Source organism: Sporomusaceae bacterium, assembly GCA_031460455.1.
Taxonomy (GTDB): Bacteria; Bacillota; Negativicutes; order Sporomusales; family UBA7701; genus Anaeroselena.
In genome coordinates, this window is record JAVKTQ010000019.1 from 1 (window position 1) to 57,671 (window position 57,671).

Below are 57,671 nucleotides of genomic sequence, written 5' to 3' on the forward strand. Positions count from 1 at the left end.
TACGCCCGACCATGGACGGTCGGGCGAGGCGACAACGGGCATGGACGCCCGTTTGGCGCCGGTACGGCTGAGTCGGCGCAAGTCTTACAGCGCGTCTCGCCCTTCAGGCATAAGCGACCACATCGCCGCTAAAGCGGAGTGTGCCTGCTTATCCGCAGACGCGCAAGCGGCGATAGAGCTGCCGCGCGCGACAAGGCAAATCGTGCCGTTAATCGTCTTCTTATATTATCGGCGGCAGCGGCGCGGAGCTGCCGCGCTGAGTCTGGCCGCCGCCCTTCTCCGCCTGGGCCGCGGCCCGCGCCAGGCGCTTGATCCCCTCCTGCAGCTCCGCGGGCCCGTTCGTCGCGAAGCACACGCGGAACTCCCGTTCTCCCTCCGCGCCCGGATAAAAAGCATCTCCCGGCACGAAGCTCACCCCCTGCCGGCCGGCCTCGGCCAGCAGCATCCTCGTCGTAAGACCTGGAGCAGTCAGCCGGCACCAGAAATAAAAGCCCCCGCCCGGCGCCGCGTAGCTCAGCCGCTCGCCGGCGAACCGTCTCAGCGCCTGGGCCATCGCGTCCCGCCGCTGGCGGTATTCTCGGCGGACGGTCGCCAGATGCTCGTCCAGCCCCCCGGAAACGGCGAACTTGTAAAGCAGCCACTGGGCCAAATTGTTGCTGTGCAGATCGACATACTGCTTCTCCTGCGCCAGGCGGTGGATGACCGCCTCCGGGGCGACCACCCAGCCCACCCGCAGTCCCGGAAAAACAATCTTTGAAAAAGTGCGCAGATATATCACCCCGCCGTGCTGGTCAAGCGCCTTCAGCGGCGGCGGCGGCTCGCGGTCGTAGAACAAATCGCTGTACGGGTCGTCCTCGATCACCGCCAGGCGGTGGCGGGCCGCCAGCGCCAGCAGTGCCTGCCGCTCCGGCTGCGGCATAACCCGCCCGCTCGGATTCTGATATGTCGGCATCACATACAGCAGCTTCGGCCGGTAGCGGATAAGATAATCCTCCAGCAAATCGAGCTGCAACGGCCCCGGCGCCGGCAGCGTCAGCAGCCGCGCCCCCGCCGCCTGGAAAATCTGCAGCGCCCCCATATACGTAGGCGCCTCCACGATCACATAATCCCCAGGGTTCAAGAAAACCTTCGCCAGCAGGTACAGCCCCTGCTGGGATCCCGCCACCACCGCCACATTTTCCGCCCTCGCCGGCACCCCTGCCGCCGCATGGCGCGCGGCCAGCGCCTCCCGCAGCGGCCCGTAGCCCTCGGTCGCGATATGGCCGAGGTCGCTCATCGCCAGATTCCCCGCGCCGAGCAGCCCCTGAAACGCCGCCCACGGGTACAGGCGCGGATCGGGCATCCCCGTCGCCATCGACACCCCGGCCGACGCATCCATCGCTATCAGATCGCGAATAATGCCGGATACCGGGCTCTGCCATGCCGGCACCAGCAGCTGGTGCCACGGCATCGGCTGCACCGCCGCCTCGCCAGTGCCATCCGCCACATACGTGCCGCTGCCCACCCGCGTCCGCACCAGCCCCATCTCCTCCAGGCGGCGGTAAGCGTTAATCGCCGTCGTCCGGCTCACCCCGCACCGTTCCGCCAACTGACGCTCCGGCGGCAATTTTGTCCCCGGCCGCAAAGTCTGGTTCTTTATATGGGTGGCGATCCGGGCGGCAATCTGCTCATACATCGGCTCCGGCCCGGCGCTCTCGGTTGTTAAATCAATGGACACATCCATTTGACAAGAACCTCCTGTTGCATAGCCAATTATCGCTTAAAATATTAAATTGGATATTTACCGCGCATTTCCTGCCGGCTATCATAAAGAATAAAACCATCACAGGGAGCTGACACCATGACCAGCGTCATCACCGCCGACCTCCGCCGCGGCGCCCTCGACACCCTCCCCCTCCTTCTCGGCGTCGTACCCTTCGGCGTCACCTTCGGCATCGTCGGCCTCACCGTCGGGCTCACCCCCTTCGAAACCATCCTCATGTCCCTCATCGTCTTCGCCGGCGCCGCCCAATTCATCAGCGCCACTATGATCGGCCTGGGCGTCACCGACTTTACCCTCATCGTCCTCACCACCCTGCTCATCAACCTCCGCCACCTCCTCATGGGCGTCTCCCTCGCCCCCTGGCTCACCAGTCTGCCTCTCGCTCGCCAGGCCCTCCTCGCCTTCCTCATGGTCGACGAAAGCTACGCCATAACCATCGACCGGATCGCCAAACACGGCTACAGCGAAAGCCATCAGCTCGGCGCCAGCAGCGCCCTCTTCGTCGCCTGGGCAGCCGCCACCGTCGCCGGCGTCCTCATCGGCGAATACATCCCCGACCCGCTCGCCTGGGGACTCGACTTTGCCCTGCCCGCCACCTTCCTTGCCATGCTCGTCCCCCGCCTCGACTCGCGCGCCAGCCTCATCGTCTGCAGCATCGCCGCCGTCGTCGCCGTAGGCGCCGCCCTCTACCTCCCCGGCAAATGGTACATCATCCTCGCCGCCCTCGCCGCCACCCTCGCGGGCGGCATCATGGAAAGCGGCCCCCAAAAGGAGGAAACGGCATGAGAAGCGACATCGTTATCATCATCCTCGGCATGGCCGCCGTCACCTTCCTCACCCGATTCGGCGCCCAGCTCGCCTTCCGGCAAACAGGCATCCCCGCCTGGCTCCACCGCTGGCTCAAACATGTCCCCACCGGCATCCTCACCGCCCTCATCGTCCCCGCCCTCGTCCTCCCGCGCGGCGTCCTCGATCTCACCTGGCACAACCCCTACCTCCTTGCCGGCATCGTCGCCGCCCTCGTCGCCTGGCGCTTCCGCAACATGCCGCTGACGATGGGGATAGGGATGGCCACCATCCTCCTCCTCCGCTGGCAGTCTTAGCGACCGTTGATAAGCCCCCATCTGCGGCGTTGTTCCTCAGAGCGCTTGCTTGCGTACATTCCGAGTACGCGGCGCGGCGCGCTCGCACCCTTTCGGGTATAAGCGACCACATCAACGCTAAAGCGTTGTGTGTCTGCTTATCCGGTGCGCCTTGCATCTGGGGGCTTCTGAACGGTCGCTGGCTTTTTCTCGGGCATTGATAAGCCCCCATCTGCGGCGCACCCGCAAGGGGTAGGCCGCCGTTCTAAAGCGCTGAAGCGCTAAGAACGGCGCACTTGTTCCTCAGAGCGCTTGCTTGCGTACATTCCGAGTACGCGGCGCGGCGCGCTCGCACCCTTTCGGGTATAAGCGATCACATCAACGCTAAAGCGTTGTGTGTATGCTTATCCGGTGCGCCTTGCATCTGGGGGCTTCTGAACGGTCGCTGGCCTTGTCTTTGGGCGTTGATAAGCCCCTATCTGCAAGACCCGTAGGGATACCGCAGATAGGGGCTTTTTACGCGCCCTCGCGCCGCTGCGTGGCCACAAAAAACTCGATAAATCTTACTGCCCGGCTGGGAAATAATACCGCAGGAAAATTGCTCCACCCTCGCGAAACCGTTACAGCAGAAAGCGTAAGGAGGCTTTTCCATGCGCGCCAAACTCCTCGTCCTGCCGCTAGCCCTCCTCCTCGCCGCCGTCCTGTTTGCCCCGGTCGCCCAGGCCGCCCTACCCACCCGCACGCTCGAAGGCTTTTGCGGCGCCCCCTGGGGCGCTAGTCAAGCGGCGACCAAGGAGGCCCTCGCCCAAGGACCCTTCAAAGCCGTCCTCGAAGGCGAAGACAACGACATCCTCGTCTACCGCGGTGAATTCGGCGGCTACCCTGCCGACTTCAGCTTCATCTTTGCCGCCGGAAAACTCGCCGGCGGCGTCATCCTCATCCCCGACCCCGACGGCGCGGTCTTCAAAGACCTCAACAAGATCCACGCCGCCAAGTTCGGCCCCCCCGACCTCACAAGGCAGAATCCGGACGGACCTATTACCTACTGGCTCTTCCTCAGCCCCTACAAGCCGCCCCCCGACTTCGCCTACATCACCACCATGAGGACCAAAGGCGCCTTCGTGGAAAACCACAAGCACAAGGACCGCCCGGCGGTCGCCATCTCCTGCTTCGACGACGAACTCGAACGCCAGTACCGCCAAGCGCGGGCCGCCGCCAAAAACAAATAAAAAAAGCCTCCCGTCAGGGAGGCCAGCGCGTGAAAAAGCGGCCGAAGCCGGCCGCCATACATCAGTGATTCGCCAGAATATACTCTTTTATCTCCGCCAGGGCCCGCTTGCGCTCCGTCGCCTTCACCAGCACGTAAAGCGTTTTCTTGCGGCGAGAACGGCGGATGGTATCCTCGCAGACAACCAAATCTTTGTCGATCCTGTTAAGTACGTCGTATACAGTCACCCGTCCCCCACCTCCCACTTATGTTAACATCAGTTTAGCAGACCGGCCGGCGCTTGTCTTGTTGAAAAACTTGGATTACAATCCTGGCCGCCTGGCGGCTGCTCAATAAAGCATATTAACCCACAAATAAGCAGGTATACCGACAAATCTCGACGAAACATGCTCTGCTAGAGAATGTTTTTATCACAACACAGCGGGGTGACATCTTGATCTTCAGCATCCACCTGACCAATCTCCTCAAAGCATTCTCCCTCGCCCTCGAACTGGCCGACGGCGGCCTTTCCCGCCACCACTGGCGCACCGCCATGATTGCCGACAGCATCGGCGGCCACCTCGGGCTGGCCCAGGGGCCGCGCCAAACCCTCCTCTACGCCGCCCTCCTCCACGACATCGGCGCCGCCGCGAGGTGGGAAGAGAAAAACAAGCTCTACAGCCACAAGCCCGTCCCCCATCTTTACCAGCACGCCGAGGAAGGCTACCGCCTGCTCGCCGACAACCCCCTGTTCAAAGCTATGGCCAAACCCATCCGTCATCACCACGACCGCTGGGACGGCTCCAGCCCTTCCGGCCTCGCCGGCAAAGACATCCCTATCGCCGGGCGCATCATCAACCTCGCCGACACCATCGAAGTCCTCATCGACGACAACCGCTACATCCTCGACCAGTGCGACGACATCCTCGCCGCCCTCGCCCGCCAGAGCGGCAGCCAGTTCGACCCCGAACTCGTCAACGCTCTCGGCGAGATCGCCTGCCAGGACAGCTTCTGGTTCGACCTCGCCACCCCCCACTACTACGACCACTTCTTCCGCGGCCTCCAGAGCCACGGCCAGATCCGGCTCGACATCGACGGCCTCCTCAGCGCCGCCGAAATCTTCGCCACCATCGTCGACCGTACCAGCCGCTTCACCGCCACCCACTCCCGGACGGTCGCCTCGGTAGCCTCCTATCTCGCCCGCGCCACAGGCTACTCCGACGCCGAAACCAAAATCATGCGCGTCGCCGGCCTCCTCCACGACCTCGGCAAACTCGCCGTCCCCAACCACATCCTTGAGAAGCCCGGCAAACTCACCCCCCGCGAATTCATGATCATCAAGCAGCACGTCTACTATACCCACCGTATCCTCACCCAGATCGACGGCTTCGAGCTAATCGCCGAATGGGCCGCCTTTCACCACGAAACCCTCGACGGCACCGGCTATCCCTTCCGTATCCCGCCGGCCAACCTCCGTCTCGGCTCCCGCATCGTCGCCGTCGCCGACGCCTACGCCGCCCTGCGCGAGCACCGGCCCTACCGCCCCGGCCTGTCGCCCGGCGAAGTCGAAAAAATCATGCTCGACATGGCCGCCGCCCGCCGCCTCGACGCCGACATCGTCCACACCCTCCTCGCCGCCGGCGACGACATCGAAGACACCCTGCCCGCCGCCTGCTTCGTCTGAGTCTTACAAACATTGCCTTTGCCGATGCTGTTGACATTTCCGGCCCGAGAAGCTAAAATAGTTATCGGACCAATGCCGGTATAGCTCAGTTGGTAGAGCAGCGCATTCGTAATGCGCGGGTCGGAGGTTCGAGTCCTCTTATCGGCTCCACAAGCGCGAAAAGCCCCGCAGAAATGCGGGGCTTTTTAATTTGTACGATATGAAGCCCCCGGCATCTGCCGGGGGCTTCGCCGTCTTTAATCAGCCAAATCCAGACCCATAAAAACATCCACCAGCGAAGGATCGAACTGCGATCCCGCGCAGCGACTGATCTCGGCCAAGGCCGCATCGTGGCTCATCGCCTTGCGGTACGGGCGGTCGCTCGTCATCGCGTCATAAGCGTCCGCGATCGCCAGCAGCCGGCACTCCAGCGGAATGCTCTCTCCCGCCAGATCCAGCGGGTACCCCTTGCCGTTCCACCACTCGTGATGCCGCAAGATCCACTCCGCGATCGGCAGCAGCTCGTTTGACGCCGCCGCGATCCGGTAGCCCACATCGCAGTGGCGCTCCACCTCTTTGCGCTCCTGGGGCGTGAGCGGGCCGGGCTTGCTCAGGATAGCGTCCGGGATACCCACCTTCCCCACATCGTGGAACTGGGCAAAAAGCGCCAAATCCCCCAGCCGCTCCTCGCTCAGCCCTGCCGCTTCCCCCAGCCTCGCCGTCAGCGACTCCAGCCGGGAGCCGTGTTCCTCGGTCGCGAAATCCCGTTCCGTCAGCAGGCGGCGCAAAATATTCACGATCGCCCCGCGGGCGCTCTTGCCGCGGTACAACCTGTCGCGGTACATATTATCATCGGCCGCCCGGAAAAGCTCCCGCATCGGCGTCCCGTTATCCTCCCCCACAGCATACCCCAACGACAGGCTGAGAGCCGGCGAACTTCCGCAGTTATCCTCCTCCGTCGTCTTCATAATCCGCCGGCCGGCCTGGCGGAGATCCTCCATCGTCACATCGCTCAGCAGCACCGCGAACTCGTCGCCGCCTATCCGGGCAACCAGATCCTCGTGTCGGAAGCACGCCATCAGCGTCAGCGCCGTGCGTTTTAAAAGCTCATCCCCCGCGTCGTGGCCCAGCGCGTCGTTCACCACCTTCAGCCCGTCCACATCCACGATAATCAGCCCCACCGACCCGCCGCGCCGGCGGTCGAGGCGCTTCAGCTCCTCCTCGAAATAGCCGCGGTTATAAAGTCCCGTCAAAGCATCGCGGTACCCCATCTCCGTCAGCCGTTCCTCCAACTGCTTCCGTTCCGTCACATCGCGCGTCGAGCTCTGATAAAGCACCCCCGGCAGCGGGCAGCCGTCCACCTTCACCACCATCGTCTCCATCCAGCGATACACCCCGTCCTTGCGGCGGTATCGCGCCGTCACTCCCCCGAAAGCCGCTCCCGTCATCATCATCTTCCGAAAAGGCTCCAAAATCGACTGCAGGTCGTTCGGGTGCGCCATCTCGAACGGCGTCTTGCCGATAAGCTCCTCAGGCTCGTACCCCAGCAGCGTCCGGATAGCCGGCGAAGCATAAACATAGCGGGCCCGTTCCCCGTGCAGGCACAGGCAATCGCGGCTGTTCTCCGAAATCATCCGGAACATCAGCTCGCCCTCCGCCAGCTTCTGCTGCGCCAGACGGGCCTCCGTCGCATCCTCCAGCAAAACACCCAGCCGCGCCCCCTTGAGCGGGAAAATCCTCATCCGCAGCCACCTAATCCCCGTGGCCGTCTCCAGGCGCTTCTCCGTCGTCAGGCGCTTCCGCGTCGCCGCCACCTCGGCCAAAGCCGAAAACAGGCTGCCGGTGAGCGGGCAATCGGCATGCTCAACGCTTCCGGGCGTCATCCCCAGCAGCCGCGCGGCCTCCGGGCTCTCGTACACCAGCCCGAAAGACGCGCCTGCCGCAGCCGGCGCAAACACCAGCAGGCCCTGCCCCATATTCTCCACGACCTCCGCATAATCCACCACGCCCAAACGTTGATACACAAGCCAAGCCCCCAAAAACAAAGTATTGTAAAATTCTTGCCATCAGTCGCCACCTCCTGCAAAATACGGAAAAAATAGAAAAATAATGAAACTACTGACCGCGCCCGGCGGACAACAACCCCGCCAAACGCCGAAAAAACGCCCAAAAGCCTCCCGCAGCCACGGGAGGCTTCTTCACACCCTACAAAAGCAGACGCAACAGCTTCGCCCGCATTTTTTATCGACAATAACCTACCCCATAATCCCTGTCCCGCGGCCGGCCTCTGCCGCCCGCCGGGCCGCCGCTTGGCGCGTAATGCGGTTTTTGCCGACCGACAAAGCATTCTGCCCAAATTGCGCCCGCCCGCCCCGCGGACACCGACAAATATTTTGCGTCGCCTGGATGTAAAATTTTACCAACAAGTCCATTGGGACTTAAGTGCATAATTGCTGGCCGGCAATGGCAGCATATGCACAGATTGGTGCGGGAAAACAATAAAGGAAAGAATGGAGGAAACAGGATGAAAAAAATAACCCTCATCGCGCTGCTCGTCTTCGCCTTCACCAGCGTGGCGTCCGCCGCCCCCCTCATGGACTTCGAAAAAGGCAAAGTCGCCCTCGACTACACCTTCCGGCCCAGCCTCGACTTCAGCGCCACCGGCACAATCAGCGGCTACGCCGGCGACCTGCCCGTAATAGGGAGTATCAATCAATCGTTCAGCTTCAGCGGCTCGCGCGACTTCAGCGGCGACTCCAACGTCGAGCTCGGGTTGACTTTCGGTATTGGAAACAAATGGGCACTACAATACCGCCAGTACAACCCCACCGGCAACATCTGGAGCTACCGCGATACCAACCCGAGCGATTCCAGCGAATACATCCAAATCGGCTTCGACGGCAAAATCCGCTCCGACGAATACAACCTCCTTTACAGCTTTAACAAAAATTGGGCCGGCTTCGTCGGCGCCGTCCGCTACAAAGGCGGCGTCTCCGCAGGCGGCAGCGCCAGCATCAATGGCTGGTCCGGTGGGCTCACCATCCCCGAGCTGTGGTCCGACGACCAGGATACCTTCCAATTCGGCGTCGTTGGCTCCTACAATATCGCCAATAAAACAAACCTCTGGGGCCTCGCCTCCTTCGGCAGCGACTACCGCAACTGGGAAGCCGGCCTCTCCTACGACCTCGGCAAAGACATCCAGCTTAACGTCAGCTATCGCGACACCAAGTTCGACAGCCTCAAATTCGCCGGCGCCAACATAAACGCCCCGGCAGGATTAGAGTCCAGCCACGCCAGTGTCACCAGCGACGTCACCGTCAAAGGCTGGGGCTTCGGTCTCACCTACAAATTCTAACACCGCTGTCCCCGCACCGCCGCCCCGCAAGGGGCGTCTTTTTTTACCGCCTGTTCTCCCACCCCGGAGCCGGGCCCAGCGGCCAATCGGGGTACGCGTACTCCGCCCGTTCCGCCGCCACCACCGCCCGCACCGCCGCCGTCACCAGCTCGCCCACCGACTCGCCCCGGTAGCGCGCGATCCTCGCCGCCTCCTCATAAACCTCCTGCGGCAGCTCCACCGTCACCGGAATCCCTTGCTCCATACCGTCTCCTCCTCATCATCTCGTGCCATTAGCTTATCCCCCCGCCGCCGCCTTATTCCTCCTCCCGCCCTGCCAAACGACCCGCCTCCGGCATATAATCTTATAACAGATGCAAAAAAAGGGGGGAAACCATGGACGCCAACGCCGAAAAACTCCTCTACGCTCTCTACGCCGAACGCAACGCCAAAAAACCGCAGATGAGCGCCGCCGCCCAGAGCATGGGGCTCGCCGGCGAAGCCCTCGGCCGCGCCGTCAACGCGCTCTACACCGCCGGCCTCATCAGCGGCGTCACCGTCAAATTCGGCGAAGAAGACGACAACCCGGTCGCCTTCGTCACCGACAACATCATCCTCACCCGTCGCGGCGCCGCCCACGTCGAAGAAACCCTCGGCCTGGACGACGACTCCTCCGCCATCCAGAAACTGCGCGCCATCCTTGTCAAAGCCGCCGCCCCGGAGTGGGAACACGTCAAAGCCATCGCCACGAAAGCCCTCGAAGACCACTACCAACCCGGCTAAGTATTTATTCAGCCCCTTATCTCAGCCCGCCAAAGCAAAAAAGGACCGCACGGTCCTTTTTTGTCGTCCCCGCAAAACCATCGCCGTCGCGACATGACCGGGGAAAACAATCTCTGCGCACCGCACAGCTACTTTTTAGCCAAAATACTTGTCGGCCAAAGATTGGAGATGATAAAATCGACACTGTATTAACAGCGCCTTATTATCGAAAACCAAAGGGTGGTTGCATTGTACTCGGCAAGATGGGCACTCGTTGCCCTCATCGGCATAAGCTTCCTTGTTATCGGCGCCCTGTCGCTTGTTGCCTGGCGACGCCGCCGGAGCCCCCTCGGCCGGGCCTTCTTCCTCTTCACCCTTCTCATTGCCATCTACACCTTTGGCTATATGTGCGAACTCGCCAGCGACACCCTGCCGGCGATCAGGTTCTGGCTGCGCGTCGAATCCGTCGGCATCGCCTTCCTGCCGGCCGCCTGGATCATCCTCGCCGTCCACCACACCAAAACGAAAAACGATCAGTGGACCAAGCTCAAAGCCGTCCTGCTCATGCTCTCCACCATCACCTTCCTGCTCAGCAACACCTCCGAGCTTCACCATCTTCACTACGGCCCCCTGCGCCTCAACCCCGACGCCCCCTTCCCGGTCGTCGCCTTCCAGCCTGGGCCGTGGTACTGGATACACTCCGCCTACATCAACCTCGCCGTCCTCTACGGCAACCTCCTCTTCGCCCGCGCCTGGCGGAATACGTCCGCCGAAAAAAGCCGACAGGCCTTCGTCCTCTTCCTCGGCTCCCTGTTCCCCTGGGGCGTTTACATCGCCTACCTCATGAAAGCCATCCCCTGGGGGATCGACCCTCACCCCGCCGCCTTCCTCGTCCCGGCGCTGCTCTATGCTTGGGCCGCCTTCGGCCTCGACATGCTCGAGACCGTCCCCCTCGCCCGCCAGGAAGTATTCCAGCGGCTATCCGACAGCCTCCTCGTCTTCGACCGCGAAGGACGCCTCGCCGACTTCAACCTCGCCGCCGTCCGCGCCTTTCCCGTCCTCGCCGACGGGGCGAAAGGCAGGCAAGGCCGCGACCTCTTCCGGGAATACCCGGCCATGCAGACCATTTTGGACGGCGCTGCCGAAGAACAGACGATGTACCTCGTCGCCGACGGCGAGCGGGTCAACTATCAGCTCCAGCGCATCGCGCTGCATGACAGCCAAGGCGAAGACGCCGGCGCCATCGTCGTCCTCCGCGACATCACCCGTTTCTCAGCCATCGTCGAAGGCCTGCGCCTCCAAGCCGCGACCGACCCGCTCACCAAAGCCTGGAACCGCACCCGCTGGAAAAAGATCGGCAAAGAACTGGTCGCCCACGCCCGCCAAAACAATAACCCCCTATCCCTCATCCTCGCCGACCTTGACGACTTCAAACTCGTCAACGACACCCACGGCCACATATCCGGCGACAAAGTGCTCGCCGACTTCGCCGACACCTGCCGCCGCAGCCTGCGCGCCGAAGACATCTTCGGGCGTTACGGCGGCGACGAATTCGTCATAATCCTGCCCGGCGTCGACAAAGCCGGGGCCACGGCGCTGGCGGAGCGGCTCAGGCAGGCCGTCGAAGCCATGGCGGTCGCCGACGGCGACGAAATCGTATCCGTCACCGCCAGCTTCGGAGTCATAACCGCCCAGGGCGGCGAAGCGCTCAGCCTCGACGACCTCGTCCGCAAAGCCGACACCATGCTCTACGAAGCCAAATACGCCGGCGGCAACCGCGTCTGCGTCCACCAATAGCCACACAAAAAGGACCCCGCGAGGGTCCTTTTGTTTATGTATTTTTTCTGGCGGCTTCGCCATCGCTACCGCGTTGGCCTCTATCGGCTTTTCTCTTAAAGCATTGTGGGCGACCCCTGGCGTTTTGGATTCGCCACCATTAAGCGGGGCGGCGGCCGCTACTTAGCGAAAGCGCCGCGAACGAAACCGTACGCCCGACCATGGACGGGCGGGCGAGGAGCCATCAGTCACGGACGACTGTTGGCGACGGTACGGTTGAGTCGGCGCCGAGTTTAGTAAGACCGCCGCCAGGAGCGCGGTGGCGAAGCTAAAACGCCAGTACAGGGCGCCAGCCGCATCCCCGGCAGGGGCGCAAACTCATGCGCCGAAGCTCCGGGTTTATACCCATACATACATACTCCCCCCGCCCCCGGCGTATACTAAGACACTACGCATCGGAGGTGCATCGGCATGATGGGTTTCGGCTACGGGTACGGTCCTGGGATGGTGGGGTTCATGAGCGGCTTCGGCATAGTGTTCGCCCTGTTGCACATCGCGATAATCGTCTACGTCCTGTGGCAGTTCACGCAAATCTCGCGTTCCCTGCAGCGCATCGCCGCCAGCCTGGAGAGAATGGGGAAGGTTCCCGAAAAACCGCTGGAGTAGGTGTCAGGCCGTTGATAAGGCCCCATCTGCGGCGTACCCGCAAGGGGCAGGCCGCCCCTCTAACCGCTGAAGCGCTAAGAGTGTCGCACTTGGCCCTCCGGGCGCTTGCTAGCGTACGTCCGAGTACGCGTCGCTGCGCCATCCCCCCGCGCGCTATGCCGTCCATGGCGCGCTCGGGACTAGGCCCGTCCAGGGCCGTCGTCGGAGCCGCCTTGCATCTAGGGCCTTCTGAACGGCCTGACGCGGCAAGCTATAGGTATTGTTAGTCCCGGCCTTGCGAAAAAGCCGCAAGGCTTTTCTTTTTCCGTCCCCCCAATCGCTTTAGTTGGTATATTGTCGCTATTATGATAAAATAATCTATTATAGCCACGTACGCCCTATCAACCGGCAACGGAACTAATACCAGCAAGGGAGCATAAAGCCATGTCCACACCCGAACACCACATCGGCGGCAACTTCATCCACGACATCATCGACAAAGACAACGCCAGCGGCAAATACGGCCAGCGCGTCCACACCCGCTTCCCGCCCGAGCCCAACGGCTACCTCCACATCGGCCACGCCAAATCCATCTGCCTCAACTTCGGCACCGCCCTCAAATACGGCGGCAAATGCAACCTGCGCTTCGACGACACCAACCCCAGCAAAGAAGAAACCGAATACGTCGAATCCATCATGGAAGACGTCCGTTGGCTGGGCTTCGACTGGGAAGACCGCCTCTTCTACGCCTCCGACTACTTCGCCAAGCTCTACGACTACGCCTGCGACCTCATCCTCGCCGGCAAGGCCTACGTCTGCGACCTTTCCGCCGAACAGATCCGCAGCTACCGCGGCACCCTCACCGAGCCGGGCAAAGAAAGCCCCTACAGGGACCGTCCGGTCGCCGAAAACCTCGACCTCTTCGAGCGCATGAAAAACGGCGAATTCCCCGACGGGGCCCGCGTCCTCCGCGCCAAGATCGACATGGCCTCCCCCAACCTCAACCTCCGCGACCCCGTCCTCTACCGCATCATGCGGGCCCACCACCATCGCACCGGCGATGCGTGGTGCATCTACCCCATGTACGACTACGCCCACCCCCTCTCCGACGCCTATGAAGGCATCACCCACTCCATCTGCACCCTTGAATTCGAGGCCCACCGGCCCCTGTACGACTGGTGCGTCGACATCCTCGGCGAATTCAGGCCCCGCCCCGTCCAGATCGAATTCGCCCGCCTCAACCTCACCTACACCGTAATGAGCAAACGCAAACTGCGGGCCCTCGTCGAAAACGGCCGCGTCGCCGGCTGGGACGACCCCCGCATGCCCACCATCTCCGGCCTGCGCCGCCGCGGCTACACCCCCGAAGCCATCCGCGATTTCTGCGGCCGCATCGGCGTCGCCAAAGCCGACAGCGTCGTCGACTTCGCCCTTTTGGAGCACTGCGTCCGCGAAGACCTCGGTCCCAAGGCCCCCCGCCTCATGGCCGTCCTCCGCCCCCTCAAAGTCGTCCTCACCAACTACCCCGAAGACAAGATCGAACCCCTCATCGTCGAAAACAACCCCGAAGACGAAGCCCTCGGCACGCGCAGCGTGCCCTTCGGCCGTGTTCTCTACATCGAACAGGACGACTTCATGGAAAACCCGCCGCCCAAATACTTCCGCCTCACCCCCGGCGGCGAAGTCCGCCTCAAAGGCGCTTACATCATCAAATGCGAAGAAGTCGTCAAAGACGCCGCCGGCAAAATCGTCGAGCTCCGCTGCACCTACGACCCCGAAACCAAAAGCGGCTCAGGCAGCACCCGCAAAGTCAAAGGCACCGTTCACTGGGTATGCGACACTTACGCCCTGCCCGTCGAAGTCCGCCTCTACGACCATCTCTTCCCCTACGAAGACCCCGAAGCCGGCGACGAAGACTTTTTGAGCCGCGTAAACCCCGACTCGCTCGTCACCCTGTCCGCCCTCATCGAGCCCTTCGCCGTCAACGCCAAAAGCGGCGACCGCTTCCAGTTCATCCGCCACGGTTACTTCTGCGTTGACCCCGACGCGACAATCGAAAAGCCCGTCTTCAACCGCATCGTCGGCCTCAAGGATTCCTGGGCGAAAATACAAAAATAAGCCGCTGCGCTGAGCAGCGCAGGCGGCTAACCACCCGGGGGCGGGTACTGCTCCGGAGCGGATGAAGGAGGAAAATCGCGTGAGACCAAAATACGCAGCTTTATTTATCGTCTGGTTGCTGCTTCTGTCGACGGCTGTCTGTCAAGCCGAAGAGCGCAAAGACGAATGGAAAAAATCCGGCTTTAACTTTCGCGGCATAAAAACCGTCTTGCTGGCAACCTCGGCCGATCCAAGAGCGGAAATGGACGAATTCCATATCCGCAGGCTGGAAAACGTCTATACGAACGTATTTATCGAAGACCGGGCCAAATGGGTCAACAGCAGCTTCAACTTCATCACGCTCAACAAACTCAAAGACATGATAAGCAAGGCGATCGGCGAAGACCTGCGCCGCCTTGAGACCGAGGACCCGGCGCGCTACAAAGCCGAAATAGCCAGATTCACCCCGCTAATAACCGACGCCGTATTACACATCAAAGTAAGCTCCTTCGGCTACGATAAACGCTTTGTGCCTGAAAAAATCTCCACCTACATCGAGCAGGTGGAGGTGGAAACCGACGTCTACATTCAAGACTCGAAGGGCAATTGGATACAGCAAAAGAGGAAAGTCAAAAAACCCGTGGAGCGGACCTCGATAACCCCCGCTCACTATGACACCTACGGAAACGCCGGCATGAAATACATGCTGATCGACAACAAGACGAACGAATCCGTCTGGATGCTCCTCGATGTCAGAGAAGCCAACGGTAAAGATCCGATCGACATGACCGAACGCATAATCAACAGAGCGGCGGAATGCCTCGCAAAAATTTAGCAGGGAGCTAAAAGCCCGCGCATAGCGCGGGCTTTTCCATCTGCTCTCGGTAACGACCTAGCCCTTCAAAAAATTCAGCGCGAACTGGGCGTGCAGCGCGGCGCCGACCGGCAGCATATCCTCATCGAGATTATACCGTTCGTTATGGAGCGGGTAATTTGTCTGCTTCTCCTTGCTGCCCACCCCCATGAAAACCATCGCGCCGGGGATGATTTCCTGATAATAGGCGTAATCCTCCCCGCCCATCACCTTCTCCATCTCGCCTAAAGCCGCCTCGCCGTACAGCTCGGTCAGCGCGCCGGCCGCCACCTTCGCCACCAGCGGATCGTTGATCGTCGGCGGCGAAATAGGCACATACTCCAGCTCGGCCTCAGCCCGGTAAGAAGCGGCCGTGCTCTTGATAATCCGCTCGATCGTCGCCGGGAAGTTCTTCCTGATCTCGCGGTTGAAGCACCGCGTCGTCCCTTCCAGCTGCACCTCGTCGCAGGTTATGTTCCAGGTCGTCCCGCCCCAGAACCTCCCGATCGTCACCACCGCCGGCTCAAGCGGCGGCACCTCCCTGCTCACAATCGACTGGAGATTCATCGTGATCGCGGCGGCGGCGAGAATGGCGTCCACCCCCTGGTGCGGCATCGACCCGTGTCCCGCCTTCCCCTTGACCGTAATAAACAGCTTATCCGCCGAAGCCATCCGCGGGCCGCCCACAATCGAAACCTTGCCGGTCGGCAGTTCCGGCCACAAGTGAATCGCCAGAATAGCGTCCACCCCCTTCAGAGCCCCGGCTTCGATAAATGCCAGCGCCCCCCCGCCGATCTCCTCCGACGGCTGAAAAAAAAGCTTCACCGTGCCTTGGATTCTATCCCGCATCCCGCTCAGGATCTTAGCCGCCCCCAGCAGCATCGCCGTATGCCCGTCATGGCCGCAGGCGTGCATCACCCCTGGGTTCTGCGACTTATAGGGAACCTCGTTCGCTTCGGTTATCGGCAGGGCGTCCATATCGGCTCTGAGCGCCACCGTTTTGCCGGGCGCCGCCCCCTTAATAACGCCAAGCACACCCGTCTTGGCCACCCGTGTCACCTCTATGCCCATCTTCTCCAGCTCCGCGGCCACCATGTTTCCCGTCGCCACTTCTTGCCAGCCCACCTCGGGGTTCGCATGGATCTGCCTTCTCCAGGAGACGATCTCATCTTTCAGTTGCTCGGCTGCATCTCTCACATTCATCTTCACGCGCACCTCTCCAGAAAACATATTCCGATCGTTGTCCGTCTGACCAGACAATATAATATTACCACTCTTTGCCGCGAAAGCCCACTACCCCCGCGGCCAACTCCGCGGTTTTACTCCGCGGAAAAGCAATGTATAATTAAATGGACGATAAAAGGAGGTGACCCCCGATGACCTGGGGAGCCTATTGGATGTTTTACCTGTGCCCGCGATGCGGCACAAAATTCAAAACCGAAACAGGCTTGATTATGGAGGACAGCTTCGGGAAGTGCCCCCGCTGCCAAACCGCGGGCAGGCTGGTCGCCGAAAGCAGCAACCCCCCCGAAGACTTCAACGGCTACGAAGACACCGCCGGCTGACCGCTCCCCCAAGAAAAACACCGACCGCCGCAACCTGCGCATAGCGCAGGTTTTGTCTTTCTTCCCGCCTGGCTGTTGGCCGGCAACGCCGCGCGCCGGGCGGTGCAAAAACTTTTCTCCCCGGAAGTATTGCCAAGATCAGTAAGCCATGCTAAAATGTCAATATAAATTATTTAAAAATAATAATTATCCGAAAGGGGATCTCCGATGAAAAAATTCGTATGCACCATCTGCGGCTACGTCCACGAAGCCGACGCCGCTCCCGAAAACTGTCCGCACTGTAAAGCCCCGGCCGCGAAATTCGTCGAGCAGACCGCCGGCGAAATGAAATGGGCCGACGAACACCGCATCGGCGTAGCCAGCGGTGTCGACGCCCAGATCGTCGAAGGCCTGAAAATGAACTTCATGGGCGAATGCACCGAAGTCGGCATGTACCTCGCGATGAGCCGCCAGGCCGACCGCGAAGGCTTCCCGGAAGTCGCCGAAGCATATAAAAGAATCGCGTTCGAAGAAGCGGAGCACGCCGCCAAATTCGCCGAACTCCTGGGCGAGTGCGTATCCCCCTCCACCGAAAAGAACCTCCAGCTGCGAGTCGAAGCCGAATTCGGCGCCTGCCAGGGCAAGCTCGCCATCGCCAAAAGAGCCAAAGAACTCGGCCTTGACGCTATCCACGACACCGTCCACGAAATGTGCAAGGACGAAGCCCGCCACGGCGCCGCCTTCAAAGGTCTCCTCGCCCGCCACTTCGGCAAATAAACCGCTGACTAAAACCCGGTCGTTATCGACCGGGTTTTATTGTTGCCGGCCCGCCCTGTGCGGCGGCGCCCAAGTTAGTGCCGTAACAGGCGCATAATGAAACAAAGCAGCGCCCCCTTGTATCAAAAATCTCCTGCCCCCAAATGCAATAGTTACGTTTCTTGTCGGATATTGCGCTGAATCGTGTGTGTGGCAAGAAATCGAAAAATTTTTCTCCGCACTATACAAGGCTTCCGGGCTTTTTCCCGCGGCGCGCGCCGATATTGGCACGCGTCTTGCATCAAATATAAGATTACATGTAGAAAGGTTTCGGCACATTCTGGAAGGAGCTGGCTTCGTGAAAACCATTCAAGCAAAACTCACAGTTACTATTCTGGCTATCGTCCTGGTTGCCCTCGCCGCCCTGGGCGGTCTAAACTACTGGCGGGCCAAGGCGATCATCACCGACAATGTCGTGGCGGAGCTCCAAAAAACGTCGGTAGCCACTGCCGAAGGACTCGGCAATTGGTTCGATATCCGCAAAACGGAAATGAACGCCATCGCGCGCTCCCCTGTAATGACCGGCGGCAACCAGGAAGCCATGCTGGCCTATATCGGCGCGGAAATGAAAAACAACAGCGGGATTTACGAGAATATCTTCTGGATCACGCCCGACGGAACATTAGTGGACACAAAAGGGACAAAAGGCAACCTGAGCAGCCGGGCCTACTTTCAGGCGGGCATGAAAGGCGCCACCTCGATCTCCGATCCCCTCAAATCGATGACAACAGGCAAATCGGTCGTCGTCCTTGCCACCCCTATCAAGAGCGGCAATGGAGTTGCGGGAGTTCTCGTCGGCTCCATATACATCGAGGAGCTGGAAAAACGGACGCTGGGCATCAAGGTCGGCCGGACAGGCAGCGCCTACATCGTTCGCAGCGACGGCCTGATGATCGTCCACGCCAACAAGGACCTCGTAATGAAAGCCAACTCTCTCACCGATGAAAAATATCCCCAAGCCATCCGGGACGTGACCGGGCGAATGGTCAAGGGCGAAACCGGTGTTGCCAGCTATAAATGGGACGGCGCCGAAAAAATGATCTCCTACGCCCCCGTGCCGGGAACGGGCTGGTCGTTGGCCCTAACCGTGCCGACGGCGGAAATAACCGGCGTACTCTCGGCCCTTACAACAATCTCCCTCGTGACAATCATCGTCGTCATGCTCCTCGCCGGCATCGCCATCAGCTGGTTTGCCCGGCGCATCGCCCGCCCCATCCAATCGCTTGAGGCGGCAGCCCAAAAAATCGCCGGCGGCGACTTATCCCAGGCAAGCTTAGGCATCAGCTCGAACGACGAAATCGGCCGCCTGGCCCAAAGCTTTGAAAAAATGGCCCAGAATATCGGCGCCCTCATCAGGCAAATTTCCGCTAAATCCGAGCATCTGGCGGCTTCCTCGCAACAGCTCACCGCCAGCGCCGGGCAATCTTCCCAGGCGAGCAACCAAATCGCCATCTCCATCCAGGAAGTAGCCGGCGGGGCCGCAGAGCAGATAAACGCCGCCGACGAAGCTGCCGCAACCGTCGCCGCGCTGTCGGCAGGCATCCAGCAAATCGCCGCCAACTCCGGCACTGTCGCCAGCCAATCCGGGCGGGTGGCGGAAAAAGCCGCCGCCGGCGGTGCCGCTGTCGACAAAGCCATCAGCCAGATGGACCGGATCGAGCAGACGGTCGACAATTCGGCGGCAGTGGTCGCCAAGCTGGGTGAACGGTCGAAAGAAATCGGCCAGATCGTCGACACCATCTCCGGCATCGCCGGGCAGACAAACCTCCTCGCCCTCAACGCCGCCATCGAGGCCGCCCGCGCCGGGGAACAGGGCCGGGGCTTCGCCGTCGTGGCGGAAGAAGTGCGTAAACTTGCCGAACAATCCGAAGAGGCGGCGAAAAAAATCGCCGGCTTAATAAGCGATACCCAGATCGACACCGACAAAGCGGTCGAGGCCATGCAGCAAGGGACCCAAGAAGTAAAAACAGGCGCGGAAGTCGTAAATGCAGCCGGCGTGACCTTCCGTGAAATAACGGGCATGGTAACCGAAGTAAACGGTCAGGTCAAACAGATCTCGCAGGCTATCCAGGAAATGGCCTTGGGGAGCCAAAAGATCGTGGAGGCGGTAAACCGGATCGACGCACTGAGCAAAAAGTCATCCGATGAAGCGCAGAGCGTATCGGCAGCCACTGAGGAGCAACTGGCTTCGATGGAGGAGATCGCCACATCGAGCGAATCGCTGGCCAGGCTGGCCCAGGACCTGCAAGCGGCCGTCGCCAAATTCAGACTGTAAAATGTGAACAACCGGCGGGTTGCGCGGGGGCGCGGATCGACTCCGCCGCTGCGCGCCCGCCCTCCCTACGGTCAGCTCATCAGATCGAGCTTTTTGACGATCTTGCTGATCGTCTTTTTTTGCCCGATCAGCGCCAGACCGGTATACTTAATGCCTTCGGTGGGGATGCGGCCCACCATCTCCTGAAACTCCTCGTAGTTTTTTGTCTGCTGGCCCTCCACCGGAAAATCCACCACATCGCATTCGTTCTCCAAAGCCACCTGCCGGATTCTGGCCAACTCGTCCTGCGGCGCGCACAGCATCGGAATGCCTGTGGGAATCAGCCCCGGATGGGCAAACCCGCAGGCATCGACCAGCGGCCCGCCTACGAGCGCGGGATGCCGCTGCCCGGCGCTGAGGGCTATCACGGCAATCGCATTCGCCAGGATTCCCCCGCTTAACTCTTTGTCCATCACGATAACGCACCGGTTCGGCATTTCGGGTAAAAGCGCTGCTGTCATTTTTCAAACCCTCCGCAAAAAAACTTGCCGGCATTCGCCGTGTTGCGTCTGCTCCGGCGATACTGTATAATAGTAGCTACAAAGGTAGCTATTGTTTGTAATTATAAAAAGGTTTTTCTTTCCTGTCAAGGCCGGGCCGGTCAGAGCAAAAAATATCATCAAGGGGGGAGCCAGCCGGATGAAAGCCGAGATTATATCGGTCCTGCAGCAGCTCAATTTTACCGAGTACGAGGCCAAAGCGTATTTGGCGCTGCTGGAAAAATCGCCCCTGTCGGGCTACGCCATCTCCCTCAACTCCGGCGTGCCGCGTTCCAAAATCTACGAAGTGCTCAGCGGCATGGTAGCGCGCGGCGATATCCTCGTCAGCCAGGAAAACACGCCGCTCTATCTTCCTTTGTCCCCCGAAGCGTTGATCGCCCAAAGGAAACGCCGCGCGGAAAAAACCTACCATATCGCGCAGCACGCTTTGCAGCAGTTCGCCGTAACCGCGCAAAACCGCGAAAACATCTGGAACATCGCCGGCCACGGGGCCATCATGGCCCGCGTCAAGGAAGAAATCAAGGGCGCCAGGCACCGCGTCCTGCTCGAAATCTGGAGCGACGACGCGCTGGAGCTCGTCGACGAACTGCAGGCAGCGGCCCACAGAGGCGTAAAAATATTAATCGTATCCTACGGCGAGCTGGACTTCGCCTTTGCCACCGTCTATCAGCACTACATGCCTGAAGACATAACCCGCGAATACGGCGGCCGCTGGATCGTATCCAGCGTCGACGACCGCGGGATCGTCGCCGGCATCGTCTCGCTCGGCGACGAAAGCCGCGCCGCCTGGACGGCGCATCCGGGGCTGGTAATGCCGATCACCGAAGTCATCATCCACGACGTGTACATCATGGAAATCATGGCCGTATTCGGCAAAGAGCTCGAAGCCGAGTTCGGCCCCAACCTCATTAATCTCCGCCAGAAATTTCTCCTCGAGCCCTACGGAAAAAAATACTATCCCTCCTCCCCACAAAACAACCCCGGTCGTTAAGACCGGGGTTTCTGCGTCTCGTCATACCTACGTCCAGCGCCTGCCTGGAGGTTTAAGCAAAAATTTGTCGAAATAACACATAAAAACCAATTTTGGCACAGCTTTGGCAACCGGGGCGCAATGAGCCCTGACAGTATTGAAAAAATGGAAGCGGAGGAGTCGGCGTGCAGGATATCAGAGTAATGGCAGTAGCCGGCGATCAGTTGGTCGCTGACGAGGTAGTGGGGATTGTCAGGCAAGTGCTCGGAGAAAGCATCTCTGTCCAGGGATGCCCGCTTGGCAAGCTCTCCGGCCCTGACGCCGCCGACCTTTTTGTCTGCGTTTCGCAGCGCCGCGGCGAGTTGGCGAAATTCATACCGGAAGAGAAACTGGTCGGCATTGACCTCTTCCCCTACACCCACTACTTCATCGAACTGGCGAAGCTGCCCAGGGAACAAACCGTTCACATATTCGGCAACACGGCGCAATTTACGAGAATGGTCGCCGACCAATGCACCACCAATGGCATAGACCACCTACGCTTCGCGCATATCCCCTTCGAAGAAATCGCCGACGGCGAAATCGCCGAACTGCTGGGCAAGGCGGAAATCGTCATCGGGCCCGTGACGCTCGTGGGCGAAAAAGGCGCATTGCAGCAGAAATATCGGCAATACATGAACCCCGCCTGCCGGATAATCGCCGCCCAGAGGATAATCGAAATCAAGTCGGCCTGCGAGCTCATGAAATGGGTCACCCTCTTCAGCTACCGGCAACTCTCCAATAAAGTCGTCAACGGCATGAACCATCTCATGGACAAGATGCAGCAGATTTCCGCCATCACCCAGCAGAGAGCCCGGTCCGTCCAGGACGAAACGGCGTCTTTCGATAAACTGACCGTAAGATTCAGCCACGGCATGACCACCCTCGAACACGTAAAGGGCCTATCCGATACCTTGGCGGTAGCGGCGAAAAGCATCGGCAATATCGTCGAAGCCATAAAACACATATCCGGGCAGACCAACCTGCTTGCCCTCAACGCCACCATCGAAGCCGCCCGGGTGGGCGAAGCCGGCCGCGGCTTTGCCGTCGTCGCCAAAGAAGTGGGCAAACTCGCAGCCGAAAGCCAGACCTCGACCGACACCATCCGCCAGGCGGTCGGCAGCATCCGGGAAGCGGTCACCCAGATAGCGTCGGCAATGGGGACGCTCACCGGCGAAATGCTGGAAAATCAGCAGCTATTCGCCGAGATATCGCAAGCATCGCAGCAGGAAAACACGCAGATCATGGAAATCTTCGCAGCCATTGAAAATATCCGCAAAGAAAGCGAAGAAGTCTGCGAAATCACACTGCAACTGACCAAATCGTCGTAAGCCGCAGCGCGGAATATCAAAACCCGGCCCGATCACGGGCCGGGTTTTCGTGTCCGGATAAAGACTGTGCCCCTGTCGCACCTTCCCGGCTTGCGGAGTTCGCCGCGCGCTGCGTCCGCGCCCTTGCTCGGCAAGGCAACGACCCGCTGTAAATAAACCTTCACATTCATGAGTAACTCATAAAATTCATAGTTGCTTGTGTATAAGCAGTATGCCTTATATAATTACGATACAGGAGGCTGTCAAAATGTATAAACCCAAACTGGAAAAAGATATTCGCTGCCCGCTGGAATATGGCCTGGAAATTTTCGGCGGGAAATGGAAGTCGCGGATAATCTGTCTCCTGGCGGAGAAAGCAGTTCTGCGTTATAGCTCGCTGCGCAAGGAAATGACAAATATCACCGACGCCGTTTTGGCAGCCACTTTGAAAGAATTGGCCGAGGACGGAATCGTTCAAAGGCGGCAATTCGATGAAATCCCGCCGCGAGTGGAATATTGCCTGTCTGCTAAAGGCAAATCCGTCGTACCCATCCTGCAAAGCATTTGCCGGTGGTCGGGCGCATACCACCGAGAAGACAGCGAGCGCATCCTGGCGCAATGCCAAAAATGCGATTACATCTGCAAAGCCGAGTGACGGCAAAAAACAACACATGCTTAGTTCCGTGGAGGAGGATTATATCTGGGCGTTTTTGCTAACCCACTACGCGATCTAAACCAAAGAAACATCGCCGCAGGAATCGTTACCTCCTTACTGGCGATCACCGGTCCGCCGGCCATTATTTTAGAAGCGGCGGCGAAAGGGAACTTTTCGACATATCAAACGGTCCTCTGGTTTTTTGCGATATATGTCGGCGGCGGCATTCTCGGCATTATATTGCCCCTGCGCTATCGCATACCCATCGTCGGGGCTCATTCGATCACCGGCGTAGCCTTTTTGGCCACAGTCACCAGCCAATTCACCTACCCCGAGCTCATCGGCGCTTATCTTCTCTCCGGGCTACTAATCCTCGCGGTCGGGTCGCTGGGCGCCTTCGCCAAACTATTGGCCTATGTTCCCCGGGAAATTATCGCCGCGATGCTGGCCGGAATGATCACCAAATACATGATCGGCTTCATCGTCTCCACCAGCCAGTCCCTGCTGGTCGGCGGCGGCGCCTTACTGGTCTTCTTCTATTTCAGCAAACGCGCCAAGCGTATTCCCCCCATGCTGGCGGCCATTGCCGCCGGGTGCGTTCTCCTGCTGCTGTCCCACAATATCGGCGGCGCGGGCATGGCGGCCGCCTTCGCCCTTCCGCAGGCACAAGCTCCCGAGTTCAGCCTGACCGGCTTCCTCTCCGTCGCGCTTCCCCTGGCGCTGCTCATTCTAAGCAACGACTGCGCGGTTGGGCTCGGAGCGTTGGAGCAAAACGACTATCGCCCCCCGGTCAATCGAATCGTCGCCGTCAGCGGTCTCTTTTCCGCCATCGCCGGTATCTTCGGCGGCCAGTCCGCCAATATCGGCGGCATGATGACCGCCGTCTGCGCCGGCGAAGAAGCCGGCCCGAAGGAAAAGCGCTATATGGCGGCGGTTGTCTCCGGCACCATAATCCTTATATTCGGCCTGTTCGCGTGGCAGCTTGTCCCCTGGATTCAGGCCCTGCCCGGCCCGTTTATCGCCATCCTCGGCGGGTTCGCCTTGCTCGGCGTCTTTATAAACAGCCTGCAAATCAGCTTCTCCCGGCCGTCGATGAAGCTTAGCGCCACCTTTGCCTTCATGATCGCGCTGGCGAACATCACCATCCTGAATATCAGCGCCCCGGTATGGTCCCTGCTCGCCGGAACAATCATCGCCCGCTACATCGAAAACAATTGATCGCCGACAAAATCACGCAAGACAGCTTTGCTTGGAGGATAACCGGGATGAAATATAACTTCGACGAAATCATTGACCGCAGAAAAACGAACGCCATGAACACCGACGGGTTCCGCGAATACATCTTCCACGCCGGCCCCGAGATGAAATTCCCCTATGAAGACGACGATTTCGTGCGCATGTGGGTGGCCGACATGGAATTCGCCACACCGCCGGAAGTCTGCCAGGCCATCAAAGACCGGGTCGACAGGCGCATCTTCGGCTACAGCCGCGTCTTTGAAAACGCCTACTACGAGGCGATCGCCGCCTGGTGCCGCCGGCTGTACGACTGGAACTTCCCCCAAGAACAGCTCGTCTTCACCCCTGGCATCATCCCCGCGCTGTACGAGCTTGTCGGCGACCTGGTCGCGCCGGGCGAAAAGCTGCTCATCACCACCCCGGCCTACGGTTACTTCAAGCACGCCGCCACCTTCAACGACCGCGAGCTGGTCTGCTCGCCGCTGAAAAACGACAACGGCTGGTTCACCATCGACTTTGAGGATTTGGAGCGCAAAGCGGCCGACCCCAAGGTCAAGCTGCTGCTCTGGTGCAACCCCCACAACCCCACCGGCCGGATGTGGACCGAGGAAGAGACGGCGCGGGTGGGCGCCACCGCCGAGAAATATGGCCTGTGGCTGATCTCCGACGAAATCCATTGCGACGTCATCCGGCAGGGTAGAAAGCATATACCCACCGCCAGGGTCATGCCCGATTATCCCCGGCTCATCACCTGCCTGGCGGCCAGCAAAACCTTCAACATGGCCGGCCTGATGTTCTCCAACGTCATCGTCCGGGATGCCGAAGTACGTCGGCAAATGGCGGCCCACGACAAGCTGATCGGCTGCGTAAACCCGCTTTCGCTCGCGGCCACCCAGGCGGCCTACCAGCATTGCGGCGACTGGCTCGAGCAAATGAAAGCCTACCTGGACGGCAATTTCCGGCTAGTGGCCGACCACTTCGCCGCCAAGGCGCCCGGCGCCGTCTGCCCCATCCCGGAGGCCACCTACCTGGCCTGGGTCGATTTAAACCGCTGCCTGCCGGAGGTCGACGACCTGCCGATGTTCTTCGCCACCAAAGCCGGAGTCTTGCTGGAGGGGGGCGACGGCCTGTTCGTCGGCAACGCGCAAGGCTTCGTGCGGCTCAATTTGGCGATGCCCAGGGCCATCGTGGAAAAAGGCCTGCGGCGGATGAGTGACGCGATTTGCCGGCACACCGGCGGGGCTTGCTAACCTGTAAAAATGAGGAGGTGCGGAAAATGAACCTGAAAATAACGCCGAAGGCGCAAAAGATCATCGCCGAGCGCGGCAACACCGTCACCGTCGGCCTGGACACGCAAATCTGCTACAGTTGAGGCGGCGCTCAGTCGCGAGACATCCCATCCGTGCGATGGGGCATGCCTGAGCAAACCGAGCTTGACGCCTACGAAAAAATGAACCTCGACGGAGCGTCCGTCTATGTACACAATGCCGTTCGGGGCGCCGCCGGCGCCCGCATCGACGTCGTCACCGGCGGCGTCGGCACCAAGCTCATCCTTCTGGGCTTCGCCGGGAGCAAATAAAGCCCCCGCGGCGCGTACAAAACCCCCGGCCGGGAAAAGGCCGGGGGTTTTGCGTATCCGTTACCTGCTGCCAATACGCGCCTTTCTGGCGCTTTGGGGTTCGCCGCCCGCTGCGTCGGCGGTCTTACTGGCTGGTTTAAGCCGAGGGGATGGGAGTTCGGCTCTCAATAGTCCCTTTTGCTATCCTAAACTATGAAAGCTGCCGAAGTCGGGCAGGAGTTTTCTAATTCTGGCGGAAAGAATATCACTAACTGTTGATCAAAGTAAATACTTGAAGAAATTGAAATTGACGATAAGACGCCGCTAAGCTAATTTAAGGATGTGAGGATTCTGAAACTGTTGTCTATTCTAAAGCGAATGGTGGTCCTGGCGGTGTTTGTCTGCATCGTGGCCGGGAGCTTTGCCGTCGTCCATGCAGCGCATGTCTATGATTTGCGAATACCGCAGCCGATGGCCTCGACAGATGCCGCCATCGCGGCAATTAAGGATGTTGCGGGTTTTCTTTCGCTTGATGCGTCTTATGAGATACGTAACATGGCTGTCGACCAGTCTGGGCTAAAAGTCGTTGCGGTTCACGGGAATAAAGAAAAGCGTTTTGAACTTATATTCAGTCAATTGACAGAAATAGAAAAAATGGATGATTCCGAAGGCAAGTTCTATTCTTGGGTGAACTTCTCATCCGGTTCCTCTGTTCAATTTCTCCAAGTCCATCGCGCCCATGGCCCCAAGTTGGTTGATGCTGTTGTCACCTTGGCACTAGCCCAAAATGCGCCGCTGCCTCCGTACTATAACTTTAGAATTTTGGCTGGTACCAATTTTATTGCGAGCGTTCTGGAAAAGGCAAAGGTAAAAGCCGGGGCAGTTGTACATTTTACTGCTCCGGAATCTCCGCTGACAGATGAAGACATAATCGTCCGGGCGGTGTTTGACGGCAAAGATGTTCCTATTACCGACTTATACAGCTGGAACGCCGCCTGTCGCGAAGCAGTCGCCGGCAAAGCTGAAGGAACGATTGTGGCCAGGTTTATCCGCAAAGGCATGACAATGGAAAAGGAAATAACGCTTATTAACTATGCCTTCGCCAAGGGCAATGCCGGCGGTCCGGGAGTGCAGCCTCTGCCGCCCAAAGGATTCGGCATCCAGGTCCGTCTGCTGGAGGCCGAGGAGTTGAAAGCGCTGAGCCTTGAGCGGCCGACCGCCTTCCAGGTGCTGGCGGTAGCCAAGGGCAGCCTGGCGGAAATGCTGCAAATAAAAGAAAATGATGTGCTTTTGGCCATCAATGGGATCGACGTGACTTCGCCGGGCCACCTCGTCGAGCTGACCGGCAAGGGGCCGGTCATGACGGTAAGAGTGCTCCGGGGCGGCGCGGTGATGTCGTTGCAGTCGAGTTTATCAATCTAGGCGGATTTGCCTGGCGGCAGTTCGCCTCCCCCTCCAAATCCGCAAAAATCCATGCCCCGCATGAAGCGGGCATGGATTTTTCCTTTACCCCTAGTCGCCGTCCGCGCAGGAGTTCACCGAACCTGCGTCTATGTGCTCTTCTTGCCGGCGTCAAGCCCGGCCAGGATTTTAGCCAGCATCTCTTCCTGCTGCCGCAGGCCTTTGATTATCTCCTTTATTTCCTGTTCGGCTTTTAGGTTCACATGGTAGTCGTGTTCGGCCATCAACCGGTCTTTTTCCGCCTGCCTGTTCTGCGACATCATTACGACCGGCCCGGTATAGGCGGCCTGGAAACTCAGCACCAGATTCAGAAGAATGAACGGATACGGGTCCCAGGCGTCAAAATAGCTCGGGTTGGTGGCTCTCATATAAACGAGGAAGACATTGACTCCCATCCACAGAAAGATGACACCGGTCTGCAGGATAATAAAAGGCCAGCTGCCGACCGTTTTCGCGACATAGTCGGCAATGCGCTGTCCTCTCGTCAGCTTGCTGCGATAGACTTCGTTTATGTTTCTGATGACATGTCCGACCGCCGGGGAATTTGGCGCGCTTTCCATTTATAACACCCTCCTTGAGGCCTCGATATGGCGGACCTGGGATAACCGGGCTTATTCGTCGTGCTGCTTGGCGTATGCCGTTATCCCCCGGAGGCTGGCCACGACGTCGCGGGCGGCGTCGAGCCATTCTTCCGGCACATAGATATCCACCCCGGAGCCGCTCTTCGCCTTCACCGCCGGGATGCCGTCCTCGTTCAGCGCCGACAGGGCCGTCTCGGCTGCGGCGCTGTCGGCCACCGTGGCCAGATAAGCGTCGCAGAAGGAGCTTATTTCATCGCCGCCCTCCGCGGGCGGATCGTCTTCGTCGACTATTTCCTCCGGGCTGTCCACCAGCTTCGCGCCGCAGTCGCCGCACAGCCTGAACCCCTGCCGGTATTCCGTTCCGCAGCGCGGGCACCAGAGGGTATGGCTATCCCCCTGCGGAATCGGCCGCCGGTTTTTCCGGTTCTGCGGCCTGTATTCTACGGCCCCTTTGGCGGGGCCTTCCTGCTCAATCAAATCCCCGGCGCCCCCCCGGATGCTGTCGACGATGGCCTGGGCGTCCTCCAGTCTTCTGAGCGGCACATAAAAGTCGCTGCCGTCCTTCATCACGGCGATTCCTGCCGCCTTCAGAAACGCTTCCAGCACCCCGGCCTCCTGCCAGTCCGCCGCCGTAGTCAGGAACGTGTCGCAGACAGCCTCCGTCTTCGCCGCCGCGATGGTTTTTCCGGGCGGCGGCAATTCGTCCACCAGCTCGGCCCCGCAATCGATGCAGGTCTCGAACCCCTGCCGATACTCCTCGCGGCAGCTTGGGCACCAGGGCATAGCGATCCCTCCCTATGAAATACCTCTCACCTATCCTCCAGCCTTGACGCACAGGCCGGACATACCGTTGCCTTGATATGGATCTGGGAATAGCAGAACGGGCAATCCTTCTTCGACGGGGCTTCCGCCGCGGCCGGTTTTTTCAGCCTGTTGAGCTGCCTGATCATCAGAAAGACCGCGAACGCCACGATGACGAAATCGACGATCGAATTGATAAACAGGCCGTAGTTCAGCGTCGGAGCTCCGGCCGCCTTCGCCGCCGCGATCGTCGGGTAATTGACGCCCGACAGATTCACGAACAGGTTCGCAAAATCCATTTTCCCTAAAAACAGCCCGACAACCGGCATCAGGATATCGCTTACAAACGAAGACACTATTTTCCCGAAAGCAGCGCCGATAATAATGCCGACCGCCAAATCCACGACATTGCCGCGCATGGCAAACTCCTTGAAATCCTTTAGCACATCTCCCGCCTCCTCAAAAATAGCTGCTTGTCCTATCTCAAAGATTCTCCAATATCCCGCAAAGACCTTCCGCAGGCAAGCAACCGGCTAATCTCCGCCCCTATCCTGCCCCAAGCCGGTTCTTCCTACCCGGCAGCACCGCCTGTGTTACAAAAATACCCCCGGCCTCTCGAAGACCGGGGTTTGCGTTTATTATTCGATTTTCACTCTGGAAGGGCAAAGTCACGTGCCGGTGGCTATGGATTATGCGTCCGCTTCATTACCTTGTGCCTGGCCCTTCTGGCGTTTTGGGGCACACGCTGCGTCGGCGGTCTTGCCTCGCCTCCACCATGTAAATCAGGAATGACTGAGAGCCCGCGAATTTCGCGGGCAGAACCGTCCCCTTGTATCTTTACTAGTGTACCATTTTCCCTTCAATGTAGAGACTGCCGTCACATTGCAGCTCGGCCAGAAATATTTTATCAATTGAAGTATAACCGGCCTGGGCAAGCTGTTGGTCGAGCCAGCTTCTATCAAGTCCTAATTCGGTGAGATTGCGGTCGAGCAGGCGGCCGTCAGAGACGATCTCTGTGGGGATATATCGACGGGGCTGCGGGGAGATATTGAGATCCTGTCGGCTGGCCTGGTCATACTGCGCTTTCTTGAGGATGCTTAGTTGACCATTAGGTTCGAGGATAGCGTAGTCGATCTCTTGAATTGAGAACACGTTGTTAGTTCGTAGCATCATGCTAAGATCGTCCATGTTGAGCCGGTGGGCGGCCAGCGCCTGTTGCATGATACGCCCCCGTTTAATGACAATCGTAGGCTCACCATCGAGAGCCACCCTGACCGTAGGCGACTTAAGGCTAACGTATTCTACCAGAAAGGTCAGAACGGCCCATACAATAAGGCCGGCAACGCCGTCAGCAATACCCACGTCGCGATGAACGACCATATCGCCGGCGATATTGCCCATTGCGATGCCGGTAATATAAGTAAAGTAGGTAAGCTGTCCGAGTTGCTTCTTGCCTAGAATGCGAGTAAGAGCAAGCAGAACGACAAACCCGATGAGGGTACGATATGATGTCTCCAGAACTGATTCGATGGTAGGCGCCTCCTTAAATAGCAGGTGTAAGTATCCTGCTAGGATTTTTCCCAATTGACTTTAGCCTATGCATCTCTGGAAGCGCATCATGTGCCGTCCGCAAGCAGTAGCGGAATGTACGGACGAGGCGGCCCGCCAGGCGTTGGTGCAAGGGGCGGGCTACTCCTTTACACCCGAAGAGATCAGGAGCGCGGCCGGCGGGCTGGTTACCCGCGGCGGTGGTGGGCGGCACCGGCTCCATCAACGCCAATACATACAGAAGCAACAAACTATTATCATAAATTCGCCGCTTCCCTGACAAAAAGCCAACCCCAGTCATTAAGACCGGGGTTTTTGCGTGCTCCGGGGTTGCGTGCCCGCTTCATTATTTGCTGCCAATACGCGCCTTTCTGGCGATTTGGGGTTTGCCACACGCTGCGTCGGCGGTCTTACGTAGGCTCGTCGCCGACTCCGCCGCGCCGCCGCCAAACGAACGTCCATGTTCGTTGTCGCCTCTCGCGGGCCGTCCATGGCAGGATATTTTATCTATATGGAATAATGTAATAAATAATAGCGAAAAAACGAATATGATTTGAGGGGTGATTGATGTGCGCATTATTAAACTATCCAAAGAGGTATGGGGGTTTGAAACATTAGGCGGATGCCAAGCGTTTTTTGCTCATGTTTTGCCATGGGAGAAATATACGTTCGACATCGCTGGTGATGGCGCATTTATCGCACCAGATGGACTTGATAAGCAGGAATTAGTTGTATTCTCATATGACGGTAGCTTGGTATGCATTGCCAGAGCGGAAAGAATAATTATGAATAATAACAAAGTTAAATCCATTAAGTTGGTCGGCAATTCCGTAAGAGTATTAAACAACCCTCCGAAGCTCAAAGCCCTTGAAGAAAAATTGCAGTCCGTGGGCTATACAAAAAATCTCGTAGCTACCCAAGGCTGGAATATTCTTGAGAAAAAGTTTGAGAAGGTAACGGTTGAATTTTTGCGAGACAAGGATTGGGAATCGTATTTGAAATAAACGCTATATAACCCGACTATAAAACCCGGTCATCACGACCGGGTTTTGCGTCTATTATCGATTTTTCCCCGGCAGGGCGCAACTTTACGCGCCGATGCTCCGGGGCTACCGCCCGCTTCATTATTGTCTGCAAGCGCCTTTCTGGCGTTTTGGGGTTTGCCACACGCTGCGTCGGCGGTCTTACGTAGGCTCGTCGCCGACTCCGCCGCGCCGCCGCCAAACGAACGTCCATGTTCGTTGTCGCCTCTCGCCGCCGTCCATGGCGGCTCGCGCGGTGTCGTTCGCGGCTCTCTCGCCAAGTAGCGGCCGCCTCCTCGCTTTCGTGGCTTCACCCCAAATCGCCAGCGGCGCTGGTTTAGCGTGAGTTAAACCCTCTAAAAAAGCCAATGCTTATGCTCTGCCGTACTTGCCATTGCGCAAAGTGTTCAAACTGGGCCTGGCGTTGGGTCAGGCAATAATTGAGCATCGAATCACTAATTTTAGATAGCCTTTCTGTCTCAATAATTACATATCAAGATTTTCTTCGATTAATCGAAAATCTTTATGATCCATGGTTGGCTTAAACAACTTGAAATAACTATTTGCTTTAACTCCTTCAAATTGGTCACATTCGATTCTCCTAATGCCATCTCGTAAAAAAATACTTTCTGAAAGACTATCAGGATATGGCTCTGTATATACTATTCTTGTGATTCCTGATTGGTATATTTTTTTTGCACATAATTCACATGGAAAGGTTGTAGTAAATATTGTTCCTTCCCGTATGCCCATTCCACCATGAGTTGCTACTTGTAAAATAGCATTTTCCTCAGCATGCAAGGCGCGAGCAAATTCAAGTCGTTTAATGTTCAGTTGGCTTCTAAAGTATTCCTTTAGAGGAAGCATTGACTCGCGCTTTGACTTATCTACATAAATAGATTTATCTTCGAGAAATTTCTTCCATAGTTTGTCTATTTTTTCTACGGTTTCTAATCTTGATTGAATATCTTTAAAGCAAAAGCAATCCCGTTCATCAAACTCTACTAATAATTCTTCTTTCATAAACTTATTAAATTGTTTTTCCCAAACGGATAGCAATGAGCCTTTTACTGCGTATTGTTTTAGGTCACTTACCCGTCTGCGGGCACATCCTAATTGGCCAGACCCAACATCATTCCACCCAGCACCTACCACAAATCCATCTTTATTAGTTATCACGGCACCCACTTGCCGAGAAAGACAATTGGATCTAACGCTTAAATTATATGCCATATTCATAAAAGTTTCTTCAAAAGTGGGAGTAGTTGATCCAGGCAATTCAATTAGGGCCAGTAACCGCGCTATTTTTAGCCAAAGACGCTCCTCATCTCCATCGTTGGTTACTGCATAATCCGATAAAGTTACGCAAGATGAAACATTTTGCTTAAACAATTCATGAGGTTTGTTATCTTTACCTTGGTCTCGTTCATCTCGACTTTCCGAAAACTTCTTTCGTTTGTGCCTAACTTGCTGATCTAAATAGACTGATATCAAATAAAATGATCCGTAGCGTTTTCTGAAAAATTGTACTTCCGCAGGATTCCTGAATGTATCAATAATAAAGTGACTAGAACTTTTTGTAATTCTTCTTCCCATATATTTAATATATCGATTCGCTTCAGATGCAATTACATCTAAAAACTTTGACCGCATATGTTTTGGCTCGGGATAAACAAATGGATTTCCTGTAGCTCTTACATTATCCCCGAAATCCTGTAACCAACTTTCTGACATATCTTCAAGCATGCTAAGCTCTTCTTTGAGCTTATTTAATCCGGTAAACCACTCATCAACTTCAGCGCAATAGTCCTCGGTTAGAGCATCAAATTTACGAAAATTTATTTTTTCATCAAACTCTTGCATTTTAACTAGATATTTAAATGCAAATTGCGTAATAAGAGATCGTGCTTTTTCTGGGATAAAGCTGCAATTTGTGATTTCTGACGACACTCGCCCTTCAAAAATGGCATGCTTTATCGCTAACTTCATAATCATGTCAGACATAGATATTTGAGTAAATTTCGCGAAATTCGCTCTACATACTATCGCTAGAGTATCTCTTGCCTGTAATAACTCGCGTAACTTTCTGTTTAAGCTCTTTTTATCACTTAAATAATGATAGTCGGCTCGGTGCTCTTTCAAAGCTTCAAATAATTTGGAAGGTTCGACTATTAAGTTTTTGTTCTCATTTTTAAAAGTAGTAAGAGCTAAATCCTCTTCTCCTTGTATTTTTCGAATATACTCGTAATATTTGCCTATCATATCATCAATTGATTTTAGATTTTTATCTTTAGTAAAATTTAGCCAGAAATTCAAGTCGGTTGAAAGCATTTTAGAAATACTCGAGCATCCACTTCCTAAAGGTCCAGTTGTCCCTACTATTAAAAAACGTGTTCGCAATGTAACCATCTCCAAAAACAAATTTGAGGATAATTTTCTACAAATAATTACCATTATCCTCTCAAAATGTCAATAAATTCAGAAAGAAGGGGAGTTAACCTTGCAGGGGGGAGGCACGGGGAGGACGGTTCTTTTGCTTCCGAATTATAATGTCAAGAGGACAGTTCTTGTGACACAACTTGGTGTATTCACAAGGCCACGGATCGCCCCCACCATCCAAATCCGAAAAATCCGTGCCCCGTATTAAGCGGGGCATGGATTTTTTACTTCGCTTCCCGTCCCCCGGTAGAGCCCGCGTCGTCTTCGCCGCTCAGCTTGTCGTATACCGCTATCCCCCCGGAGGCTGCCGACGACGTCGCGGTCGGCGTCGGGCCATTCTGCCGGCGCATAGGTATCCACCCGGAGGCGGCCGTGGCCTTCCCCGCCGGGATGCCGCCCTCGTCCAGCGCCGACGCGTCCGTCTCGGCCTCCGTGCTGCCCCCCGCCTCTCCCGACTACCCTCCCCCTCCCCCGCCCCCCTTTCCATCCACCTCTCCCCCCGGCCATCGTCCCCCCGTCCCCCATATCTCCGTATCACATATCCGCGTTACCTATACCCTATTGCGCCACCCCCTCCCCCGATAGGACGGCGAGGTCATTCGTTTCCCCGGCGGCGTCCCGCGTCGCATGCGCCGATACATAATGTTCAGCAGCTACTGAGATAATAAATTTAATGCGTTCGGCAAGGGAGTGGATGATAATGGAAGCTAATTTAATCCCTTTTATCTACACTGCCGTCTTTGCCGCCATTGTTGTTACGCTTGTACCCAGACAGGAAATCCGGCGGCTATCGATCTACGGGATTATTTTCGGGGGGGCTTTTGATGCTATTGTTGTCGGCGCAGCAAACCTACTTGGAGAATTCAGATATATAAACTATGAGCCCTTTGGCATGCTGGGAATACATTTTTTGGCTCCTGTCTCATGGACATTGTTTTTTATAATATATTTTTATCACTTGCCTACGAAAAAAGTTTATATTTATATGTATACGACCATGGGGATATTCTATAGCATGATGTTTTGCCAAATGCTTACGAAACTGGGGGTATTATCGCTAGCGCATGGAATATATGACTCGATTATCCCGTTTATACCTTGGTATATCATAGCCACCTGGGGTTATCTAAAATTAACGAAAATTGACGATAGCTTTGCGAGCGTAAACCAAATGGAGCATGAGCACCGCCAATATTTTAGTCCGATCTATAATCCTGTAGCAAAACCGCTTCCAGACCAGAATGAAGACGGCGGAGATAGACCCCCAAAAGAATGATGGTATATTGCCCGGAAACGGATCGCCCCCTACCGTCCAAATCCGCAAAAATCCAAGCACCGCATAAAGCGGGCATGGATTTTTTTCAGTACCGGCGACCCGGTTCCCACAAATAGCGAAGAGCACCGTAAAAACGGTGCTCTTCCAGACTGCGGAAAACCTACAAACCGGCGTCCACCATATCGGCCACATGGTTGGCGATCGCCAGGCACGCCGTCAGTCCCGGCGATTCGATGCCCACCAGATTGATAAGTCCCGGCAGGCCCCGCTCCGTCTCGTGGCGGATGACAAAATCGGCCACCGCCCCGTCCGCCACCTTCAGCTTCGGCCGCATCCCCGCCATATCCGGCGCCAGGTCCTCGCGCCCGATGAACGGCAGATACGTCGCCGCCGCCTGGTAAAACTCCTCCAGGTGATCCGGAGCGACGTCATAGTCCTCCCGCTCGGTCGCGTTAACCACATTCGGCCCCAGGCGGGCGCGCCCGTCGAGGCTCTTGGTCACGTGCGTCCCCAGCCCCTTCAGTCCGTGGAGAGGCGGCGGATAAATAAGGTGGTTCATAAGCTTCGACTTGCCCATCGCCACCGAAAAATACTCGCCCTTCACCGGGTTGATGTCATACCCGGCCGCGGCCGTATCGATGCCGCACATCGCCGCGATCTTGTCCGCGTACAGCCCGGCGCAGTTTATCAGCCAGCGGCATTCGATCGCGTCCGTCTGCCCGTCCGGGCCCAGGAAAGACACCTCATAGCCGTCGGCCACCGGCTTGACGCCGGTCACCTGATGCTTATACGCCAGCATCGCGTAATTGGCTGTCGCCAGATGCTCCAGCCGCGCCATCAGCTTATGGCTGTCGATAATGCCGGTCGACGCCGAGTACAGCGCCGCCGCCGCCGTCACGTTCGGCTCCAGCTTCTTCGCCTCGGCGGCGGTGAGCCTCGTAAGCTCCGGGACGCCGTTGGCGGTCCCCTGGGCGTAAACCTTCTCGATCGCCTCGATCTCCGCCTCTTCGCGGGCCACGATCAGCTTGCCGATCTTTTGAAAAGGAACCTCTTGTTTCTCGCAAAATTCATAAAGCAGCGGGTTGCCGGCCACGCACAGTTTCGCCTTGAGGCTGCCGGTCGGATAATACATCCCGGCGTGGATAACCTCGCTGTTGCGGCTCGAAGTATCCTGGCCAAACTTGCCGTGGCGCTCCAGCACGATAGTAGCCAGTTCGTCCTGCCGGCGGGAAATCTCCGCCGCCACGGCCAGGCCGACGACCCCCGCGCCGACGATCGCGATATCGAGTTTCTCCATGTCGCACCCCCTTTGGATACCATTCTTTTCGCGATAATTCGCCCGGTATCCTGCCCGCGTGCCAAAAATTGACACAGGATATTCCCCGGCCGGGCAGCCATGCTTATTATTTTTGGATACCAGATTTTGCTTAAGAAATTTTTTGAAATTACGACAATATATAGTAGGAGCGAAATATTCTTTCCTCATGGAAGGGACAAGGAATCTCCACGGAGGGACGTGAACCCATTGACCCCCAATCAGCGTAAATTCCGCCGCATAAACTTCAAAACACTCATGACCGCCGTCGGGTTCACCACTCCCCAGGGCGAAAACCTGCGGCGCAACTATCAGCTGCCCCTTGAAGACATCAGCGCCGGCGGCCTTCGCTATACAAGCAAATTCGCCCTCCCGGTCGGCACCCGGCTCGACCTCGTCTTCCAGCTCATCGACCGTAAAGTGCGGGGAACAGTCGAGGTCGTCCGTTCGATCAAGAATAAATCCGGAGCCTATGATATCGGCTGTCAGTTCGTCTCCATCAACCCCGTCACCCAGGAAGACATCATCAAATTCGTCACCCTCTCCTCGGTGCGCGATTCTCAGCCCAGTTCCTTCTACAGTCTTAAAGAAAGCGCCAGTCCCGCCAACCAGCCCATAACCTGCGTCAACTGCCGCTGCGCCGACTGCGGCGACAAAGAAACCTGCCGGGCCTGCTACAAGCCTAACTGCGGCAAACGCTTCTGCCGCATGTACCGGCCCGCGCGCCAGGATTTGCGGCGCAGAACGTAAAACAAGCCAGCCGGGGCGAAATTATCCCCCGGCTTTTCTGTTTCCCGTTCCCCTTGCAGGATAATCGCAAGACTTTAGGGAATATTCCGCTTACGAAAAATACAAAGATGAGGTGACCCATGCCGCTTGCGCGACAGCTAACCTGCATCGCCGTCCTCGCCCTGCTTCTGATCTGCGCTCCCGCCCACGCCGCCCCCGAAGGCGCCGCCGAGCCGTCACAGGCCGCTTCTCAGGCCGACGGCCAGGGCTTCTACGACCGCATCATGACAATCCTGAAGCAGCAGCCCAAACTTGAACCCGCCTCCGTTCCGGCCGTCAAAGCCGTCAAAGGGCACACGCCCATCTTCGGACAGGCCGAGATAACCAAAGAACAGATGGCGAGCTTTATCCGCCGCCATAATCCGCTGCCCAAGCTTTCCGTGGCCATCGAAGAACTCGTCGATATTTACTGGGAGGAAGCGGGCCACGAAGGCATTCGCCCCGACCTCGCCCTCGCCCAGGCCATCCTCGAAACCGGCTACTTCCGCTTCGGCGGCGACGTGCTGCCCGTCCAGAACAACTTCGCCGGCATCGGCACCACCGGCGGCGGCCCCCGCGGCGCCTCGTTCGAATCCGCCCGCCTCGGCGTGCGGGCCCATATCCAGCACCTTCTCGCCTACACCACCACCCGCGAACCGATCAAGCCGATAATCGACCCGCGCTACAACCTCGTGCGGGCCATCCCCCACTACTTCGCCCAGTGCCAGACATGGGAAAGCCTCGGCGGCAAATGGGCCATCCCCGGGGTCGGCTACGGCGAAAAAATCGTCAAAATCATCGCCTACATAAAAGGCGACGGGTAAAAAACCCGTCGCCCGCATCGCTGTCAGTGCTCCTGCCAGGGTAAACGCCAGAGAAAATGTCAGGGTAAACGCCAGAGATTGTCAGTGATTTGTCAGAGGGGATCCGGCGCTTGACGCCACCGCAAAATACCACCGCCGGGCGATGCGGGCGTGCCTTTTCAGGTCCGCCGCCAGCCGCCGCTGCTGGTTTTGCGACAACCCCTCCCAGCTTAAATAACCGCTGTAAATGCCTACAACCCGCGCCACGTCTGGCTCGGAATACCCCAGATGCCTCAGCACCGTCAACTCGGCCTCGATGCTCGCCGCGTAGTCCATCGTTCGCCTCCCCTCAGGCCGCGCCGCCGTTTCCGCTGCATCCCCACGGCTTAGCTGCTGCGGCCGTTCTCCGGACTGCGCCATTTTATAGTGTACCCCCCGCAGCGCAAAAAGCTGCTTTTTTTGTCCCCCGGCGTTACTTTTTGGCTTGAGCGGCGTTTAAGTGAGTACTGGCAAACGAACGCCCCGTAAGCATGATTTCACCGCCGAGTGGGAAGATTGAAAAAGCGTTCAGTTTCCTCCCGAGGCGGTGATGCGAGGTGTCGGACGAAAAGGTGCTCATAGCCCAGGCGCAGCAAGGCGACAAGGCTGCGCTTGAAACGCTTGTATCCAGGTATTGGCAGCCGGTGTACCGACTGGCCTGCCTGAAAACGGCCAATAGCGAAGACGCCCAGGAGATAACGCAGGAGACTTTTCTCAAGGCGTTTAGAGCCCTGCCGGGCTACCGGGAGACGAACGCGTCCTTTAAGACCTACCTCGGCAGGATAGCGTTAAATCTGATCACCGACCACTGGCGCAAGAAAGGGCGGTCGCCACAGGTCGTGGCGCTGGCCGATTTCCAGGAACCGCTTGCCGACCCCGCGCCGCTGCCGGAAGACAGCGCGCTGTCCAAGGAGCGGCGGGAGGGCATTGCGCGGATGGTGGCGATGCTGCCCGCCGAGCAGCGCCAGGCGGTGGAACTGAGGATATTCGCCGCCCTGTCCCTTCAGGAGACCGCCAAGCTGATGGGCAAGACGGAGGCGGCGGTGAAGATGCTCCAGCAACGTGCTTTGAAGAATCTGCGCCGCTTGTTTCAGGAACACGGAATTATCGGCTAGGAGGTGAACGCGATGGGGCACAAGGAAAATGAAAAACTTACCGAGCTGTCGGCGGCGCTCGACGCACTGAACCGCGGCGAACAGCCTGACAGCGGCGACGAAGAGACGAAGGAGCTGGCCGAAGTCGCGCTTCTTCTCAAACGGACCGGTCCGCCGCCGGCCGTGCTGGCTGGGCTGGTGGATAAGCTGGGGGACGAATTGGCCGCGAAGAGGAAACGGCGCCGGCTGTGGCTGACCTCGGGGGCCGCCGGTACGGCGGCGGCCGCGATGCTGGTTTTCGCCTTCAACCTCGGCCCGTCGGCGCCGCCCCCGCCCCAACTGGCCATCCCGCCCGCCGGCAGTGTAGTGATCGAGAGTATCCCGGCCCCGCAGCCGGCGACCGATGTCGCCGCGGGGGCGGCCAAAGCCGACATGGCTAAAGACGGGTCTGCGGCGGCAAAACGGCCGGCACAGACCGCGGATACGGCAGCGGCCTCTGTCCGCGAGGCGGCGCCGCCTGCCCAGGACCGGCCGGTGGCGGCGGCCGCCGACGGCGGCCGGAACGAACAGCGGATGATGTTGGCCAAGGCGCCGGAAAAAGCGCCGGAGAAGGCCGCGAATAAGCTGGCGAAGACGCCGGCGACCCCGACGGCGGCCTACCTCGCCTGGCCGGGCCGCCAGCCGGACGAAGTGACGGTGGATAAAGCAACCGCGACTATCCGCCAGGTGTACGGCCGCGGCGACGCAGCGATTGTCATCATCCAACGGGCCGCGCCGGATACTGCTCAAGCGGCTGCCGACGGCGCGGCGGAGGTAAGCGCCGCCAAGGGTAAGACCAACAGGGTGACAGTGACTGTTAAGGATACGGTGGTAACGGTGGAAGGCAACCTTCCGGAGGACGAATTGGAGAAAATCGCCCGGTCGCTGGAGTAGCGCCAGGCGATTTTTCCTTTTCCGGCCGTTACCTTTCCGGGCGGGGCGCGTTTGATAGGGTGAGGTGACTATTCAGTCAGCCGCGAAAGGAGTAGATGATGTTGAACAGAAGCACCAAGATTACTTATAGTATCGCCGCCCTGGCGCTTTTTGCGGGGGCGCTGGCGACTCTGGCCATGCCGGACGAAGCGGCGGCTAAATGGCTGAGTTTCACGCAGCATTACGAACGGCGGATCGAGGCGGTCGCCCATGCCGAGCCGGCACCGGCAGAGGTCCAGGCGGCCGAAACCGAGTCCGGCGACGCGGCCGCGACGGTGGAGGCGAGCGGCGAAGCGGCCGTTACCACCGCCGACGGCAAGACGGCCCGTGTTATTATCGAGGGCGCGGCCGACGAGACCAGGGTTATCAAGATAGACAAGGATGAGGCGGCCAAGCTGCAGGCGGAGGTTGCCGCCGGCCACCGGCCGTGGCTGCTCGATCCTGTCCAGGTAGTCAGGACGAGCGCCGCCGAGTACGGTTTTTCAGCCTCGCGGGATACTTTTACCCTTATCTCCCAAGATTACAAGGGCCAGCGGTCGGGGACCGGCGAGGCCCAGGTGCTGGTCGGCCACGACGGCCGGTTCTATCTTGTCAAGCTTATCCAGCCGGCAGGTCCGGGGGCGCATAATATCTGGCGGATCGCCGCCGTCCGCGAGGTCAGGGCCGCGGTCCGCGAGCAGAAACCGGATGTGGGTCCGGGCGTGGAAGGGCTCGACTATGACAAGGTGATCAAATGGCAGCAGGCGGTGGACGCCGGCCGCGACCAATGGCGGCTCGATCCGCTGGAGGTTGCCAAGCGCGAAGGCAAGGACTACTATGGCTTCAGTGACGAGGACACGTTCACCGTTATCCGCAAGCACAGCGCCACCCCTATCGCCCGCCACGGACAGGTGGATGTCGCGGTGAAGCACGGGGATAAGGTTTATACGATGATCATCGTGCGGCCGTTCGGCGGCGGCGGGGCGATCTGGACGACCTACCGGGTCGACAGGCCGGCTCCGCTGCCGGTGCCGCAGCCTTCAGGCAAGGTGATTTTCAAGACGGACAAGTACGACGGGTGGGACTGGTACAAGGGCGCGTACCCACGCGACATGGCGATGACGGTTATCGTCGATTATACAGCCCAGGCTGATAAGGAAAGCCGTATACCCGCAGATGTTCTGGCGCGGGCCAAGGAGGTCGATTACAGCGAGAAGGCGGTGCTGTTCGCCTATCTGGGCAGCGGCGGCGGCGCCGACGCCATCGGCATCGAGAAGGTGACGCTGGCAGGCAACAATATGACCGTCCAGGTGCGCACCCGGAGCGTCAAGCCGGGCGAGATGGAGACCAAGAATCTCACCGCTCCGTCCGACTTTGTCGCCATTGACCGCAAATACATCGATGTCTGGGGCGGCGTTAACGTGACCTTTGTCGACCAGCACGGCAAGGTGTTGGGCAAGGCTAAGGCATCGGTAGATCATCACAGATAGGACGATGAACGAACAAAGACACCGGGCTTGCCCGGTGTCTTTGTTCGCGTACTGCTTGGCGCTAGATTTTGAACCGGCCGACGGCGTTGGTGAGGTCTTCGGCCATCCGGGCCAGAGCGTGGCTGGAGGAGGCGATTTCTTCCATCGTGGCGGTCTGTTCCTCGGTGGCGGCGGAGACCGTTTCGGTCTGGGCAGAGGTGGCCTTGCCGACGGCGTCGATCTCGCGGACCGCGGCGACGATCTGCTGGCTGCCGGTGGCCATCTGTTGGATGGCGGTCGAGATTTCCCTGACTTGGGCGGTCGCGTCGTTGAAGGCGGCGAAGATTTGTTCGAAGGTCTGGCCGGCTTCGTTGACGACGGCTGTGCCGACGCGCACTTCGTCGGTGCCGGCGTTCATCGCCCTGACGGCGTTGTCGGTATCCTGCTGGATCTCGCCGATCAGGTCGGCGATCTGCTTGGCAGCTTCCTGAGATTGCTCGGCAAGTTTGCGGACTTCCTCGGCTACCACGGCGAAGCCGCGGCCCTGCTCGCCGGCCCTGGCGGCTTCGATCGCCGCGTTGAGGGCGAGGAGGTTGGTCTGGCCGGCGATGCCGGCAATGGTGTCGACGATCTGGCCGATCTCTTTCGAGCGTTCGCCGAGCTTCGCCACTACCTGGGCGGAGCTGATGACGGTGTTTTCGATCTGTCCCATCTGGGTGATCGCTTTTGCTACCGAGCGGCCGCCTTCCTTGGCGGCGTCGGCGGATCTGGCGGAGTTGTCGGCGACGGTGTTGGCGTTGGCGGCGATCTGCTGGATGCCGGCCGACATTTGCTCGATGGTCGCGGCGGTGTGATCGACGGCCTTGAGCTGCTTGGCGGCGCCGTCGGCGACGGCGGTGATGGCGCCGGCAACCTGGCTGGCGGCGAGGGAGGTCTGCTCGGCGCTGGCGCTGAGCTCTTCGGAGGAGGCGGCAACCTGTTCGGTGGACTGGGTTGTTTTCACAATCAGCTGGCGCAGTTCGTCCCGCATCGCGGTTATCGCCACGGCGAGCTGACCGAGTTCGTCCCTTGATTCGACGGCGATTTTCGTGTTGCGCAGGTCGCCCCCGGCGATCTCGCCGACGGCCGCCACCATCGTCTTCAAGGGGGTGGCGATGGCTCTGGCCAGCAGCAGGCCTAGGAAGATGGACAGCAGGACGGCAAGGACGGTGATGCCGACGATCATTTTTGTGGCGAGAGCGGCGGTGGCTTCGCCCTGCTCATAGAGTTCCTTGCCGAGTTTGACGTCGTATTTGCTTATGTCGGCGCGGATGGACAGCGATTTGGCGAAGACGGGCTTGCTGGCCACGAAGAGGTCGAAGGCTTCTTTCTGCTTGCCGGTGGTGGCCAGTTTGATGATGTTGGCGCGGGCTTCCCGGTAGGCAGGCAGTTCTTTCGACAGTTCTTCGAATTTCTGCTTTTCGTAGGCATCCATGGCGGCGGTTTTTTGGTACTGTTCCTGAAGCTTGTTGATGGCTTTGGTGTTGTCGTCGATGGCCTGGAGGATGGCCTTCTGGGCGGCGGGATCGGCGGTCTGGATAAGCTCGAGCAGCTTGGATTCGGTGTCTTTGCTGATCAGCCTGACATCGGAAATCAGCTCGCTGGGCTCCATCCTCTCATCGTACAATTTGTGGGCCAGGCTGGCGATGTTTTTCGCCGAGTAAAGCCCGGCGCCGCCGACGACCACGCAGAGGATGACCAGCACGGTCAGAATACAGAGAATTTTTGCGGCAATTTTCATGTTCTTCAATAGTCCCATGTCTGCATCTCCCCATACTTAAGTTATACTTGTCCAGCATATCATCGAGAGAATGATATATATACCTAAGTATATTTTCCGGCATCGACAGAGTATTTTCATCCGGCGAAAAGCAGACAAGCGCAAATTTGCGGTTTGGCCCCTCGAACTACATTGTTGCAGGGCTTTGCGGCCAGGGCGGCTGTAATAAGGACACTATATACAAAGATGGAGAAAAATGAGAAATTTGTAAAACGGTGGAGTGTTTTGCGGTTAGTAATCTTACCGGGGCGGGAAGACGGCGGCGAGGAACTCGTTCCAGCCGACGCGGCCGATGGTGTCGCCGAGGCGTTCTTTGTCGCGGCCGTGGCGGCGGTAGAAGGCGAGGATGGCGCGGACGAGGAGGGCGACTTCGCCGGCGGCCACGCCTTCGGCGGCGATCCGGGCTACTTTGGCATTGCGGCCGGCGTTGCCGCCGACCGCGACGGTGAAGCCGTCGGCTGTGCCGTACAGGCCGATGTCTTTGACCATGACCTCGGCGCAGCAATTGGGGCAGCCGCTGATGCCGAGCCGCAGTTTGCCGGGGGTGGGCTGGCCGAAGAATTCGGCGTCGAGGGCGAGACCGAGGGCGGTGCTGTCCTGGCGGGCCATGGGACAGTGGGGTTTGCCGGGGCAGACGGCGACACCCCGGACCGCTTTGGCGATAAAGGATTCGGGGCTGGCGCCGAGTTCGGCGAGCGCTTTCTCGCCGTCGGCGACGCTGAGGCCGAGGATGACGATGCTGCCGCCGGTGATTTTGAGGCTGCCGCCGTATTTTTCGGCGACGGCGGCGATCTGGCGGAGCTGGTCGGGGCTGGTGAGCCCGGCGGGGATGTGGGGGGTGACGGGGAATTTGACGCGCTTGTTGATGAAGGGGATGTTGGCGAAGGGCAGTGTCATGGTTGTCCTCCTTGCGGTGTTGCCAAATAGGGTCGGTAATTAGCAGATAAAGCAATTTGTTATAGTATTAATATTATAGTAAAAAAAGTACGCGAATACAGTGATTAAGGTCACTCGCTGCTTTTCATGAGGGGAGAAAAACTCCTGCCCGAAGCTTTATAACCGATTTTTGCCGCGGACCTAGTTAAAAATGCACGAAAAATGGTGAATGAACGAGGTTAATCAATCAATATGCAGAATAGACTAAATATGGAAATAAATATATTTTTTGCAGTCTAGCGGAGAGATAGGCATATGCGCTATTCAAAAAAGATCGATAGCTTCTTGTTTGCGGAAGAGGATATTCCTCTGGAAACCGTCATCCTGTTGGTCGGCGGCATGGCGCTGACGATCACCGGCGGGCTGCTTTTTCCTGTCGCCGCCGGCAGGCTTCCCTACTACGAAAACGGCCTCTTCGGCTTGCTGCTGATCGTTTTCGCCCTGCAAACGATCACTCTCGGGAAAACGCCTTTCGGCGATATGCGCCGGTCAAAAGCTTTGCTTTTTTTTGGCGTCGCCATCGCTTCCCTCGGTATCGTCACCTGCTTTATCCCCGGTATTTTCGGCCCCCTGCCCCGCATGCTGCTCTTTTTCTGTTTTGGCCTGGGGGGTGTGGTGCAGCTTGTGCGGGCGTATCTTGACGAGACGGGGATGCGTGCCTGGATGCGATATGGGGGGATATTCCGCCACTTGGTTTTTGCCTGCTCGGGCGTATACGGGCTGTCGATGCTTGCCGGACTCCTGCTCTGGACACAACCTCCGTTGTCTGCGCCCATTACGGCGACGGTCATGCTCCTGTTCGGCTGTGCGGTCATCTACCTTGGCGGCGTGCTGCGGCTCGTGTATCGCGCCTGTCCCGAGGCGGACCCCTCCCTGAGCGATCGGTCCGGTTTCTCTTTCGACCATTCCATGCTGCTGCTCACCGGGGTTTTCATGATCCTGCTCGGTGTGCTGCTGATCCCCGTAAGTCTCGGGCTGCTCCCCTTTTCGGGCAGCGCGCAGCTCGGCCTGCTGATGATCATTTTTGCAATCCAGATGCTTGCAGCAGGTAACACCCCTATCGGTCTCTCCCTCCCCCGTTCCTGGCCCGTGCTTGGCTCCGGTAGCCTGTTTGCGGCGCTGGGCATTGTCTCCTGCGTTATTCCCGATATATTGGTCGCACCGCTGACCTTACTTGTGGGCGTGCTCAACATCCTCAGCGGCTTTATCTCGCTGGGGAAGCGGCTGCTTCCTTCCGCCCGGACGGGAGACGCAAGCGCTGCTCCTGACCATCCCCTGCTGCGGAAGCTTTCCCGTACCCAACTGGCCTTGGATTTGCTTTCGATCATGTTCGGCGCGTCGATGCTTGTTCCGGGCATCATCCCCGGACTGGTCGTCGGCGTGGTCCTCGCCGCGAACGGCGGCGTTCTCCTGTACTTGCTTCATCTGTTGGTCGCCATCATGGCGCTTGCCGCTGAAATGTTGAAAGCCCCGCAGCATTCAGTATAAAAATTATTTGGCTAAGGAGGTTTAATATGTTCAGGTTCGACGACACCAAGTGCTACAGGATGCCGGTCCATTTCGGAGGATACGACTATGTCGCCGAGGGCACCCGTTACCGCGATAATGTGACCATTTCCTTTTCCTACACCACGGAGAGAAAGTTGCTCGAAGCGTACATCCCCGAAGCCTTCGAGCTGGTGCGGCCGGAAGTGGGCGTCGCCTTCACCCAATGCCGCGGCGTCGATTGGCTGGCGGGCTCTTTTTACAATCTGGTGATGGTGAGCGCTCCCGTGCGATTTACCGGCGCCCGCGACCGTGTGGAGGCGCCATATGTGCTGGTTATCTGGGAGAACAAAACCACACCGATTTTGTCGGGGCGGGAGGAGACGGGATTCCCGAAAATCTACGCCGACATCGAAGACCTGCATGTATTTTCGGGGAACTACTTCACTAACGTCAGTTTCGAAGGCAATACCTTCCTGCGCCTTCATTTCTGCGACGCCGTGCCTTTTAACGAACAGGAACTTGCCCGGATGAGAATTGTTCCCATGGACGCCATCGGCTGGCGCTACATCCCCAAGGTGGGCGGCCCAGGAGCGGACCTGAGCCAGCCTGTCTTCTTCCCGCAGGAGTTAGAAGTGGTCAAAGGGTGGACAGGGAAAGGGTCTGTAGAGTGGACCGAATTGTCATGGCTGCAAAGCCCGCAACAGGCGCAAATCATCAAGGCGCTCGCCGGGTTGCCCGTTGTCGAGATGGGGCCGGCCAGGATGCTGGAGGGGCCTCTCGTCCTCAAGGCTCCCCTGGCCCGCGTGCTGGAATAGAACGAAGGAGGGGTATGGGATGAAGGAGTATTTCGAAAACAAAGTGGCTGTCGTCACGGGCGGCGCGTCCGGCATCGGCCTCGCTCTGTGCGAAGAGCTGCTCGCCCTTGGGGCGAGGGGCGTGGTTGCGGCGGATCTGAACGAAGAAAAGCTGAAAGCGGAATGCGCCCGGCTCGAAGCCGCCTATCCGGGAAAAGTGCTGGGCGTCCGCACCGACGTCACCAGCCGGGAGAGCGTCTTTGCTCTGATAGATAAGGCGGCGGAGTTCGGGGTGGGCCGCGTCGATCTGCTCTTCAACAATGCCGGGCTGGGGCTGGCGAAGGCCTTCGACGATACGACCGATGCGGACTGGAAGTTCGCTTTCGAAGTCAATTTCTACGGCGCCCTGTACGGCGTCCGGGCGGTGCTGCCGATCATGCGCGCCCAGGGGGGCGGCCATATCGCCAATACCGCATCGGGTATCGTGTTTTCGCCGATGCCTTACCAAACATTGTACAGCGCTACGAAATCGGCGCTTATGGCTTTTACCACTTCGCTGCGCAGCGAGCTGTGGGACGAAAACGTCCGCCTTTCCACAGTAATTCCCGGCACTGTCGCCACCCCCATTTGGGATAAGGCGGGTGGCGCCCCGGACAGCGCCATTACGCCGCAAGAATCGGCGCAGGGCATTTTGAAGGGGGTTGCGGCCAACGAGCGCATCATCATCCTGACGGAGGACGACAAGAGCGGCGCGCAGTACGGTTTTCTGCCGGAATACGGCGCAGGGAACGATGAATATTTCGTGAAGGTGGCGCGGCAAAGGCGGAGCGGAAACGTTAAGGCTATTTAGGGGCAGTTTGGAACCGAAAAAGAACTGCCGGCAAGTTTGCCGGCAGTTCTTTGCGCGTGCGGGGTTAGTTTTTGCTGTATTCGCGGCCGAGGGCGTCGGCGACGAGGATGGCGGCCACTACGTCTTCGGGGGAAACAGGGAAGGGTTCGTTGTGGATGGATTCCTTGGGGGCGGCGGCGGCTTTGGCGACTTGCAGGAGCTGGTCGCGGCCGATGTTTTCGAGGCCTAGGTCCTTGAGGGTGGTCGGCAGGCCGACGCTCCGGCAGAACCGCAGCACTTCTTCGCGTTCCTCACGGGGGCGGTTTTCGAGGACAAGCTGGACGGCGGTGCCGAAGGCGACCCATTCGCCGTGATAATTCTGGCGGGCGCCGGGAAGGACGGTGAAGCCGTCGTAGATGGCGTGGGCGGCGCAGACGCCGTTGCTTTCGAAGCCGATGCCGCTGAGAAGGGTGTTGGCTTCGATGATGTTTTCGAGGGCTTTGGTGACGACTTTGTTCTGGACGGAGAGCAGGGCGGCGAGGCCGTCGTTGAGCAGGGTCTGGTAGCAAAGTTTGGCGAGGGCGTAGGAGGCGAGGGTGAAGGTGCCGCCGGCGAGGTTGCGCCGGTGGCTTTCGACGCAGGTGCGGGCTTCGAAGTAGGTGGCGAGGGCATCGCCCATGCCGGCGACGAGCAGGCGGGCGGGAGCGTTGGCGATGATGCCGGTGTCGATGAGGACGATGTTGGGGTTGCGCCGCATGAGCAGCGCTTCCTGGTAGGTGCCGTCTTCGTTGTAGAAGATGACTACCGAACTGGTGGGCGCGTCGCAGGAGGCGACGGTGGGAATGATGATGACGGGGGTCTTTTCGTGGTAGGCGACGGCTTTGGCGGTGTCGATGGCTTTGCCGCCGCCGAGGCCGATGATGAGGTTGCTCCCGTGGCTTTTGACGAGGGCGCGCAGACGCTCGACTTCCTGTTTGGTGCATTCGCCGCCGAAGGGCTCGAATACCACCGGGATGCCGGTGTCTTTGAAGCTGTCGGTGATGACGCCTTGCAGGTCGTGGAGCCGCCCCTGGCTGCAGAGGACGAACGCCGCGCTGCCGAGAGCGGCGGCGTGTTTGCCGATGCGGGCGAGTTCGTTGTACCCTTGGATGTATTTGCCGGGGGACGCGAATGCTTGAGCCATTTTTAAAACCTCCCTTTATGTTTAGGACGATTTACAGGACGGGGCTGCGCGGAGACGATACTTTGATAGTTCGGCGCCGCCTGAGAAACCCCTGCCGTGCGGGTGCTCCGTTCCGCCGGCGCGGGCGAGAGGGAAAAGCAAAATTTGCCACGAATATATAAGCGTATGTTGTTAAGTATGGCAGACCGGCGAGGCGGCAAAAGAGAACAGGACACCGGTGGTGTCCTGTTCGGGGTGCCGGGCAAGCACGGATTAGGGCGAAGGCGGTCAGCCGGCGTGGATTTCGCGGTCTTTGCACTCGGCCCGTTTGGCGTCGTTGAACTGGTCGATGGTGCTGAGGTAGCCGGTGATGCGGCGGACGCGGCGGATGGGCGATTTTTCGTGGCCGCGGATGATGATGCTTTCGCCGTCGAGGGACAGGTCGACCGCGCCGAGGGTCTTATCGCGCTGCTGCCACAGCCTGATTTCTTCATGGACGAGGGCGACGATCTCCTCGTTGTTCAAGGCTGGGTCGGCGCTTACTCTAACTCCGTTTACCAACATGCAAAGCCCTCCTTTTTTTGCTTATTATAGCAAATAATAATAATCAATACTAGTGGATAACGAATATTATTTTCCGGCTAATAATTAGGGTCGGTTTCCTTTACAATATATATCGAAAGGAAAGGGCAGAAACATTATGATTCGAGAGCGGCGGAGCAAAGAAAAATTATTGCAATATTACCGGCGGTTCGTCGAGTATGGGACACTCGACGCCAATGTCCATCCGTGGGTGGCTGAGTCGTGGCAGCGGAGCAAGGCCTGGGGCGTTCCGCGCGATTCGCTGCGCCCGCCGGTGAAGCTGTCCAAGGCTGAGCTTGAGGGGCGCCGGGAAAAGCACCGCGCCGCGCTGGATTTTTTGGAGGGGCTGTATCAGGAGGTGCGGGGGCACTTCAATATGTACAATCTCAGTTTGCTGCTGCTTGACAGCGAGTGCTATGCGCTGAAGAATTACGCGCTGCCTTTTTTCCAGAAGTCGCCGGGCGAGGTGGAGGGGGCGAGGCTGACCGAGGAGGATATCGGCACGTCGAGTATCGCGATTGCTTATGAGCATAAGACGCCTTTTCTCGTTTTCGGCCCGGAGATGTGGATCGAGGACGGCCAGGCGGGGGACGCCGGGTCGGCGCCGATTTTCCTGGACGGCAAGCTGCAGTATGTGCTGACGCTGGTTTCGACCCAGCAGGCCGAGCTGCCGTCGGGGGCGCTGGAGGCGCTGCTGCTGACGATCAAGTATGTGATGGAGCATAATTTGGCGATGGTGGCCCGCCTGGAGGCGAAGCACGTCATTCTTGACGCGGTGCCGCTGGCTGTTTACCATATTCTGCCGGGCGGCCGGGTGGCGTATGCCAACAGGCTGGGCCAGAGCCGCCTTTCGCCCCAGGCGGACGGCGGCGGGGCGGATCAGCTGCCCGATTTGGAGGAGGTTGTGCTCAATTACCGGCATACGCCGCTGGCCAAGGGGCTGCTGGGCATCCCGTCGCATAATAAGGAAGTGGTGTGGATAACGCCGCGCAAGACTTATGAGGATATTACGACGGTGCTGCCGCTTTACCGCGACGGCGAGGTGAGCGGCATCGCGGCGATATCGCAGTCGATCGAGGATTTGAAGGTGCTGGAGGCGCATGCGGTGAGCTATGCGGCCCGCTATAGCCTGGCCAGCCTGACAGGCGAGGCGCCGGTGTTCCGGACGATGATCGAGAAGGCCGGCCGGGCGGCCCGCGGCGATCACCACTTGCTGCTGCAGGGCGAGCCGGGGACAGGCAAGCAGCGCTTGGCCCATGGCATCCACCAGGCGGGGGCGCGGGCTGCCGGCCCGCTGATAACGGTAAGGTGCGGCGATATCCCGCCCGATGTGCTGGCAGGCGAATTGTTCGGGACGGGGGGCAGCCCCGGCAAGCTGGAGCTGGCCCACGGGGGCACGCTGTTTATCGATGAGATCGAGAAGATGCCGCCGGCGCTGGCGGACAAGCTGGCGGCGGTGCTTGCCTCCGGACGGCTGCCGGAGCGGGCGGAGCAGACGCTGGATGTGAGGATTATCGCCGCGTGCGACGGCGATCTCAGGCGTCTGGCGGAGAAGGGGCGGTTCCCGCTCGAGCTGTACGAGGCGGTGGCCAGGACGGTTATCCGTGTGCCGGCGCTCAGGGCCCGCCGTGACGATATCACGCTGCTGGCGGAGCATATTATCGGGGAGCTGGCGGAGCAGCACGGGATGGGGAAAAAGGAGATTGCGCCGCAGGCGGTGGCGCTTCTCAAAGGATATGAGTGGCCGGGGAATATCAAGCAGTTGCAGGCTGTCGTCGAGCAGGCGTTTTTCCGGACCCAGGGCGGCGTTATCACGGCTCAGGCGGTTCATCTGCCGGGAGAGGCCGGGCCGAGCGAGGTCTGGAAGGAGGACCGCGAGGCTTTTGTGGCGGCGTGGCAGGCGGCGCGAGGCAATGTCAGCCGCCTGGCGGGAATGCTGGATGTGAGCCGGGTGACGCTGTACAGGTATATCAAGAAGTACGGTTTGGAGAAGGAATAGACTGCCGAGGGCAGTCTGTTCCTACGGGTCGTTTTTTGGCGGCGCGCGGCAAGTTTTATAAGGTGCCGCCTGGTGTATCGTCGCCGGGGAGACGGGGGAAGGTAAGGGTAAAGACGGCCCCTTTGCCGATTTCACTGCTGACGGTTATTTCGCCGCGATGGTCTTCTACGATGCGCCGGCAGATTGCGAGTCCAAGCCCGGTGCCGTTTTCTTTGGTGGTGTAGAAGGGCTTGAAGATTTCCGCCATGGCGGTGCGGGCGATGCCCTGGCCGGTGTCGGCGAGATCGATGCGCGCGGCGGGGCCGTCGGCGCGGGCGGTGATGGTGAGGGCGCCGCCGTCAGGCATGGCCTGAAAGGCGTTGCGGGCGAGGTTTATCAGCACTTCCTTGATTTTGTCGCTGTTGCCGTGGATGAGGAGCGGTTCGCCGGGCAGACGGGCGGTGACGGTTATTTTGGAGAGGATGGCTTCGCCGTATATCAGGCTTTGCACGTCGCGGATGAGCTGGCCGATGTCGACGGCGGTGAATTTGGTGTTCGGCGATTTGGCCAGGGTGAGGAAGTCGGAGAGGACGCTGTTGATGTGGCCGATTTCTTCGGCGATCAGCGTGCAGTAGTCTGTGGTGGTCTGGTCGGCCTGACGGACGGCGCGGGCGCGCATGAGCTGGACGAAGCCGCTGATGGATGTCAGGGGGTTGCGGATTTCGTGGATGGCGCCGGCGGCGATTTCGCCGATGCCGGCGAGGCTTTCGAGCTGCTCGATGCGGCGGTCGGCTCTGCAGGTGTCCGGTATTTCCCGGATGACGACGAGGGTGCCGCCCGGGTTGCCGTCGTGGGGCAGCGGAGCGGCGTCGACGAAGACGGTGGCCGGGTACCCGGAGTCGGTGAGGCAGGCCTGTTTGCCGGTGAAGGAGTTGCCAGGCCGGAGAAGCGGGGCGAGCCAGGCGAGACCGATATCGGGTAGCAGGTGGCCGATGGCGGCCGACCGGTGGAGAGCGAGCAGTTTTTCGGCGTGTCGGTTGATGAGGGCGACGCGGTGGTCGGCGTCAAGAACCGCCGCGGCGGCCGGGATGGCGTCGAGGACAACCTGGAGGGAGGCCGGGAGTTCCACCTGGATCTCTCCTTTCACCATTATACGGTATAGGGGATATTCTCCATTTATTTTCCAATTCCTGTCAATGATGTGACAACAAAGGAAATAATTTACTGTTTTTTACATTTGAGCAAGTTTTTGCGAGGCGGGAATCGGGCCCGCAAATGAAAACAGACGGAGGATTGGTTGTGCGTTTACGGAGGAAGCCGGGGATTACGGAGGCTCTGCAGGAGTTTGCGGGGCTTGTGGTCGCGCCGCGGCCTGGCGGCGGATGGGACGAGGAGTTCGGGCGGGCGGCCCCTCTGCATGTGGAGCTGGGGGTCGGCAAGGGCGCCTTTATCAGTGAGCTGGCGGCCAAGGCGCCGGGGACAGATTTTGTCGGCATCGAGGCGCAGCCTGAGGTGCTGTTTCATGCGGCGAAGCGGGTTAGCGCCCGCGGCGCGCCGAATGTCCGCCTGCTGCATTTCGACGCCGGCGGGATTGCCGATATTTTTTCGCCTGGCGAGGTGAGCCGCCTTTATATCAATTTTTGCGATCCGTGGCCGAAAAAGCGCCACGCCAAACGCCGCCTGACCTGCGGTTTTTTTCTGGCGAGGTATCGGATCATCATGGCGCCAGGGGGCGAGTTGTCTTTCAAGACCGACAACGCCGAACTGTTTGCGTTTTCTTTGGAAGAGTTCGCGAACGCCGGCCTGGAGGTGAGGAACGTGACGTTCGACTTGCCTGCCGGGGTGGACGGCGATATCATGACCGAGTACGAGATGAGGTTCAGGACGCTGGGGGTGAAGATCAACCGTTGCGAGGCGGTTTTCCCATAGTTATGTAAAACTTAACAAAAACGCCGGCCGTGGCATACAATGTAGTAGCAAAAAATTTGGCAATTGGGGAGGGTTACTATGCCACGGCCGAAGGTTGTGAATGATAAACGCCAGCCGGTGCCGCCGCTGAACCTTGAGGAGCTGAAGTTCTGGCTGCGGATAATGGAAGAGCATGCCCAGTTCATTAAGGCGGGCCTGCCTTGCGATAACGTCGTCCTCATCGGGGAGGCCGACAATTTCCAGCAGGAGTTTGCCGAGCTGCGGGCCCGGGCCGAACGGGTGCAAAGCCAGCGGCAGTTCGCCGAGCTTGTCGATGACGCGCAGACGGTCGTCGGCGATTTTTACCGTTATAAACGCCGTCTGCTGCATATGGTGCTGACGTGCCAGCTTATGGGACACAATTTTGCGCTGCTGCTCGACCATATGTCGCGCGAGGCCGAATATCTGCTGATGCTGCTGGCGGCTTTAGGGAGCGGACGGCCGCTTTATCAGTCGGCGGGGGCGCGGGAGGTGGCGTTCTGGCTGCGGCTGATGGCCGACCATAGCGAGTTTATCGTCCACCGCCTCGATCCTTCGGAGCGGACGATGGTGGAGACGGCGGAAACGTTTGCGGGCGAGTTCGACGCGCTTTACTTGCAGGGCCGCGATTTCGTGAGCATGCTGCGGGGGGCGACGGACGAGGTGCCTTCGTTCCGGCGTTTTTTGCAGGATGTCAGGGTGTCGACGATCAGGCTGCGGGATTTCAAGCGGGCGGCCGAGACGCTGATCGCGGAGTGCCGGCTGGTGGGGCTGATTCCGGCGCTGCTGGCCGATCATGTGCGGCGGGAGGCGGATCACTTCCTGCTGGTGCTGTCGATCCTGGATAAGGGCACTTTTGTACCATACGTCGATGACGGCGAGCTTGAGTTTGCGGTTTTGGAAGAAACCGCGGCGCTGGCGGCCAATTGTGGCGGCGGCGCGGTGGCGGTGGCCGCCGAGGAGATTGCCCAAAAGCCGGCGATGGTTTATTGCGACGACGATGACGAGGAGGAGGAGGAGGACGACGACCGCGATTCTGAGCCGCCGCTCCCGCCCCCGCCAGCCGAGCCGCCGGCGAAACAGGCCAATTACAAGTGGAGCGGCAAGTGGCCCCGGCCGCTGGGGTCGCGGGAGTAATAACGAGAACCCCTGGGAAGGGGTTCTCCAGACTGTCGATAAAGGCCCATCTGCGGCGTTGCTCCTCAGAGCGCTTGCTTGCGTACGTCCCAAAGTACGCGGCGCGGCGCGCTCTTCCGGTGCGCCTTGCATCTGGACCTTTCTCACCAGTCTGACTTTGTCTACAAGCTGGAGAACCCCTGGGAAGGGGTTCTCGTTATTTTTTCGCTATTCGCCGGCGGGGTGGCGCTAGTCAATTATCGCTAACGGCCGGAGGAGTTCGCGGCTGCAGGCGGTAAAGGCGAGCGGCCGGCGGTTGACGAGGTCGATGAGGCATAGGTCGGCGTTGGCGTTGCTGGAGGCGACGGCGAACCGGCCGTCGGCGGTGAGGGACAGGCGGGAGACCGAGCGCCCGAGGAAGATGGTGCCGGTGACTGTGGCGGCGGCGAGGTCGACGACGGCGACGGCGGCGCTGTCTTCGCAGGCGATGTAGGCTGTTCTGCCGTCAGCAGTGGCGGCGTGGGCGGGGTAGACGGGGTGGGCGGCGGCGCAGCGGGAGCATTGGATGGTGACGACGACGGGGTCGCCCCCGTCGGGCGGGAATATTATGAGGCCTTCGCCGCTGGCAGGGCTGGCGGTGAAGGTGGCGAGCACAAACCCGGACATGGCGGCAAGGCTTGTGGGAACGACGCCTAGGCGGCAGGTGCGGAGAAGGATTCCGGCGGGTGAGTAGACGGCCGCGAGACCGCCGCCGTCGGCTTCCCATACGCCGTGGATTTCACCGCCGGCGACGGCAAGCCCGGCGCAGGCGGCGGCGTCCGGCGGCTTTTCCCAGGCCGAGCAGGCTGCTGTGGCGAGGTCGATGGCGTGCAGGACGCCGGCTGGGTCGGCCAGATAGGCGGTGAGGCCGTCGGCGGCGAGGGAAAACTGGACGGGATGGGGCAGGGGGAAAGGCACGGCGGGGTGGTCCGCCGCTCTTGCGGTCAGGTCGATTTTACAGAGCGCGCCGGCGCCGCTGTGTCCGGCGAGGGTGACGAAAGCGGGGCCGGGACCGGGGCCGGCGATGAGGTCGACGGCCGCGTAGCCCTGGGGCAGAGGGTATTCGGCGAGAATTTCCCCGCTGGGGCCGTCGGCAAGCAGGAGGGTTTGGCCGGCGGCGTCAAGGAGGAGGAGGGTGAAGGGGGTGACGGCTGTGGTGGGCATGTATGTATCACCTCCGGAAATCGGTATTATATATTATTCGGTTCGGGGCAAAAAGCGATATTGGGCGGCTCGGCGGTTTCTGGTATAATGGGGACGGGATGTTTTCCGGCGGAAGGAGGGAGCGGTGTGCGCAGGGTGCCTGTTCCGTGGGCCAGCCCCGGCGAGGCGGTTTTTTATATTGTGCTGATGTTGTTCGCCATCGGCACGATTAACGTGTTCAGCGCCAGCTTCGTCTTGGCCGGACAGCTTTTGAACGACAGCTATTTTTTTCTGAAAAGGCACATGGTGGCTTTTATGATCGGGATGATCGGCCTGGCGGTCGCCGCGCGCTTTGATTACCGCCGGCTGGTGAAGTTTTTGCCGCTGATCGTGCTGGCGGTGCTGGCGATGCTGGTGGCGGTGCATTTTGGCGGCATCGACGCCAATGGCGCCAGGCGGTGGCTGAAGCTGGGGGTTAAGTTCCAGCCTTCGGAGTTTGCCAAGATTGCCGCGATCCTGATGACGGCCGCTTATATCGGGCCGCGCCTGGAGAAGGGCCGGCCGGTGACGATTTTTTCCTGGCCGGTGATTGTTACCGGGATAATGGGGTTCCTCGTTCTGCGGCAGCCTGATATGGGCACGGCGGTGGTTATCGTCGGCCTGTGCCTGATCCTGTATTTGCCTAGCGGTATTCCCAAGCGCCAGGTTTACGGCCTGATGTTCTGCGGCGCTATGGGGACGGTGTACCTGGTTTATGCGGCCGCGTACCGGGCCGAACGCATTTTGGCCTGGCTCGACCCCTGGTCTTACGAGCAGACGAGCGGCTACCAGACCGTCCAGGCGCTCATGGCGATCGGGTCGGGTAGTTTGTTCGGCACCGGGCTGGGGATGGGGGCGAGCAAGTTTCACTATCTGCCTGAGGCTCATACAGATTTTGCGTTTGCGGTGCTGTGCCAGGAGATGGGGTTCGCGGGCGCGTTGCTGGTGTTGGTGCTGTACGCGCTGCTGGCCTGGTACGGCATCAAGATCACGCTGCAGGCCCGCGACGGGTTCGGGATGCTTGTGGCCGCCGGGGCGACTTTTCTCGTCGTCGGCCAGGCGGTGGGCAATATCGCGATGGTGTCCGGCCTGCTGCCGGTGACGGGGGTGCCGCTGCCTTTCATTAGTTTCGGGGGTACGTCGCTGGTGGTCAATCTGCTGGCGATCGGTCTGCTGATAAGCGTCGGTCGTCTGGGCGGGAAGGCGCCCGCGCCGGCCGAAGGCGGCACGGAGAACGGCACAGATAAAGAGAGCGTTCGCCTGAAGCTGGTCAACCGCCGGCTGGGCAGGAAGTAGATAAGGTAGTGCAAGCGAACGTTCAGAAGCCCCTAGATGCAAGGCGCTCCGACGACGGCCCTGGACGGGCCTAGTCCCGAGCGCGCCATGGACGGCATAGCGCTCGGGGGACGCGCCGCGTACTTCGGAGGTACGCAAGCAAGCGCCCGGAGGAGCAAGTGCGCAAGTTCTTGGCGCATAGCGCCTAGAACTGCGGCCTGCCCCTTGCGGGCGCGCCGCAGATGGGGGCTTATCAACGTTCGCCGATGTTTAGGCTCGCTGACAAGGTGGCATAATGCTAATGACTATGCCACTGTAACCAGGGGGCGGTTTTATGTTGTGGCTTATCCGCGTGGGGGCTTATGCCCTGAGCGGCGCCATAGTCTGGAGTCTGTTGCAGGACGCGGCGGGACCGGCCGGGTATTTTCCCGGCGGTCGGCACCTGGCTCTCGATGCCGACAATGGGCTGGTTTTCGGGGTGTGCGCAGGCCTCGGCAAGTATACGGGATTTGACACGACGTTTATCCGGTTGGGCTGGGCGCTGGCCTGTTTTTACCGGGGCGCGGGGATCGCGCTGTATTTGCTGGCGTTTTTGCTGATGCCGATGAGTTAATATGGGTTTAGAGGCTGACCGTTATGGTCGGCTTTTTTTTTGCCGGTTGTGACGTTGCCAGTCAGATTCACATAAAATGTAGTAGGTCTATGAATGAGGAGGTAGATTCGTTTGGATAAACAGACCAGGCCCAAGTGGTACGAGGAAGCGATGGCGGCGGACGTGCCGGCGCTGAAGAAGGACAAGATGATGCAGATGAAGGACTGTATGGAGGACGATAT

56 protein-coding genes and 1 tRNA gene (1 of these 57 running past the window's edge) are annotated in these 57,671 nt (G+C 59.0%); 37 read left to right on the forward strand and 20 right to left on the reverse strand.

All coding sequences use genetic code 11. The features are described 5' to 3' along the window. Positions 1–220: 220 nt before the first annotated feature. Positions 221–1,723 (reverse strand): PLP-dependent aminotransferase family protein, encoded by a 1,503-nt coding sequence (locus RIN56_18475; protein MDR7868784.1) that lies wholly within the window; start codon positions 1,721–1,723, stop codon positions 221–223. A gap of 117 nt (positions 1,724–1,840) precedes the next feature. Between RIN56_18475 and RIN56_18480 the strand changes: the two genes are divergently transcribed. The 3 genes from RIN56_18480 to RIN56_18490 all read left to right on the forward strand — a co-directional run bounded on the left by RIN56_18480 (position 1,841) and on the right by RIN56_18490 (position 4,073). Further along, the gene (locus RIN56_18480) at positions 1,841–2,548 is read left to right on the forward strand and encodes an AzlC family ABC transporter permease (protein MDR7868785.1); all 708 of its coding nucleotides are present in this window, start codon (positions 1,841–1,843) and stop codon (positions 2,546–2,548) included. Next, a complete protein-coding gene (locus RIN56_18485) occupies positions 2,545–2,865 on the forward strand; it encodes an AzlD domain-containing protein (GenBank protein ID MDR7868786.1) in 321 nt (106 codons plus the stop codon). The genes RIN56_18480 and RIN56_18485 overlap by 4 nt, the downstream gene beginning before the upstream one ends. A gap of 629 nt (positions 2,866–3,494) precedes the next feature. Then, positions 3,495–4,073: a hypothetical protein gene (locus RIN56_18490; protein MDR7868787.1), complete on the forward strand. Its 579-nt coding sequence runs from the start codon at positions 3,495–3,497 to the stop codon at positions 4,071–4,073. Positions 4,074–4,134: 61 nt separating this feature from the next. Here the strand turns inward: RIN56_18490 and RIN56_18495 are convergent, their stop codons facing one another. Next, positions 4,135–4,299 carry a hypothetical protein gene (locus RIN56_18495; GenBank protein MDR7868788.1) on the reverse strand — a complete coding sequence of 55 codons (165 nt, stop codon included), beginning with the start codon at positions 4,297–4,299 and terminating at the stop codon, positions 4,135–4,137. A 206-nt stretch (positions 4,300–4,505) separates the two neighbouring features. On the opposite strand from RIN56_18495, the gene RIN56_18500 reads away from it, so the two are divergent. Continuing rightward, positions 4,506–5,735, forward strand: coding sequence for an HD domain-containing protein (locus RIN56_18500; GenBank protein ID MDR7868789.1), 1,230 nt, complete (start codon positions 4,506–4,508; stop codon positions 5,733–5,735). 74 nt (positions 5,736–5,809) lie between these two features. Beyond that, a tRNA-Thr gene (locus tag RIN56_18505) sits at positions 5,810–5,885 on the forward strand. An 86-nt stretch (positions 5,886–5,971) separates the two neighbouring features. Here RIN56_18505 and RIN56_18510 read toward each other — a convergent pair. Continuing rightward, the gene (locus RIN56_18510; protein MDR7868790.1) at positions 5,972–7,738 is read right to left on the reverse strand and encodes a diguanylate cyclase; all 1,767 of its coding nucleotides are present in this window, start codon (positions 7,736–7,738) and stop codon (positions 5,972–5,974) included. A 500-nt stretch (positions 7,739–8,238) separates the two neighbouring features. Here RIN56_18510 and RIN56_18515 point away from each other — a divergent pair, with 500 nt between their 5' ends. Further along, complete coding sequence (locus tag RIN56_18515) at positions 8,239–9,069, forward strand: hypothetical protein (GenBank protein ID MDR7868791.1); 831 nt, start codon at positions 8,239–8,241, stop codon at positions 9,067–9,069. 43 nt (positions 9,070–9,112) lie between these two features. Here the strand turns inward: RIN56_18515 and RIN56_18520 are convergent, their stop codons facing one another. Next, entirely contained in the window at positions 9,113–9,313 is a 201-nt protein-coding gene (locus RIN56_18520; protein MDR7868792.1) for a hypothetical protein, read from the reverse strand. 131 nt (positions 9,314–9,444) lie between these two features. Here RIN56_18520 and RIN56_18525 point away from each other — a divergent pair, with 131 nt between their 5' ends. From RIN56_18525 to RIN56_18545, 5 genes are all read left to right on the forward strand, one after another. Further along, on the forward strand, positions 9,445–9,831 hold the full coding sequence (locus RIN56_18525; protein ID MDR7868793.1) for a hypothetical protein: 387 nt from the start codon (positions 9,445–9,447) through the stop codon (positions 9,829–9,831). Positions 9,832–10,059: 228 nt separating this feature from the next. Continuing rightward, positions 10,060–11,607 (forward strand): histidine kinase N-terminal 7TM domain-containing protein, encoded by a 1,548-nt coding sequence (locus RIN56_18530; GenBank protein ID MDR7868794.1) that lies wholly within the window; start codon positions 10,060–10,062, stop codon positions 11,605–11,607. Between the two features lie 450 nt (positions 11,608–12,057). Next, on the forward strand, positions 12,058–12,252 hold the full coding sequence (locus RIN56_18535) for a hypothetical protein (GenBank protein ID MDR7868795.1): 195 nt from the start codon (positions 12,058–12,060) through the stop codon (positions 12,250–12,252). Positions 12,253–12,675: 423 nt separating this feature from the next. Continuing rightward, a complete protein-coding gene (locus RIN56_18540; protein ID MDR7868796.1) occupies positions 12,676–14,349 on the forward strand; it encodes a glutamine--tRNA ligase/YqeY domain fusion protein in 1,674 nt (557 codons plus the stop codon). Between the two features lie 79 nt (positions 14,350–14,428). Then, a complete protein-coding gene (locus tag RIN56_18545; GenBank protein MDR7868797.1) occupies positions 14,429–15,163 on the forward strand; it encodes a hypothetical protein in 735 nt (244 codons plus the stop codon). Between the two features lie 57 nt (positions 15,164–15,220). Here RIN56_18545 and RIN56_18550 read toward each other — a convergent pair whose 3' ends face one another. Then, positions 15,221–16,384 (reverse strand): amidohydrolase, encoded by a 1,164-nt coding sequence (locus RIN56_18550; GenBank protein ID MDR7868798.1) that lies wholly within the window; start codon positions 16,382–16,384, stop codon positions 15,221–15,223. Between the two features lie 173 nt (positions 16,385–16,557). Here RIN56_18550 and RIN56_18555 point away from each other — a divergent pair, with 173 nt between their 5' ends. The 3 genes from RIN56_18555 to RIN56_18565 all read left to right on the forward strand — a co-directional run bounded on the left by RIN56_18555 (position 16,558) and on the right by RIN56_18565 (position 19,816). After that, positions 16,558–16,746 (forward strand): hypothetical protein, encoded by a 189-nt coding sequence (locus tag RIN56_18555; protein MDR7868799.1) that lies wholly within the window; start codon positions 16,558–16,560, stop codon positions 16,744–16,746. Positions 16,747–16,953: 207 nt separating this feature from the next. Next, a complete protein-coding gene (locus RIN56_18560; protein MDR7868800.1) occupies positions 16,954–17,502 on the forward strand; it encodes an NADH peroxidase in 549 nt (182 codons plus the stop codon). Between the two features lie 337 nt (positions 17,503–17,839). Further along, a complete protein-coding gene (locus tag RIN56_18565) occupies positions 17,840–19,816 on the forward strand; it encodes a methyl-accepting chemotaxis protein (GenBank protein ID MDR7868801.1) in 1,977 nt (658 codons plus the stop codon). A 71-nt stretch (positions 19,817–19,887) separates the two neighbouring features. Here RIN56_18565 and RIN56_18570 read toward each other — a convergent pair whose 3' ends face one another. After that, positions 19,888–20,316, reverse strand: coding sequence for a DUF2000 domain-containing protein (locus tag RIN56_18570; protein ID MDR7868802.1), 429 nt, complete (start codon positions 20,314–20,316; stop codon positions 19,888–19,890). A 178-nt stretch (positions 20,317–20,494) separates the two neighbouring features. Here RIN56_18570 and RIN56_18575 point away from each other — a divergent pair, with 178 nt between their 5' ends. From RIN56_18575 to RIN56_18605, 7 genes are all read left to right on the forward strand, one after another. Then, entirely contained in the window at positions 20,495–21,346 is an 852-nt protein-coding gene (locus RIN56_18575; GenBank protein ID MDR7868803.1) for a helix-turn-helix domain-containing protein, read from the forward strand. Positions 21,347–21,510: 164 nt separating this feature from the next. Further along, positions 21,511–22,695 carry a methyl-accepting chemotaxis protein gene (locus tag RIN56_18580; protein ID MDR7868804.1) on the forward strand — a complete coding sequence of 395 codons (1,185 nt, stop codon included), beginning with the start codon at positions 21,511–21,513 and terminating at the stop codon, positions 22,693–22,695. Between the two features lie 247 nt (positions 22,696–22,942). After that, the gene (locus RIN56_18585; protein MDR7868805.1) at positions 22,943–23,329 is read left to right on the forward strand and encodes a helix-turn-helix domain-containing protein; all 387 of its coding nucleotides are present in this window, start codon (positions 22,943–22,945) and stop codon (positions 23,327–23,329) included. Positions 23,330–23,374: 45 nt separating this feature from the next. After that, complete coding sequence (locus RIN56_18590; protein ID MDR7868806.1) at positions 23,375–24,547, forward strand: benzoate/H(+) symporter BenE family transporter; 1,173 nt, start codon at positions 23,375–23,377, stop codon at positions 24,545–24,547. 47 nt (positions 24,548–24,594) lie between these two features. Then, positions 24,595–25,815, forward strand: a complete 1,221-nt coding sequence (locus tag RIN56_18595) for a PatB family C-S lyase (GenBank protein ID MDR7868807.1) — start codon at positions 24,595–24,597, stop codon at positions 25,813–25,815. A 164-nt stretch (positions 25,816–25,979) separates the two neighbouring features. After that, the gene (locus RIN56_18600) at positions 25,980–26,144 is read left to right on the forward strand and encodes a hypothetical protein (GenBank protein MDR7868808.1); all 165 of its coding nucleotides are present in this window, start codon (positions 25,980–25,982) and stop codon (positions 26,142–26,144) included. A 321-nt stretch (positions 26,145–26,465) separates the two neighbouring features. After that, entirely contained in the window at positions 26,466–27,545 is a 1,080-nt protein-coding gene (locus tag RIN56_18605; protein ID MDR7868809.1) for a PDZ domain-containing protein, read from the forward strand. 128 nt (positions 27,546–27,673) lie between these two features. Here RIN56_18605 and RIN56_18610 read toward each other — a convergent pair whose 3' ends face one another. The 4 genes from RIN56_18610 to RIN56_18625 form a co-directional block, all read right to left on the reverse strand. Further along, positions 27,674–28,144, reverse strand: a complete 471-nt coding sequence (locus RIN56_18610) for a DUF1003 domain-containing protein (GenBank protein ID MDR7868810.1) — start codon at positions 28,142–28,144, stop codon at positions 27,674–27,676. Between the two features lie 51 nt (positions 28,145–28,195). Continuing rightward, entirely contained in the window at positions 28,196–28,948 is a 753-nt protein-coding gene (locus RIN56_18615; protein ID MDR7868811.1) for a hypothetical protein, read from the reverse strand. 26 nt (positions 28,949–28,974) lie between these two features. Further along, on the reverse strand, positions 28,975–29,412 hold the full coding sequence (gene mscL, locus RIN56_18620; protein ID MDR7868812.1) for a large conductance mechanosensitive channel protein MscL: 438 nt from the start codon (positions 29,410–29,412) through the stop codon (positions 28,975–28,977). 394 nt (positions 29,413–29,806) lie between these two features. Next, complete coding sequence (locus RIN56_18625; GenBank protein MDR7868813.1) at positions 29,807–30,550, reverse strand: DUF421 domain-containing protein; 744 nt, start codon at positions 30,548–30,550, stop codon at positions 29,807–29,809. Positions 30,551–31,074: 524 nt separating this feature from the next. Here RIN56_18625 and RIN56_18630 point away from each other — a divergent pair. Beyond that, the gene (locus RIN56_18630; GenBank protein ID MDR7868814.1) at positions 31,075–31,518 is read left to right on the forward strand and encodes a hypothetical protein; all 444 of its coding nucleotides are present in this window, start codon (positions 31,075–31,077) and stop codon (positions 31,516–31,518) included. Between the two features lie 504 nt (positions 31,519–32,022). Here RIN56_18630 and RIN56_18635 read toward each other — a convergent pair. Continuing rightward, the gene (locus RIN56_18635) at positions 32,023–33,945 is read right to left on the reverse strand and encodes a deaminase (GenBank protein ID MDR7868815.1); all 1,923 of its coding nucleotides are present in this window, start codon (positions 33,943–33,945) and stop codon (positions 32,023–32,025) included. A gap of 254 nt (positions 33,946–34,199) precedes the next feature. Then, positions 34,200–34,325, reverse strand: a complete 126-nt coding sequence (locus RIN56_18640; GenBank protein ID MDR7868816.1) for a hypothetical protein — start codon at positions 34,323–34,325, stop codon at positions 34,200–34,202. Positions 34,326–34,675: 350 nt separating this feature from the next. Here RIN56_18640 and RIN56_18645 point away from each other — a divergent pair, with 350 nt between their 5' ends. Then, entirely contained in the window at positions 34,676–35,251 is a 576-nt protein-coding gene (locus RIN56_18645) for a hypothetical protein (GenBank protein MDR7868817.1), read from the forward strand. Positions 35,252–35,411: 160 nt separating this feature from the next. On the opposite strand, the gene RIN56_18650 is transcribed toward RIN56_18645, so the two are convergent. Then, positions 35,412–36,548 carry an NAD(P)/FAD-dependent oxidoreductase gene (locus RIN56_18650; GenBank protein ID MDR7868818.1) on the reverse strand — a complete coding sequence of 379 codons (1,137 nt, stop codon included), beginning with the start codon at positions 36,546–36,548 and terminating at the stop codon, positions 35,412–35,414. 219 nt (positions 36,549–36,767) lie between these two features. Here RIN56_18650 and RIN56_18655 point away from each other — a divergent pair, with 219 nt between their 5' ends. After that, the gene (locus RIN56_18655) at positions 36,768–37,316 is read left to right on the forward strand and encodes a PilZ domain-containing protein (GenBank protein ID MDR7868819.1); all 549 of its coding nucleotides are present in this window, start codon (positions 36,768–36,770) and stop codon (positions 37,314–37,316) included. Positions 37,317–37,435: 119 nt separating this feature from the next. Further along, complete coding sequence (locus tag RIN56_18660; protein MDR7868820.1) at positions 37,436–38,158, forward strand: glucosaminidase domain-containing protein; 723 nt, start codon at positions 37,436–37,438, stop codon at positions 38,156–38,158. A gap of 81 nt (positions 38,159–38,239) precedes the next feature. On the opposite strand, the gene RIN56_18665 is transcribed toward RIN56_18660, so the two are convergent. Further along, positions 38,240–38,473, reverse strand: a complete 234-nt coding sequence (locus tag RIN56_18665; protein ID MDR7868821.1) for a hypothetical protein — start codon at positions 38,471–38,473, stop codon at positions 38,240–38,242. 260 nt (positions 38,474–38,733) lie between these two features. On the opposite strand from RIN56_18665, the gene RIN56_18670 reads away from it, so the two are divergent. The 3 genes from RIN56_18670 (at position 38,734) to RIN56_18680 (ending at position 41,711) form a co-directional block, all read left to right on the forward strand. Continuing rightward, positions 38,734–39,291: an RNA polymerase sigma factor gene (locus RIN56_18670; GenBank protein ID MDR7868822.1), complete on the forward strand. Its 558-nt coding sequence runs from the start codon at positions 38,734–38,736 to the stop codon at positions 39,289–39,291. A gap of 12 nt (positions 39,292–39,303) precedes the next feature. Continuing rightward, positions 39,304–40,203 carry a hypothetical protein gene (locus RIN56_18675; protein ID MDR7868823.1) on the forward strand — a complete coding sequence of 300 codons (900 nt, stop codon included), beginning with the start codon at positions 39,304–39,306 and terminating at the stop codon, positions 40,201–40,203. A gap of 101 nt (positions 40,204–40,304) precedes the next feature. After that, a complete protein-coding gene (locus RIN56_18680; GenBank protein ID MDR7868824.1) occupies positions 40,305–41,711 on the forward strand; it encodes a hypothetical protein in 1,407 nt (468 codons plus the stop codon). 61 nt (positions 41,712–41,772) lie between these two features. Here RIN56_18680 and RIN56_18685 read toward each other — a convergent pair whose 3' ends face one another. Together RIN56_18685 and RIN56_18690 are read right to left on the reverse strand one after the other, a co-directional pair. Further along, a complete protein-coding gene (locus RIN56_18685; GenBank protein MDR7868825.1) occupies positions 41,773–43,488 on the reverse strand; it encodes a methyl-accepting chemotaxis protein in 1,716 nt (571 codons plus the stop codon). 261 nt (positions 43,489–43,749) lie between these two features. Next, positions 43,750–44,406 (reverse strand): nitrite reductase, encoded by a 657-nt coding sequence (locus tag RIN56_18690; GenBank protein MDR7868826.1) that lies wholly within the window; start codon positions 44,404–44,406, stop codon positions 43,750–43,752. A gap of 294 nt (positions 44,407–44,700) precedes the next feature. Between RIN56_18690 and RIN56_18695 the strand changes: the two genes are divergently transcribed. From RIN56_18695 to RIN56_18705, 3 genes are read left to right on the forward strand one after another with little or no spacing between them, the layout of a single operon-like run. Beyond that, positions 44,701–45,933 (forward strand): hypothetical protein, encoded by a 1,233-nt coding sequence (locus tag RIN56_18695; GenBank protein ID MDR7868827.1) that lies wholly within the window; start codon positions 44,701–44,703, stop codon positions 45,931–45,933. A gap of 26 nt (positions 45,934–45,959) precedes the next feature. Then, positions 45,960–46,748, forward strand: coding sequence for an acetoacetate decarboxylase family protein (locus RIN56_18700; protein MDR7868828.1), 789 nt, complete (start codon positions 45,960–45,962; stop codon positions 46,746–46,748). A 19-nt stretch (positions 46,749–46,767) separates the two neighbouring features. Continuing rightward, positions 46,768–47,577, forward strand: a complete 810-nt coding sequence (locus tag RIN56_18705) for an SDR family oxidoreductase (GenBank protein MDR7868829.1) — start codon at positions 46,768–46,770, stop codon at positions 47,575–47,577. Between the two features lie 64 nt (positions 47,578–47,641). Here the strand turns inward: RIN56_18705 and RIN56_18710 are convergent, their stop codons facing one another. Continuing rightward, positions 47,642–48,739 carry a glycerol dehydrogenase gene (locus tag RIN56_18710; protein ID MDR7868830.1) on the reverse strand — a complete coding sequence of 366 codons (1,098 nt, stop codon included), beginning with the start codon at positions 48,737–48,739 and terminating at the stop codon, positions 47,642–47,644. Between the two features lie 267 nt (positions 48,740–49,006). Further along, entirely contained in the window at positions 49,007–49,282 is a 276-nt protein-coding gene (gene nrdD / locus RIN56_18715; protein ID MDR7868831.1) for an anaerobic ribonucleoside-triphosphate reductase, read from the reverse strand. Positions 49,283–49,418: 136 nt separating this feature from the next. Between nrdD and RIN56_18720 the strand changes: the two genes are divergently transcribed. After that, complete coding sequence (locus RIN56_18720; protein MDR7868832.1) at positions 49,419–51,299, forward strand: sigma 54-interacting transcriptional regulator; 1,881 nt, start codon at positions 49,419–49,421, stop codon at positions 51,297–51,299. A gap of 55 nt (positions 51,300–51,354) precedes the next feature. Here the strand turns inward: RIN56_18720 and RIN56_18725 are convergent, their stop codons facing one another. Then, entirely contained in the window at positions 51,355–52,428 is a 1,074-nt protein-coding gene (locus tag RIN56_18725; protein ID MDR7868833.1) for an ATP-binding protein, read from the reverse strand. Between the two features lie 149 nt (positions 52,429–52,577). Between RIN56_18725 and trmB the strand changes: the two genes are divergently transcribed. Further along, on the forward strand, positions 52,578–53,207 hold the full coding sequence (gene trmB, locus RIN56_18730) for a tRNA (guanosine(46)-N7)-methyltransferase TrmB (protein ID MDR7868834.1): 630 nt from the start codon (positions 52,578–52,580) through the stop codon (positions 53,205–53,207). A gap of 78 nt (positions 53,208–53,285) precedes the next feature. Continuing rightward, positions 53,286–54,362: a DUF2935 domain-containing protein gene (locus RIN56_18735; protein MDR7868835.1), complete on the forward strand. Its 1,077-nt coding sequence runs from the start codon at positions 53,286–53,288 to the stop codon at positions 54,360–54,362. A 228-nt stretch (positions 54,363–54,590) separates the two neighbouring features. Here the strand turns inward: RIN56_18735 and RIN56_18740 are convergent, their stop codons facing one another. After that, positions 54,591–55,544, reverse strand: a complete 954-nt coding sequence (locus tag RIN56_18740; GenBank protein MDR7868836.1) for a hypothetical protein — start codon at positions 55,542–55,544, stop codon at positions 54,591–54,593. Positions 55,545–55,670: 126 nt separating this feature from the next. On the opposite strand from RIN56_18740, the gene RIN56_18745 reads away from it, so the two are divergent. From RIN56_18745 to RIN56_18755, 3 genes are all read left to right on the forward strand, one after another. After that, the gene (locus RIN56_18745; protein ID MDR7868837.1) at positions 55,671–56,858 is read left to right on the forward strand and encodes a putative peptidoglycan glycosyltransferase FtsW; all 1,188 of its coding nucleotides are present in this window, start codon (positions 55,671–55,673) and stop codon (positions 56,856–56,858) included. A 313-nt stretch (positions 56,859–57,171) separates the two neighbouring features. Further along, entirely contained in the window at positions 57,172–57,450 is a 279-nt protein-coding gene (locus RIN56_18750; protein ID MDR7868838.1) for a PspC domain-containing protein, read from the forward strand. Between the two features lie 111 nt (positions 57,451–57,561). After that, a protein-coding gene (locus tag RIN56_18755; GenBank protein ID MDR7868839.1) for a spore coat associated protein CotJA crosses the window boundary here: on the forward strand, positions 57,562–57,671 show its beginning. 199 nt of this gene lie beyond the right edge of the window; the window shows 110 of its 309 coding nt (coding positions 1–110); it begins with the start codon at positions 57,562–57,564; its stop codon lies beyond the right edge, outside the window.

Bases quoted from the DNA above. Each gene is read 5' to 3' on its own strand.
- RIN56_18475 (MDR7868784.1), bottom strand. From the start codon at position 1,723: ATGGATGTGTCCATTGATTTAACAACCGAGAGCGCCGGGCCGGAGCCG.
- RIN56_18480 (MDR7868785.1), top strand. From the start codon at position 1,841: ATGACCAGCGTCATCACCGCCGACCTCCGCCGCGGCGCCCTCGACACC.
- RIN56_18485 (MDR7868786.1), top strand. From the start codon at position 2,545: ATGAGAAGCGACATCGTTATCATCATCCTCGGCATGGCCGCCGTCACC.
- RIN56_18490 (MDR7868787.1), top strand. From the start codon at position 3,495: ATGCGCGCCAAACTCCTCGTCCTGCCGCTAGCCCTCCTCCTCGCCGCC.
- RIN56_18515 (MDR7868791.1), top strand. From the start codon at position 8,239: ATGAAAAAAATAACCCTCATCGCGCTGCTCGTCTTCGCCTTCACCAGC.
- RIN56_18520 (MDR7868792.1), bottom strand. From the start codon at position 9,313: ATGGAGCAAGGGATTCCGGTGACGGTGGAGCTGCCGCAGGAGGTTTAT.
- RIN56_18525 (MDR7868793.1), top strand. From the start codon at position 9,445: ATGGACGCCAACGCCGAAAAACTCCTCTACGCTCTCTACGCCGAACGC.
- RIN56_18535 (MDR7868795.1), top strand. From the start codon at position 12,058: ATGATGGGTTTCGGCTACGGGTACGGTCCTGGGATGGTGGGGTTCATG.
- RIN56_18540 (MDR7868796.1), top strand. From the start codon at position 12,676: ATGTCCACACCCGAACACCACATCGGCGGCAACTTCATCCACGACATC.
- RIN56_18550 (MDR7868798.1), bottom strand. From the start codon at position 16,384: ATGAATGTGAGAGATGCAGCCGAGCAACTGAAAGATGAGATCGTCTCC.
- RIN56_18555 (MDR7868799.1), top strand. From the start codon at position 16,558: ATGACCTGGGGAGCCTATTGGATGTTTTACCTGTGCCCGCGATGCGGC.
- RIN56_18560 (MDR7868800.1), top strand. From the start codon at position 16,954: ATGAAAAAATTCGTATGCACCATCTGCGGCTACGTCCACGAAGCCGAC.
- RIN56_18570 (MDR7868802.1), bottom strand. From the start codon at position 20,316: ATGACAGCAGCGCTTTTACCCGAAATGCCGAACCGGTGCGTTATCGTG.
- RIN56_18575 (MDR7868803.1), top strand. From the start codon at position 20,495: ATGAAAGCCGAGATTATATCGGTCCTGCAGCAGCTCAATTTTACCGAG.
- RIN56_18585 (MDR7868805.1), top strand. From the start codon at position 22,943: ATGTATAAACCCAAACTGGAAAAAGATATTCGCTGCCCGCTGGAATAT.
- RIN56_18595 (MDR7868807.1), top strand. From the start codon at position 24,595: ATGAAATATAACTTCGACGAAATCATTGACCGCAGAAAAACGAACGCC.
- RIN56_18600 (MDR7868808.1), top strand. From the start codon at position 25,980: ATGCCTGAGCAAACCGAGCTTGACGCCTACGAAAAAATGAACCTCGAC.
- RIN56_18610 (MDR7868810.1), bottom strand. From the start codon at position 28,144: ATGGAAAGCGCGCCAAATTCCCCGGCGGTCGGACATGTCATCAGAAAC.
- RIN56_18615 (MDR7868811.1), bottom strand. From the start codon at position 28,948: ATGCCCTGGTGCCCAAGCTGCCGCGAGGAGTATCGGCAGGGGTTCGAG.
- RIN56_18635 (MDR7868815.1), bottom strand. From the start codon at position 33,945: ATGGTTACATTGCGAACACGTTTTTTAATAGTAGGGACAACTGGACCT.
- RIN56_18640 (MDR7868816.1), bottom strand. From the start codon at position 34,325: ATGCGCCGGCAGAATGGCCCGACGCCGACCGCGACGTCGTCGGCAGCC.
- RIN56_18645 (MDR7868817.1), top strand. From the start codon at position 34,676: ATGGAAGCTAATTTAATCCCTTTTATCTACACTGCCGTCTTTGCCGCC.
- RIN56_18650 (MDR7868818.1), bottom strand. From the start codon at position 36,548: ATGGAGAAACTCGATATCGCGATCGTCGGCGCGGGGGTCGTCGGCCTG.
- RIN56_18660 (MDR7868820.1), top strand. From the start codon at position 37,436: ATGCCGCTTGCGCGACAGCTAACCTGCATCGCCGTCCTCGCCCTGCTT.
- RIN56_18665 (MDR7868821.1), bottom strand. From the start codon at position 38,473: ATGGACTACGCGGCGAGCATCGAGGCCGAGTTGACGGTGCTGAGGCAT.
- RIN56_18675 (MDR7868823.1), top strand. From the start codon at position 39,304: ATGGGGCACAAGGAAAATGAAAAACTTACCGAGCTGTCGGCGGCGCTC.
- RIN56_18685 (MDR7868825.1), bottom strand. From the start codon at position 43,488: ATGGGACTATTGAAGAACATGAAAATTGCCGCAAAAATTCTCTGTATT.
- RIN56_18690 (MDR7868826.1), bottom strand. From the start codon at position 44,406: ATGACACTGCCCTTCGCCAACATCCCCTTCATCAACAAGCGCGTCAAA.
- RIN56_18695 (MDR7868827.1), top strand. From the start codon at position 44,701: ATGCGCTATTCAAAAAAGATCGATAGCTTCTTGTTTGCGGAAGAGGAT.
- RIN56_18700 (MDR7868828.1), top strand. From the start codon at position 45,960: ATGTTCAGGTTCGACGACACCAAGTGCTACAGGATGCCGGTCCATTTC.
- RIN56_18705 (MDR7868829.1), top strand. From the start codon at position 46,768: ATGAAGGAGTATTTCGAAAACAAAGTGGCTGTCGTCACGGGCGGCGCG.
- RIN56_18710 (MDR7868830.1), bottom strand. From the start codon at position 48,739: ATGGCTCAAGCATTCGCGTCCCCCGGCAAATACATCCAAGGGTACAAC.
- nrdD (MDR7868831.1), bottom strand. From the start codon at position 49,282: ATGTTGGTAAACGGAGTTAGAGTAAGCGCCGACCCAGCCTTGAACAAC.
- RIN56_18720 (MDR7868832.1), top strand. From the start codon at position 49,419: ATGATTCGAGAGCGGCGGAGCAAAGAAAAATTATTGCAATATTACCGG.
- RIN56_18725 (MDR7868833.1), bottom strand. From the start codon at position 52,428: ATGGTGAAAGGAGAGATCCAGGTGGAACTCCCGGCCTCCCTCCAGGTT.
- RIN56_18735 (MDR7868835.1), top strand. From the start codon at position 53,286: ATGCCACGGCCGAAGGTTGTGAATGATAAACGCCAGCCGGTGCCGCCG.
- RIN56_18740 (MDR7868836.1), bottom strand. From the start codon at position 55,544: ATGCCCACCACAGCCGTCACCCCCTTCACCCTCCTCCTCCTTGACGCC.
- RIN56_18750 (MDR7868838.1), top strand. From the start codon at position 57,172: ATGTTGTGGCTTATCCGCGTGGGGGCTTATGCCCTGAGCGGCGCCATA.